56 protein-coding genes and 1 riboswitch (2 of these 57 cut by a window edge) are annotated in these 57,671 nt (G+C 36.6%); of the genes, 32 read left to right on the top strand and 24 right to left on the bottom strand.

The features are described 5' to 3' along the window. The 3 genes in view from ASO14_RS13345 to ASO14_RS13335 are tightly spaced (at most 46 nt apart) and all read left to right on the top strand, a layout consistent with a single transcriptional unit that may run on beyond the window. Nucleotides 1-93: the 3' portion of a mandelate racemase/muconate lactonizing enzyme family protein gene (locus ASO14_RS13345; RefSeq protein WP_068456381.1), read on the top strand. Its footprint begins 1,020 nt before the window's first position; the window shows 93 of its 1,113 coding nt (coding positions 1,021-1,113); its start codon lies beyond the left edge, outside the window; the stop codon is at nt 91-93. Nucleotides 94-105: 12 nt separating this feature from the next. After that, complete coding sequence (locus ASO14_RS13340; RefSeq protein ID WP_068456378.1) at nt 106-786, top strand: GNAT family N-acetyltransferase; 681 nt, start codon at nt 106-108, stop codon at nt 784-786. Nucleotides 787-832: 46 nt separating this feature from the next. After that, on the top strand, nt 833-1,789 hold the full coding sequence (locus ASO14_RS13335; RefSeq protein WP_068456375.1) for a nucleoside hydrolase: 957 nt from the start codon (nt 833-835) through the stop codon (nt 1,787-1,789). 120 nt (nt 1,790-1,909) lie between these two features. On the opposite strand, the gene ASO14_RS13330 is transcribed toward ASO14_RS13335, so the two are convergent. The 6 genes from ASO14_RS13330 to ASO14_RS13305 form a co-directional block, all read right to left on the bottom strand. After that, nucleotides 1,910-2,104: a hypothetical protein gene (locus tag ASO14_RS13330; protein WP_068456372.1), complete on the bottom strand. Its 195-nt coding sequence runs from the start codon at nt 2,102-2,104 to the stop codon at nt 1,910-1,912. A gap of 210 nt (nt 2,105-2,314) precedes the next feature. After that, nucleotides 2,315-3,589 (bottom strand): Nramp family divalent metal transporter, encoded by a 1,275-nt coding sequence (locus ASO14_RS13325; protein ID WP_068456369.1) that lies wholly within the window; start codon nt 3,587-3,589, stop codon nt 2,315-2,317. A 174-nt stretch (nt 3,590-3,763) separates the two neighbouring features. Continuing rightward, nucleotides 3,764-4,474 (bottom strand): siderophore-iron reductase FhuF, encoded by a 711-nt coding sequence (locus ASO14_RS13320; protein ID WP_068456366.1) that lies wholly within the window; start codon nt 4,472-4,474, stop codon nt 3,764-3,766. A 304-nt stretch (nt 4,475-4,778) separates the two neighbouring features. Beyond that, nucleotides 4,779-5,720 carry a DMT family transporter gene (locus tag ASO14_RS13315; protein ID WP_068456363.1) on the bottom strand — a complete coding sequence of 314 codons (942 nt, stop codon included), beginning with the start codon at nt 5,718-5,720 and terminating at the stop codon, nt 4,779-4,781. A 23-nt stretch (nt 5,721-5,743) separates the two neighbouring features. Further along, nucleotides 5,744-6,970 (bottom strand): peptidase T, encoded by a 1,227-nt coding sequence (gene pepT, locus ASO14_RS13310; RefSeq protein WP_068456360.1) that lies wholly within the window; start codon nt 6,968-6,970, stop codon nt 5,744-5,746. Between the two features lie 35 nt (nt 6,971-7,005). Further along, nucleotides 7,006-7,659 (bottom strand): lysoplasmalogenase family protein, encoded by a 654-nt coding sequence (locus ASO14_RS13305; protein ID WP_068456357.1) that lies wholly within the window; start codon nt 7,657-7,659, stop codon nt 7,006-7,008. Nucleotides 7,660-7,783: 124 nt separating this feature from the next. Between ASO14_RS13305 and ASO14_RS13300 the strand changes: the two genes are divergently transcribed. The 6 genes from ASO14_RS13300 to ASO14_RS13275 all read left to right on the top strand — a co-directional run bounded on the left by ASO14_RS13300 (nt 7,784) and on the right by ASO14_RS13275 (nt 12,524). Further along, complete coding sequence (locus ASO14_RS13300; RefSeq protein WP_068456354.1) at nt 7,784-9,490, top strand: sulfite exporter TauE/SafE family protein; 1,707 nt, start codon at nt 7,784-7,786, stop codon at nt 9,488-9,490. A gap of 104 nt (nt 9,491-9,594) precedes the next feature. Next, nucleotides 9,595-10,356, top strand: a complete 762-nt coding sequence (locus ASO14_RS13295; protein WP_068456351.1) for an IclR family transcriptional regulator — start codon at nt 9,595-9,597, stop codon at nt 10,354-10,356. Between the two features lie 145 nt (nt 10,357-10,501). Next, the gene (locus tag ASO14_RS13290) at nt 10,502-10,741 is read left to right on the top strand and encodes a hypothetical protein (protein ID WP_231726957.1); all 240 of its coding nucleotides are present in this window, start codon (nt 10,502-10,504) and stop codon (nt 10,739-10,741) included. Between the two features lie 198 nt (nt 10,742-10,939). Further along, a complete protein-coding gene (locus ASO14_RS13285; protein WP_068456348.1) occupies nt 10,940-11,167 on the top strand; it encodes a hypothetical protein in 228 nt (75 codons plus the stop codon). 35 nt (nt 11,168-11,202) lie between these two features. Further along, entirely contained in the window at nt 11,203-12,027 is an 825-nt protein-coding gene (locus tag ASO14_RS13280; RefSeq protein WP_068456345.1) for an SMI1/KNR4 family protein, read from the top strand. A 185-nt stretch (nt 12,028-12,212) separates the two neighbouring features. Then, nucleotides 12,213-12,524 (top strand): hypothetical protein, encoded by a 312-nt coding sequence (locus ASO14_RS13275; protein ID WP_068456343.1) that lies wholly within the window; start codon nt 12,213-12,215, stop codon nt 12,522-12,524. A 115-nt stretch (nt 12,525-12,639) separates the two neighbouring features. Here ASO14_RS13275 and ASO14_RS13270 read toward each other — a convergent pair whose 3' ends face one another. The 3 genes from ASO14_RS13270 to ASO14_RS13260 are packed head-to-tail and all read right to left on the bottom strand — an operon-like array spanning nt 12,640 to nt 15,442. Beyond that, on the bottom strand, nt 12,640-13,428 hold the full coding sequence (locus ASO14_RS13270; protein ID WP_068456340.1) for a putative hydro-lyase: 789 nt from the start codon (nt 13,426-13,428) through the stop codon (nt 12,640-12,642). A 13-nt stretch (nt 13,429-13,441) separates the two neighbouring features. Further along, nucleotides 13,442-14,665 (bottom strand): NRAMP family divalent metal transporter, encoded by a 1,224-nt coding sequence (locus tag ASO14_RS13265; protein ID WP_068456337.1) that lies wholly within the window; start codon nt 14,663-14,665, stop codon nt 13,442-13,444. An 18-nt stretch (nt 14,666-14,683) separates the two neighbouring features. Continuing rightward, complete coding sequence (locus ASO14_RS13260) at nt 14,684-15,442, bottom strand: LamB/YcsF family protein (RefSeq protein ID WP_068456334.1); 759 nt, start codon at nt 15,440-15,442, stop codon at nt 14,684-14,686. A gap of 215 nt (nt 15,443-15,657) precedes the next feature. On the opposite strand from ASO14_RS13260, the gene pxpB reads away from it, so the two are divergent. Together pxpB and ASO14_RS13250 are read left to right on the top strand one after the other, a co-directional pair. Next, a complete protein-coding gene (gene pxpB / locus ASO14_RS13255) occupies nt 15,658-16,395 on the top strand; it encodes a 5-oxoprolinase subunit PxpB (RefSeq protein WP_068456331.1) in 738 nt (245 codons plus the stop codon). Next, nucleotides 16,377-17,360 carry a 5-oxoprolinase subunit C family protein gene (locus ASO14_RS13250; protein ID WP_068456328.1) on the top strand — a complete coding sequence of 328 codons (984 nt, stop codon included), beginning with the start codon at nt 16,377-16,379 and terminating at the stop codon, nt 17,358-17,360. The genes pxpB and ASO14_RS13250 overlap by 19 nt, the downstream gene beginning before the upstream one ends. A 48-nt stretch (nt 17,361-17,408) precedes the next feature. Here the strand turns inward: ASO14_RS13250 and nfsA are convergent, their stop codons facing one another. Beyond that, nucleotides 17,409-18,146: an oxygen-insensitive NADPH nitroreductase gene (gene nfsA, locus ASO14_RS13245; RefSeq protein ID WP_068456325.1), complete on the bottom strand. Its 738-nt coding sequence runs from the start codon at nt 18,144-18,146 to the stop codon at nt 17,409-17,411. Nucleotides 18,147-18,383: 237 nt separating this feature from the next. Beyond that, nucleotides 18,384-18,497: riboswitch (SAM riboswitch) on the top strand. A 122-nt stretch (nt 18,498-18,619) separates the two neighbouring features. On the opposite strand from nfsA, the gene ASO14_RS13240 reads away from it, so the two are divergent. Together ASO14_RS13240 and ASO14_RS13235 are read left to right on the top strand one after the other, a co-directional pair. Then, complete coding sequence (locus tag ASO14_RS13240; protein WP_068456322.1) at nt 18,620-19,909, top strand: O-acetylhomoserine aminocarboxypropyltransferase/cysteine synthase family protein; 1,290 nt, start codon at nt 18,620-18,622, stop codon at nt 19,907-19,909. Nucleotides 19,910-20,135: 226 nt separating this feature from the next. Next, nucleotides 20,136-21,119 carry a homoserine dehydrogenase gene (locus ASO14_RS13235; RefSeq protein ID WP_068456319.1) on the top strand — a complete coding sequence of 328 codons (984 nt, stop codon included), beginning with the start codon at nt 20,136-20,138 and terminating at the stop codon, nt 21,117-21,119. A gap of 75 nt (nt 21,120-21,194) precedes the next feature. On the opposite strand, the gene ASO14_RS13230 is transcribed toward ASO14_RS13235, so the two are convergent. After that, entirely contained in the window at nt 21,195-21,638 is a 444-nt protein-coding gene (locus ASO14_RS13230; protein ID WP_068456316.1) for a hypothetical protein, read from the bottom strand. A 230-nt stretch (nt 21,639-21,868) separates the two neighbouring features. Between ASO14_RS13230 and ASO14_RS13225 the strand changes: the two genes are divergently transcribed. Beyond that, complete coding sequence (locus tag ASO14_RS13225) at nt 21,869-23,539, top strand: L-lactate permease (RefSeq protein WP_068456313.1); 1,671 nt, start codon at nt 21,869-21,871, stop codon at nt 23,537-23,539. 64 nt (nt 23,540-23,603) lie between these two features. Here the strand turns inward: ASO14_RS13225 and ASO14_RS13220 are convergent, their stop codons facing one another. Next, on the bottom strand, nt 23,604-23,834 hold the full coding sequence (locus ASO14_RS13220; protein ID WP_068456310.1) for a MerR family transcriptional regulator: 231 nt from the start codon (nt 23,832-23,834) through the stop codon (nt 23,604-23,606). A 103-nt stretch (nt 23,835-23,937) separates the two neighbouring features. On the opposite strand from ASO14_RS13220, the gene ASO14_RS13215 reads away from it, so the two are divergent. The 4 genes from ASO14_RS13215 to ASO14_RS13205 all read left to right on the top strand — a co-directional run bounded on the left by ASO14_RS13215 (nt 23,938) and on the right by ASO14_RS13205 (nt 27,909). Continuing rightward, nucleotides 23,938-24,807 (top strand): EamA family transporter, encoded by an 870-nt coding sequence (locus ASO14_RS13215; RefSeq protein ID WP_068456307.1) that lies wholly within the window; start codon nt 23,938-23,940, stop codon nt 24,805-24,807. 82 nt (nt 24,808-24,889) lie between these two features. Next, nucleotides 24,890-25,591 (top strand): response regulator transcription factor, encoded by a 702-nt coding sequence (locus ASO14_RS13210; protein ID WP_068456305.1) that lies wholly within the window; start codon nt 24,890-24,892, stop codon nt 25,589-25,591. Continuing rightward, nucleotides 25,566-25,733, top strand: coding sequence for a hypothetical protein (locus ASO14_RS15070; protein ID WP_156422379.1), 168 nt, complete (start codon nt 25,566-25,568; stop codon nt 25,731-25,733). Before ASO14_RS13210 ends, ASO14_RS15070 begins: the two co-directional genes overlap by 26 nt. After that, nucleotides 25,726-27,909 carry a HAMP domain-containing sensor histidine kinase gene (locus ASO14_RS13205; RefSeq protein WP_068456301.1) on the top strand — a complete coding sequence of 728 codons (2,184 nt, stop codon included), beginning with the start codon at nt 25,726-25,728 and terminating at the stop codon, nt 27,907-27,909. Before ASO14_RS15070 ends, ASO14_RS13205 begins: the two co-directional genes overlap by 8 nt. Before the next feature lie 41 nt (nt 27,910-27,950). On the opposite strand, the gene ASO14_RS13200 is transcribed toward ASO14_RS13205, so the two are convergent. From ASO14_RS13200 to ASO14_RS13175, 6 genes are all read right to left on the bottom strand, one after another. After that, the gene (locus ASO14_RS13200) at nt 27,951-29,249 is read right to left on the bottom strand and encodes a helix-turn-helix domain-containing protein (RefSeq protein WP_068456297.1); all 1,299 of its coding nucleotides are present in this window, start codon (nt 29,247-29,249) and stop codon (nt 27,951-27,953) included. 92 nt (nt 29,250-29,341) lie between these two features. After that, a complete protein-coding gene (locus ASO14_RS13195; protein WP_068456295.1) occupies nt 29,342-29,977 on the bottom strand; it encodes a response regulator transcription factor in 636 nt (211 codons plus the stop codon). Then, nucleotides 29,974-31,005 carry a sensor histidine kinase gene (locus ASO14_RS13190; RefSeq protein WP_068456292.1) on the bottom strand — a complete coding sequence of 344 codons (1,032 nt, stop codon included), beginning with the start codon at nt 31,003-31,005 and terminating at the stop codon, nt 29,974-29,976. The genes ASO14_RS13195 and ASO14_RS13190 overlap by 4 nt, the downstream gene beginning before the upstream one ends. Continuing rightward, nucleotides 31,002-31,700 carry a cell wall-active antibiotics response protein LiaF gene (gene liaF, locus ASO14_RS13185; protein ID WP_068456289.1) on the bottom strand — a complete coding sequence of 233 codons (699 nt, stop codon included), beginning with the start codon at nt 31,698-31,700 and terminating at the stop codon, nt 31,002-31,004. The genes ASO14_RS13190 and liaF overlap by 4 nt, the downstream gene beginning before the upstream one ends. Before the next feature lie 118 nt (nt 31,701-31,818). Beyond that, nucleotides 31,819-32,445, bottom strand: coding sequence for a PspA/IM30 family protein (locus tag ASO14_RS13180; RefSeq protein WP_068456286.1), 627 nt, complete (start codon nt 32,443-32,445; stop codon nt 31,819-31,821). 25 nt (nt 32,446-32,470) lie between these two features. Further along, complete coding sequence (locus ASO14_RS13175) at nt 32,471-32,821, bottom strand: lmo0954 family membrane protein (protein WP_068456284.1); 351 nt, start codon at nt 32,819-32,821, stop codon at nt 32,471-32,473. Nucleotides 32,822-32,999: 178 nt separating this feature from the next. Here ASO14_RS13175 and ASO14_RS13170 point away from each other — a divergent pair, with 178 nt between their 5' ends. Further along, the gene (locus ASO14_RS13170) at nt 33,000-34,085 is read left to right on the top strand and encodes a metallophosphoesterase (protein WP_068456281.1); all 1,086 of its coding nucleotides are present in this window, start codon (nt 33,000-33,002) and stop codon (nt 34,083-34,085) included. 83 nt (nt 34,086-34,168) lie between these two features. After that, on the top strand, nt 34,169-34,990 hold the full coding sequence (locus ASO14_RS13165; RefSeq protein WP_068456278.1) for an undecaprenyl-diphosphate phosphatase: 822 nt from the start codon (nt 34,169-34,171) through the stop codon (nt 34,988-34,990). Nucleotides 34,991-35,176: 186 nt separating this feature from the next. On the opposite strand, the gene ASO14_RS13160 is transcribed toward ASO14_RS13165, so the two are convergent. Next, on the bottom strand, nt 35,177-35,365 hold the full coding sequence (locus ASO14_RS13160) for a hypothetical protein (protein WP_068456277.1): 189 nt from the start codon (nt 35,363-35,365) through the stop codon (nt 35,177-35,179). 946 nt (nt 35,366-36,311) lie between these two features. On the opposite strand from ASO14_RS13160, the gene ASO14_RS13155 reads away from it, so the two are divergent. From ASO14_RS13155 to ASO14_RS13140, 4 genes are all read left to right on the top strand, one after another. Continuing rightward, nucleotides 36,312-38,540, top strand: coding sequence for a ribonucleoside-diphosphate reductase subunit alpha (locus tag ASO14_RS13155; RefSeq protein ID WP_068456274.1), 2,229 nt, complete (start codon nt 36,312-36,314; stop codon nt 38,538-38,540). Nucleotides 38,541-38,568: 28 nt separating this feature from the next. After that, complete coding sequence (locus tag ASO14_RS13150; protein WP_068456272.1) at nt 38,569-39,609, top strand: ribonucleotide-diphosphate reductase subunit beta; 1,041 nt, start codon at nt 38,569-38,571, stop codon at nt 39,607-39,609. 162 nt (nt 39,610-39,771) lie between these two features. Continuing rightward, nucleotides 39,772-40,734 (top strand): 2-hydroxyacid dehydrogenase, encoded by a 963-nt coding sequence (locus ASO14_RS13145; protein WP_068456269.1) that lies wholly within the window; start codon nt 39,772-39,774, stop codon nt 40,732-40,734. 12 nt (nt 40,735-40,746) lie between these two features. Beyond that, entirely contained in the window at nt 40,747-41,190 is a 444-nt protein-coding gene (locus tag ASO14_RS13140; RefSeq protein ID WP_068456266.1) for a hypothetical protein, read from the top strand. 46 nt (nt 41,191-41,236) lie between these two features. Here ASO14_RS13140 and ASO14_RS13135 read toward each other — a convergent pair whose 3' ends face one another. Then, entirely contained in the window at nt 41,237-42,208 is a 972-nt protein-coding gene (locus ASO14_RS13135) for a hypothetical protein (RefSeq protein ID WP_068456263.1), read from the bottom strand. A gap of 177 nt (nt 42,209-42,385) precedes the next feature. On the opposite strand from ASO14_RS13135, the gene ASO14_RS13130 reads away from it, so the two are divergent. The 3 genes from ASO14_RS13130 to ASO14_RS13120 are packed head-to-tail and all read left to right on the top strand — an operon-like array spanning nt 42,386 to nt 46,248. After that, nucleotides 42,386-43,852 carry an aldehyde dehydrogenase family protein gene (locus ASO14_RS13130; RefSeq protein WP_068456260.1) on the top strand — a complete coding sequence of 489 codons (1,467 nt, stop codon included), beginning with the start codon at nt 42,386-42,388 and terminating at the stop codon, nt 43,850-43,852. Nucleotides 43,853-43,864: 12 nt separating this feature from the next. Further along, nucleotides 43,865-45,040 carry a saccharopine dehydrogenase family protein gene (locus tag ASO14_RS13125; protein ID WP_068456257.1) on the top strand — a complete coding sequence of 392 codons (1,176 nt, stop codon included), beginning with the start codon at nt 43,865-43,867 and terminating at the stop codon, nt 45,038-45,040. Nucleotides 45,041-45,051: 11 nt separating this feature from the next. Further along, entirely contained in the window at nt 45,052-46,248 is a 1,197-nt protein-coding gene (locus ASO14_RS13120; RefSeq protein ID WP_068456254.1) for an acyl-CoA dehydrogenase family protein, read from the top strand. Between the two features lie 100 nt (nt 46,249-46,348). On the opposite strand, the gene ASO14_RS13115 is transcribed toward ASO14_RS13120, so the two are convergent. Continuing rightward, entirely contained in the window at nt 46,349-47,719 is a 1,371-nt protein-coding gene (locus tag ASO14_RS13115; protein ID WP_068456251.1) for a polysaccharide deacetylase family protein, read from the bottom strand. 129 nt (nt 47,720-47,848) lie between these two features. On the opposite strand from ASO14_RS13115, the gene ASO14_RS13110 reads away from it, so the two are divergent. Further along, nucleotides 47,849-48,601 carry a threonine/serine exporter family protein gene (locus ASO14_RS13110; RefSeq protein ID WP_068456248.1) on the top strand — a complete coding sequence of 251 codons (753 nt, stop codon included), beginning with the start codon at nt 47,849-47,851 and terminating at the stop codon, nt 48,599-48,601. A gap of 13 nt (nt 48,602-48,614) precedes the next feature. Then, nucleotides 48,615-49,067 (top strand): threonine/serine exporter family protein, encoded by a 453-nt coding sequence (locus tag ASO14_RS13105; protein ID WP_068456244.1) that lies wholly within the window; start codon nt 48,615-48,617, stop codon nt 49,065-49,067. Between the two features lie 208 nt (nt 49,068-49,275). Here ASO14_RS13105 and bioB read toward each other — a convergent pair whose 3' ends face one another. The 3 genes from bioB to ASO14_RS13090 all read right to left on the bottom strand — a co-directional run bounded on the left by bioB (nt 49,276) and on the right by ASO14_RS13090 (nt 53,087). Continuing rightward, the gene (gene bioB / locus ASO14_RS13100; RefSeq protein ID WP_068456242.1) at nt 49,276-50,289 is read right to left on the bottom strand and encodes a biotin synthase BioB; all 1,014 of its coding nucleotides are present in this window, start codon (nt 50,287-50,289) and stop codon (nt 49,276-49,278) included. After that, nucleotides 50,286-50,891 carry a biotin transporter BioY gene (locus ASO14_RS13095; protein WP_068456239.1) on the bottom strand — a complete coding sequence of 202 codons (606 nt, stop codon included), beginning with the start codon at nt 50,889-50,891 and terminating at the stop codon, nt 50,286-50,288. The genes bioB and ASO14_RS13095 overlap by 4 nt, the downstream gene beginning before the upstream one ends. Before the next feature lie 165 nt (nt 50,892-51,056). Beyond that, the gene (locus tag ASO14_RS13090; protein ID WP_068456236.1) at nt 51,057-53,087 is read right to left on the bottom strand and encodes a bifunctional diguanylate cyclase/phosphodiesterase; all 2,031 of its coding nucleotides are present in this window, start codon (nt 53,085-53,087) and stop codon (nt 51,057-51,059) included. A gap of 205 nt (nt 53,088-53,292) precedes the next feature. On the opposite strand from ASO14_RS13090, the gene ASO14_RS13085 reads away from it, so the two are divergent. The 3 genes from ASO14_RS13085 to ASO14_RS13075 form a co-directional block, all read left to right on the top strand. Beyond that, entirely contained in the window at nt 53,293-54,219 is a 927-nt protein-coding gene (locus ASO14_RS13085; RefSeq protein WP_068456233.1) for a DMT family transporter, read from the top strand. A 173-nt stretch (nt 54,220-54,392) separates the two neighbouring features. Next, on the top strand, nt 54,393-56,108 hold the full coding sequence (locus tag ASO14_RS13080; protein WP_068456230.1) for an ABC transporter ATP-binding protein: 1,716 nt from the start codon (nt 54,393-54,395) through the stop codon (nt 56,106-56,108). Then, nucleotides 56,101-57,671: the 5' portion of an ABC transporter ATP-binding protein gene (locus ASO14_RS13075; RefSeq protein WP_068456228.1), read on the top strand. 247 nt of this gene lie beyond the right edge of the window; the window shows 1,571 of its 1,818 coding nt (coding positions 1-1,571); its start codon is at nt 56,101-56,103; its stop codon lies off the right edge, out of view. The genes ASO14_RS13080 and ASO14_RS13075 overlap by 8 nt, the downstream gene beginning before the upstream one ends.

Below are 57,671 nucleotides of genomic sequence, written 5' to 3'. Positions count from 1 at the left end.
ATTCAATTGAATGAAAAACCTGGACTTGGTGTAGATGTTGACGAAGCAGTTCTTCACGAATTAACAGCATTTTCAGAGAAGATTACAGGGTAAGGGGTAACAGATATGACATATTTTTTAACAGGTCACTTAGGAGAAACACCTTTTGCTGTTCGTTATTTAACAATGGATGACTTACAGGCAATCGAAGCACTTCAGCAACGTGTATATGAAGCATTGCCTGTTCGAAGTGTCCTTCAACCATTAACGACAGAAGAATTTGAAGCGATTCTACAAGATGAAAAGATGATGATTGGTGTTTTCGTAGAGGAGGAAATGATTGGCTTCCGCGCACTATTAAATCCACCAATAGAAGAAGAACATCTAGGATATGATTGTGGTGTTCCAGAAGATCAATTCCATCGCGTACTTTATCAAGAGATTTCAAATGTAGCACCAGAATATAGAGGATATGGTCTACAAAAGAAAATGGCGCAATGGTCGATGGAACGAATCGATCAAACACGTTATGACTATGTATGTTCAACAGTTCAACCATACAATATTCCAAGTTTAAAAGATAAATTTTCTCAAGGTCTAGTTGTAAAAGCCTTGAAAATTAAATATGTAGATAAATTACGCTATGTATTTTTCAAAGATTTACGCACTCCAAATCCAACATATGTAAAAAAAGAGACCATTGTCATGCGTGATACAGAAGGTCAACAAAAATTATTGAAAAATGGCTTTGTAGGGACAAAAATGTACGAAGAAAATGATGAATGGTATGTAGTGTATGAGAAATAAAAAGTATATAATAAGATAACTATTATATAAGGAGTGTTATCTACACATGAACAAAATCCCTGTAATCATCGACTGTGACCCAGGTATCGACGACACAATGATGCTGACATTAGCATATGCGCGTCCAGAACTAGATATTAAATTAGTAACAGTTGAGGCTGGTAACTTAACAATTGATAAAACAACTTATAACACATTAAGTTTCCTAACATACATTCAAAAAGAAGTAGAAGTTGCAAAAGGAATCGAGCAACCAATGTTCCGTAAACAAGAGGTAGCAGAAGATATCCATGGTGAAGGTGGACTTGGTAATGTAAAATGGGCAGACCCTGTTTTACAAGCAAGTGACCGTACAGCGATTCAAGCGATGTGCGATGTTTTAATGAACGCTGAAGAGCCAATTACGATTGTTGCAACAGGCCCATTAACGAATGTGGCTGCTTTATTATTTGCACATCCAGAAGTGAAACCATTCATTAAACAGATTTCTTGGATGGGCGGAGCAGCAGTTGGTGGTAACATGTCAACAGTAGCTGAATTCAATGCATATGTTGATCCGCACGCAGTGGAATTAGTATTCCGTTCGGGTGTTCCAATTATTATGAGCGGTTTAGATGTAACGCATAAAGCCTACATTACACGCGATGAAATGACACGCTTACGCAATTTAGGTACACCATTCGCTGAAAAAGTAGCAGATATGATGAACTTCTATACATTCACACAATCTCAAACACCATTTAACCCACCTGGATTTGAAGAACAAATTCGTGTGCATGATGTGTGTGCAGTTGCGTGTCTAGTTGAACCAGAGTTATTTAAAGGTGATGATTACTTTGTCGAAGTTGAGTTGAATGGCTCACTAACACAGGGAGCAACATTGGTTGATTTCGCAAAGAAAACAGGAAAAGAACCAAATGTTCATGTATTACACACAGTAAATCGTGACGGCTTTATCGATTTATTCTTTAATGCAGTCACAACAGTAGGTAAAACACTTTAACAAATTGTTCCATGTGAAACAATTATAAAAAATAAAAAATGAGGACAGGTTATGTAATTCATAAACCTTGTCCTCATTCTATTTTGTGTGCTTTTCTTTTCATTTGAAATGCCACCTATTTTAATTTAATATTCTCAGCAATTGAATTAATGTAATAACTAAAGCAATCGTCACAACAATACCAAGTACGAATAATACGACTAAACGACGTGGTGCTTTTTCCATACGACGACGACCATAATGCACTAGCTCTCTCCAAGCGAAACCCCATACAATTAAATCGATGACTGCTAAAATAAGAATCCATATAACCATCTCATCACCTCTTACTATTAATTGTAACATAAAGTAAAAAAAATGAAGCATAAATTTTCAGATTTCTTTCGATTTATACCCATATTGATTCCCTAAAGTGATGAAGAATAATCAAATCATCTGTTTTAGGTATAAAATGACGGAATAATCTAGAATTTTGAAATGAAAAAGATCTTTCACTCTATTAGAGAAAAAGATCTTTTTTACATATTAAGATTGAATTAATTCAACAATCGAACTGTAAATTAAGAATAGATTAAGTGCAACCGTAATAGCCGCAATTACCCAACTTGTATAGGTCACCCATTTTCGATTCACTAAACCACCCATGATTTTAGGGTTACTCGTGAAAATAATGAGTGGTATTAAAGCGAATGCGATACCAAATGATAGGATTACCTGACTCCATACTAAAGCAACAGTGGCATTTAAACCGAGTGCGATAATGAGAATAGGTGGGGCCATCGTAATCGCACGACGTAAGTAGAGTGGAATTCGTCGATTAATAAACCCTTGCATAACGACATCACCAGACATCGTACCAACAGCTGAACTTGCTAAACCAGCAATTAATAATCCTAGACCGAATGATACTGCAGCTGTAGGACCGATTAATGAGCCGAGTTCATGGTAGGCAACATCTAAATCGCTGACATCCATTCCACGTTTATGGAATAAAGCAGCCGCAATGACTAACATCGATATATTAATTGCACCTGCAATAACCATTGCGATGACAATATCGAAAAACTCAAATTTGAAAATCTTTTTCTTTTCTACTTCAGAACGTCCAATTACTCGACTTTGCGTTAGAGAAGAATGGAGGTAGATGGCATGTGGCATAACCGTCGCCCCTAAAATCCCTGTAGCAAGTAAGATGGAACCAACACCATCAAAAGAGGGGAACAGTCCAGATAATACTTCCGTTGGCTTCGGGTCAGCTAAAAATGTTTGGAAGGCAAAAGCCATCACCACCATCATAACCATACCAGAGACAATGGCTTCAAATGTACGAACACCACGTCTTTGAAGCTCTAAAATACCAAAAGCAGCCACCGCGGTTATAAGAGCAGCTGGTAACATAGGAATTTTAAATACTAGGTAAAGTCCAAGAGCTGCACCGATAAATTCGGCTAAATCGGTTGCGATGATGACAATTTCTGCTTGAATCCAGAGCATAATCGATGTTTTTTTCGAAAAATTATCACGTGCGACTTCAGGTAGGTTACGCCCTGTCGCAATGCCAAGTTTAGCTGATAAAGATTGAATCAATACCGCCATTAAGTTAGAAACGACAATGACCCATAAGAGTAGATAGCCATATTCAGAACCTGCGGTAATATTCGTCGCAAAGTTACCAGGGTCAATATAGGCAACTGCTGCAATGAATGCAGGACCTAAAAAGGGAAGAATCTGTCTGAAACCTTTAATCTCACCGCGTAAGACAGCATTTGCGGATAAAGGTGTTTTTTGTTTGTTTTTCATAGTCTGCGCTCCTTAATCTGTGTGAACGACAAAAAGTTGTTTTAGGGAAACTTTATGTTGCAAGTGTATAATAGAATCTCATAATTTGTAAAGTATGAACTCACTGTAGTATTCCCGTTTTAAACTAAAATAAAAAAAGAAATCAATGGAATAAATGATTTCTTCTTTCGTGTATTATTTTAATGGACAAAAACCACAAGCCAGTAAACCCGGAACGTCTTTTGAAAAACAGCAACTCTTTCTAACAGGTAAGTGAATGAGTGTGGAAGGGTGTTGTCCGCCTGTATAAGTGTGAAAACGTGAATGTTCACTAATTCCTTCCCATACAACATCTCCTTCAAGAAAATCTAAATATATTCTGGCCTCTTCTTCTGTCGCATGACTTGAAAGAAGCGTATGGTAATGCCATAAAAAATAACCAAATACATTCTCCCAGTGCGTTAAGACGGATACGCCGCCTAGCTTTTTTAGTTGTGAGAAAATCTGATGACATTGCTCAAGTAGAATGGTATGTACAGCTTGTTCGCGCTCATCTTCATCAATCATGTCCCAATCTTCGCTACGTGTGAACATACAAATAGAAGGACGACCGAATTCTTCTCGTACGCCAAATTGTAAGTTTTCGAACTTCCCCATCCACATTTCGTCATAGACGGTGAGCATATAAAATTGCATGGAGATGAACATACCGTAGCGTCTTGTGAAGTACGAAATCGCAACTGCATCTTGGTCGCTTTGGCTAACTGCTTTCCATATATTTTTAGCATCTTCTAAAAAGTCATCATCTAATAATTGTTGTAAATTAAATAAAAAAGGTTGTTCTACATCTACATAATTACTATATGCATGTAGTTGTTGTAATTGATCTTGTGATAAACGTGTCATATTTCTCCCCCTTATACCAACTATACACGAAAAAAGTTTAATAAATCTATTGACTATTTAATTGATAACGATTATCATTATCATATAAACAAATTACTTCTCCTCGAAAACAGAAATACAGAGGACATTAGCCACTTTTCTCCAAAAAAGAGCTGATGAAGAATAACAGAGTATTCATAACCCCCCTCAAAACGTTATGGAATAGCTCGGTATAGCATAGAACCAACAGGGATTCGCCACTCTGTTGGTTTTTTATTGTTCTCATAAAAAAGAGGTCGCTAGGATGAGCAACCTCTTTGTATCGCTAAATAGCATTTTTGTTCATGAGCATCGTGTGATAACTGTGTAGTAACATACCGAAAATAATAACGAGTAAACCAACAAGTGCAAGTGGAGCAGGAAGTGGAATACCGAGTAGAATCATTTCACCGATAATAACGAAAATAATTTCAGCAGATTGAGTTGCTTCAACTGCCGCTAGTTTTCCTTGACTATCTCGTACGCGGTCTGTCGCAATGAAGAATAGAATAGTCGCAATAATACCCGAACTAATCCCCACGATGAATGATTGGAATACTTGTGAGCTACTTGGTGCACCTACAGTGAAGCTGGCATAGATAGCAAGTATAATCCATGCAGGCATCGACATAATCGTCATACCGAGTACACGCTGGAATGTATCGAGTCGACCATCACAGACTTCCATCATTTTACGATTACCAAGTGGATAGGCAAAGGCAGCGATGATGACAGGTAACGTACTAAGTAAGAGTGCCTTTTTTGAAACAGTTGCGGCACTTGGAATTTGAATTAAGATGATCCCAACTAATATAATGCATGAAATAAGGAGTGATTTAAACGGAATTTTCTGACGAATTTTTTTCTGTTCAATATGTATAAAAAACAGTGGAGCGAGTAATACGCCCGCAATAATAGTGAATTGCCATGTCCCTGATACAAGCCAACCTGGTCCATATGCAGCAGCATAAGTCAGTGGTGCATAAAATAGTACGAAACCTACAAAACTCCAAAGTAGCCAAGCACCTGTATTTTGTTTAATTTCTTTTGTCATCTTAGGCAGCCCACGACGAGCTGCCACGATGATCAAAAGAAAAGGGAGCATGAAGAAATAACGCAGAGACGAACTCCATAACCAACTACCACCCTCTAATTCCATCGCACGATTCAAAATGAATGTGACGGCGAAGAAGAGAGCAGCAAAAATACCGATTACAATTTCTTTCATACCCAAACCCCTTTCGAACGCAATTAAGCGCGTTGTTCGTATAACTTCACGATTTCTAAAATAACCTCTGTTGCTTTTTCCATTGTTTCAGCAGATACATATTCATATTTACCATGCATATTTTCGCCACCAGCAAAAATATTTGGTGTTGGTAAGCCCATGAATGATAGTTGAGAACCATCTGTACCGCCGCGAATCGCTTTTTTAATCGGTGTAATACCTAAATTTAACATTGCTTCTTCCGCAAGGTCAACGATGAATTTTACAGGCTCAATTTTTTCAGCCATATTGTAATATTGGTCATTCATCTCTAATTGAACGGCATCTTCACCATATTCTTTTTGAAGTGCTTCAAAAGCTTGTTGTACAAGTGCTTTTTTTGCTTCAAATTTTGCACGGTCATGGTCACGAACGATGTAGTGTAATGTTGTTTTTTCAATTGAACCGTTAAATTCCATTAAATGAATGAAGCCTTCAAGACCTTCTGTTAATTCAGGTACTTCGTCTTTTGGCATCATCTCTTGGAATTTAATTGCGGCTGTCATTGAGTTAACCATTTTATTTTTTGCGCTACCTGGGTGTACGTTTGTACCGAAAGTTGTTAATTTCACACCAGCTGCATTAAAGCTTTCGTATTCTAATTCACCTAGTGGACCACCATCCATTGTATAAGCATAGTCTGCATTGAAGCGCTCAACGTCAAATGCGTGTGGACCGCGACCGATTTCTTCGTCTGGTGTGAATGCAACACGTAATTCACCATGTTTAATCTCTGGATGTTCGATTAAGTATTCCATTGCAGTCATAATTTCGGCAATCCCTGCTTTATCATCTGCACCTAGAAGTGTTGTACCATCTGTAGTAATCAATGTTTGACCTACATAATTCGCCAGTTCAGGTGAATTTTCTGGTGATAGAACGACTTCTTCATTTAATTGAATCGCTTTTCCATCATAGTTGTCATGACGGATCGGATTCACATTTGTCCCTGTGTAATCAGTTGTTGTATCAACATGTGCTAAAAAGCCGATTGTTGGAATTTTTTTATCTGTGTTGGCAGGTAGTGAAGCGAATAGGTAACCATTCTCATCCACCATTACATCTGACATACCAATTGCTTTTAGCTCTTCTTCTAATACATGAAGTAAATCCCATTGTTTAGATGTTGAAGGTGTTGTCTCACTTGTTTCACAAGATTGTGTATCAATTTTCGCATAGCGAATTAAGCGTTCGATTAATTTTTCTTTCATTTGTAGCATCCTCCTTAATTGTTGAAGCATTGCTACTATTCTAACACTTTCTTACGGATTTCGAAATGTTCAGGAAAATGAAAAATAAATAAAAATTGTGCAAATAAATAAGTCCCCAATATCCACTGTGTTGCACCGTCAATGGTTGTCACAAACATATTAATCATAAAAATAGAATCCGACACAATAAGAAGGAAGGCGCTGAATAATAGAACCCATTTGCGCGTTTGAATCGCCGCCCACCCAATTGTGAGCATAACGGCGATATAGAAAAGGACAACAAGACCTAAAAGAATAGCTCCACTTTTAAAAATATTCCCACCCACCCATGCAGCAAGCAGAATTCCATAAAATAATAAACAGAGCGTCGCAATTTTAGATGGTGCTGTTTGACGGAGTGTTAAGCATGCACGAATATAAAAAAGGTGACCGATCAAGAAGAAGAATAAACCGATGATAAACCAAGGGTGTGTGAGTTGACCGACAATGAAGAATAGCAAACCAAATAGGATAAAACGATCATAGGGAGCTGTTTCCAGCGTTTTTGAAGTGAAGACAATAAGTAAGAGGCAAATTGTTGGGATTGTTGGTATGAGGATATCGTAGAAGTATGAAACTTCTTTTGGTAAGAAGAATAAATAAAGAATACTAAATATGAATGCAGTAATCCAAAGTGTACGTTCTTTCATAGATCAACCTCCTCGTATGAAGTCATATTTGAATATACCCCGAATTTGTGAATTCAAGAGGTTTTGAAACTTTTTCCTTCGCTTCACGTAAATAATGCAAGAAGAAAGGGAGGTTTTTTACAAAATGACGATGACTTTTATCATTGCAGTCGCATTAGCCGCTGTAATCGGCATATTAATTGTTCCGATTTCTAGTCGAATGAAGGACGGTAGTTTCAATTTTAAATTTAAAGCATTATTTTTCATTGGTATTTTACTTGTAGCATCCATTGCGACCATGATTACGCTATACATAACGATGATGGATTTAAACTGGACAGCAGTATGGCCTGTTGTAGCGATTGTCGCATTTGCGGGTGCTTATCTATCAACAGGGTTCGAGCGAAAGATTAAAGGGTTAATTGGCTTAGCTGGTATTGGTGTCGCAGCTTATATGCTCTCTGCACCGATGATGAATGCAGATGAAAAATATGAATCAGCTAAGATGAAAACAGAGGTCGAGTTAAAAGCATTCGACGAAACAAAAACACCAGCGAGCGTACCGCCAAAATATGCACGCAACAAGATGAAAAAAGCTTTTGGTCAAGTACCAAATACAAGTTACTATGAGCTTGGAAATTTACAAATTCAAAAAATTAATGATGACTACGTTTATGTTGCGCCTGTTGAATTCTCAGATGCTTTCAAATGGTTCAAAGGGAAAACAACACCGGGTTACTTCGTATTAAGCGCGACAGATTCATCAGCGAATCCAAAATTTGTTGAAAAAGAGATGAAATATGTTCCATCTGCTTACTTAAATAATCATGTTGCGCGTTATATGCGTCTACACAACCCGTTAACTATTTTCAACGGAGATGTTCAACTTGAAATCGATAATGATGGTACACCGTATTATATTCGTACGTATGGTGACTTCATTTCGGCACGTAACGGTTTTAAACCACAAGGGATTGTCATGGTGAATGCACAAAATGGTGACATCAAAAAATATAAATTAAAAGATGTTCCGAGCTTTGTAGATGGAGCAGTTTCACCAGAGGCTGTGAGCTTACAAAATAGTTATTTCGGTAATTATGTACATGGTTATTGGAACACGATTTTCGGTAAAAAAGACATTAAAATTCCTTCAGATGAAGGTGTAGAAGCAAATGTTAGCCCTGTATTTGATGAGAATGGCGAGATGTATTACTTCACTGACTTTACAAGTCCAAAAGAAGGCGTGGACTCCATGCTTGGTTATTCATTAACGAATGCACGTACAGGTCAAGGAACGTATTACACAGGTAATAGTGATGAATCGTATATGGATTCAGAAGGGGCACTGCAAGTAGTTGAAAAGAAATTCGTTGAGAAAAAATGGTCAGGTTCTATGCCATTACTTTATAACTTCTATGGTGAAACAAGTTGGCTAGTACCTGTATTAGATTCAAATGGTTTCTTACAAAATTACTACATCGTTTCAGCAGCCAATCCTGAAATTGCTGTGACAGCGACGACACCAAATGAAGCACTTCGCCAATATAAAAATGTTCTAAGTCGATCAGGTACGAGTACAGTAAACGGTAACTCGACGAAAGAAGAAAAACAGGGTGAAGGAACTGTACTACGCGTATATAAAGAAACAGCAGGAGACTTCACGAATGTTACATTCCTTTTAGATGATGAGACGAACTATACAGTGAGTTCGGAAGTAGCTCCACTTGCAGTCTATTTACAAGAAGGTGATAAAGTGAAATTCACGTACTTGGCGACATCGGAAGTATTCCAACAAGTAAAAGAATTAACAATCACGACATTAAAGCCAAAAGAAAAGAAAACGAAAGAGTAACGTAAAGTACTAAATGAACAGAGGAATCGCATACGATGTGGTTCCTCTCTTTTTAACTGAATGATGCTATACTAAAGCTATAGGTTAAAAAAGGAGTATTTAGTATGCAAAGTAAAAATAAAACAGTTGTACGCTCAATGGAAATACTTAATTTATTTATAAATCATGCGAAATTAACATTTAATGAAATTATCGAATTATCAGGAATACCGAAAACATCTGTCTATCGTATGCTGCAATCGTTAGAGGAGATGGGTCTGTTAGATAAAGATGCGAACGGGAAATATAGTTTAGGCATTCTTTTTTTACGCTTCGGTCATCTTGTTTCTGAACGAATTGATTTGCGCCAAGTGGCATTACCAGCGATGGAGAAGTTACATCAGGATTTAGGAGAGGCCATTAACCTCATTATTCGTGACGGTGATGAAGCAGTTTATATTGAAAAGTTACAGTCGATTCAACCGGTACGCCTATATACAACAATTGGTCGCCGTACACCGCTTTATGCAGGAGCGTGTGCAAGAGCCATTCTATCGTTTTTACCACCAACGGAACGAGAAGACTATTTGAAGCGAGTAGAATTAACAGCTTATGCAAAGGGAACCATCACGTCAGAAGAAGCACTTCGTCATTCGATTTCTGAAACGAGAAATAAAGGATATACGGTGAGTTTTTCAGAGCTAGAAGATTTTACGGCAGCAGTTGGCGTTCCAATTTTTAATCATTTAGGAGAGGTTGTTGCAGCGATTAGTATTGCAGGAATTGAAACGAATTACACAGAAGAACATCTTGCAGTATTTATTCCAAAAGCAAAGGAAGCCGCACTCGACATCTCTTTAAAATTAGGTTATCGCCCAGAAGTGTAACGCGTTAGGAAAGTAGGTGATGTTCATGAAAAAACATTAATCTATGTAACACTATTCGTTTTAATCGTGCTGATTGGTTGGATGATTTATGATACGATGAAAATCCCTACGTAGGGAAAAATTTAAATAATTTAGGAGATATAAGATGATGGATCAACAAGGACAAGAAAAGTTTTTACAGTTCATTTTAGAACGAGTACAAGAAGGAAAAGAAGAGGAAGCACGCGCAATACTTCTAGAAAACTTTAAAAAGCAAGATGAAGGTACATTCTCACAACAAGACATTCAAGAATTCGTTCCTAAAATGCTCCTTTTATTAAAACCAGAAAAATTACAAGAAGTTCAAATGATTGCACAACAATTTGCTGGTAAGTTTGGCTACTAATAACATACGAGTTTGAAATAGAAGATGAGATATCAGTGTAGAAACACCATCTCATATGAGCATAAGAAAAATCGGAATCGCGCCATAATGCGGTTCCGATTTTTTGTTTAGAACCCTAAAGAAGGAAGAGGAGTGTTATGTCTCATTCTGCACTTTTTATATGTATCAAGTATAATAAATAGGAAAGGAGTGGAAATAGTGGATTTTAGAGAAAAGTTAGCAAAATATCTGACAATTTTTGCACAAGTGGGTTTCCTACTATCATTTGCTTGTAACGTATTCATTGGCGTACAAGGAATACAATCGACAGTTGTGACAAGTGAACGGACATCAATCGCATGCTTTTTATTTATTTTCTTGTACGTTATAACAAAATTCATTATTAAACCAAAAACTAAAAATGATGTATTTGATTCAATACATTAAACATATATTTTAATTAATAAGTAAAGGGTGATTAAGTGTTCCATTATATTTTTGAAGATGAGGCAGAGTTTGATGATTTTTCGTTAGAAGATTTAAAAAAATTAGAGTCGAGTCTAGGTGTGAAATTACCTGAATCATATGTAAATCTAATGAAGGTACATAATGGGGGAACTTTAGCTTATAGTGTTCTTCGTTCTGGTAGAGTTCCTGATGGAGAAGTAGAGATTACAGATTTACGTGGCATTGATTTAGAAGAAGGTATTGGTGAAACGAATTACCTCGTAGAAGAATGGGGTATGGAAAAAGGACTTGTGATTATTTCTGGAGACGGGAACTATTGGTTGGCTCTTGATTATCGTAAACATACGGAGAATGAGCCACCTGTTGTGTATATTGAAGAAGATACAGATGAAAAACCAAAACAAGTTGCTAAAACATTTGAGTTATTTTTAAAGAAATTAGAGAAACCAGAAGATGATGATTTTGAAATCGAATATGATGCCGACGATGAAGATGATATTATTTATACGAAAGAAGAATTTGAGCAACTTGTGAAAGAAGGGAAATCTGATATTGAGATTGCAAATTGTTTTTATCAATTTGCTAGTATGGATTGTGATATTTCCTGGTTTGTTGAGTTAGCTATAAAAGCGATGAAAGCTAAAATTACAGATGATCTTCCATATGGAATTGGAGAAGAAGTCTTAACAAAATTGAATGAAACACCTAAAGAAGATTGGCCTATTGAATTATTAGATGAATTGGCAAATGAGTTTATTGGCTTTGTAGATAGTAATGGTTTTGCAAATCCTGGAGTAATTAAGTATGGTAAAAAAATTAAACGAAAGATAGGGATGTAGTTATATTTACAGTAAATGAATTTTTAAATGAAGTTAAAAATAATTTATTAAATATCAAAACGCAATTAATAAACGCTTTTAATGAATTAGAAAGTGAAAATTTTTCTGAAGATACGTCTGTATTAGTAATAAGAAGCGGAATAAGTGATTCTGAAATTAACATTACGTTATATGCTCAAAAAGATATGTTTGATCCTATTGAAGTAATTAAAGATAGTCCGTTTTTTGATAGCAAAATAATGGTTGATCATTTTTTATTCTATGATTTTTCTGCAATTCCAGAAGAACAAAACGATACTTTTGATGATTTTTATTTTGATAATGAATTAGAACAAAAATCTATAAAAGAAATAGGAACTTTTATCAAAAAGTGCTATGAAGAATCGAAGTTTAAATTCATACAGCCATTTTATTATAGTGTTTTAGATGAAGAAGATGTTTTCAATTTGAATACAGGTCAATGGGAAGATCAAATGGAAATCGAATTTGATAATTGATATAGTGAAATTTCAGAATTTAAGTTAATTTATAGAGTCTGTATTTTAATTAATATAAATTCAATTAATAAAATGCCTGATGATTTTTATATGTCATCAGGCATTTTTCACGTTATTATAGAATCCCTAAATGCTCGTCACGAATATCCGTTATAAACATATGTCCAGGTGCATGTGTAATCATTAAATCGGGTTTTACGTGCATAGCAATTGCTTGAGGCGTAACACCACAAGCCCAAAATACAGGTACTTCGCCTTCTTTAATGGTTACTGCATCACCGAAGTCGGGTTTTGAAAGATCTTGAATACCGATTGTTTCAGGATTACCAATATGAAGCGGCGCACCATGAACAGAAGGAAAGCGTGAAGTTACTTGAACTGCACGTACTACGTCTGCTTCAGGAATTGGACGCATCGAGACAACGGTCGGACCTTCGAAAAGTCCAGCAGGTGTCGTAGCGATATTTGTTTTATACATCGGTACATTACAGCCCTCTGAAATATGACGTACATCAATCTCATTATTCAGTAGTGCATTTTCAAAAGAGAAACTACAACCGATTAAGAAGCAGACAAAATCATCTGACCAGTAATCATATAAATCCGTTACTTCTTCAACGAATACACCTTGTTTATAGACGCGATATTTTGGAATATCTGTACGAATATCTGCATCTTTAGCGATTCCTTTTGGTGCGACTTCACCAGGTTCGATTACATCTAAAATTGGACAGGCTTTTGGATTTCGTTGTGCAAATAAGAGAAAATCAAAAGCGTGTTCCTTTTTTAAAATAGCTAAATTTGCCTGTGCATAGCCAAGTGCATGACCAGCTGTTGGACCTGTAATCTGCTTTTCGCGAATTAACTTGCGAATTTCAGCAGGTGATAAGTTTGCGTAATCCATTCTCGTTCACTCCTTATTTCATTAGTAATTGAATTTGTTCAACCAATGTCATGTAGCCAAGTGTCCCCATTGATACGACAACAAGGATCCCTGTAATCGTTAGCCATTTTGGATGTTTATAATCGCCCACGATGGATTTTTTATGAACAGCAATTAATAATGTGCCAAGTGCGATTGGTAATATTAGACCGTTTAATGCACCAGCTAATACAAGTACATTGACAGGTTTACCAACTGAGATGAAGACAAGAGCTGAAATCGCGATAAACGCAATAATAATCCAGTTTTCATACTTAGCAATATTTTTATGGAATGTTTTAATGAATGATACAGATGTGTAAGCAGCACCAACAACTGAAGTAACAGCTGCAGCCCACATAATCACACCAAAAATACGGAAACCAGCAGTACCTAAAGCACTTTCGAATACAGAAGCAGCAGGGTTATCTGCAGCTAATTTAACACCTTGTGATACAACACCTAATACAGCTAGGAATAGAAGAACACGCATAACACCTGTTACAGCAATCCCTGTAATCGAGCTTTTATTCACTTCTGGAATTGCGCTTGTGCCTTTTAATCCAGCATCTAGTAAACGGTGCCCACCTGCGAATGTAATATAACCACCGACAGTACCACCAACTAATGTCACAATGGCAAAAATACTTAATTCCGTTGGTACGAATGTACGAATCACTGCCTCACCAACAGGCGGTGCTGTTGAAATCGCTACGTACATCATCAGAAGAATCATAATACCACCAGCTACTTGTGCAGCGCGGTCCATAATTTTACTGGCCTCTTTGAATAAGAAAATAACAATCGCAAAAATCGCACTTAGTGCAGCGCCAGTTGTTACATCAAGTCCAAGCATTGCGTTCAGACCAAGACCAGCACCGGCGACGTTCCCGATATTAAAAGCAAGTCCACCAAAAACAATTAAGATGGCTAGAACGAATCCTAGACCAGGCAGTACTTTATTCGCAATCTCTTGTCCACGTAAACCCGATACGACAATAATACGCCAAACGTTCATTTGTGCAAAAACATCGAGTAAGAGAGAGATTAAAATAACGAAACCAAAACTCGCGCGTAGTTGATCTGTGAAAATCGTTGTTTGTGTTAAAAATCCAGGACCGATTGATGATGTGGCCATTAAGAAGGCGGCACCTAATAGGACACTAGCGCCAGCTTTCTTCTTTGTCGATGACTGTGTATGTAAGTCGACTTTTTCCATATGAAACTCCCCTTTGTTCTAACGGAACGGTGTAACTTGAATCCCACTCTCCGTTAATCGTTGATGAATGAATTGTGCAAATTGTAATGCGTGTACGCCATCCCCATGGATACAAATGGTATTTGCGACAATTGGATAACTTGTTTGTTGAACGGTTTGAACTGTTCCTTTTGTAATCATGTTCAATACTTGTTCAACAGCTTGATGATCATCTGTAATAAGTGCATTTGGTAATGTACGAGATGTTAACGAGCCATCAGCTTGATAGGTACGGTCCGAAAATACTTCACTCGCTGTTTTGAGACCGATTTTTTCACCTGCTTTAATGAGTTCACTACCTGACAGTCCATATAAGACAAACTCAGGATTCACTGCGTAAATCGCTTCTGCAATAGCAGTGGAAAGGCTTTCATCTTTTGCTGCTAAATTATACAGTGCGCCATGTGGTTTGACATGTTCTAATTTTCCACCGAAAGCAGTCGTCAAAGCTTGTAATGCCCCGATTTGGTACGTGACAATGTTGAAAACTTCGTGTGGTGATAGATGCATCGCATTGCGACCGAAACCTACTAAGTCTGGAAACCCAGGATGTGCCCCAATTTTGACGTTCTTTTCAAGTGCTAGCTCTACTGTTTTTCGCATGACATGTGGATCACCAGCGTGGAAACCACAGGCGATATTGGCTGACGTGACATAATCTAAGATTAATTCGTCATTGCCCATTTTGTATGCGCCAAAGCTTTCACCTAAATCGCAGTTCAAGTCGACTTGAAACATGAAATCAACTCCTTTATCCCCATTTTAGTCCGTAATTCAGTTTATTAGTTCCGTTTTAAGAAACTTATGTTTCGAATAATACCATAAAATAAAAAGTGTGTATAGCTTGAATAGTCCGATATTTTAAAAAATAATTGCGAAAATAATTGAATAATTCTATAATTATTCCTATATTCAGAATTAAAATTCCGAAATTCGGGAAAAGGGGTGGCGACATGCGATTTAGTGAATACACAACAATATCGCCAATGGGAGACGCTGCAATTCGTATTGAATTTAACGAAGCGATGAGCGTTCAACAGTATCATATGATGCAATTATTGATTCAACATATAGAGGATGCGGAGTTACCGTATGAAGAAATCGTACCATCATTTCAAGTGATTACGATTTTGTTTAACCCACTAGATGTGAAGAAGAAAATACACAATCGACAAAATCCATATCAGTGGTTAGAAGAAAAAATCTGTATTATTCTACAGCAAGAAATAATTGTTACAGAACAGATGGAAGAGGTAGTTGAAATTCCTGTTTGCTATGGTGGTGAATTTGGACCTGATTTAGAAGAAGTCGCAAACTATCATGGCATCACGCCAGGAGAAGTGATTCAAAAACATACAGGACGTGATTATTTTGTTTATATGTTAGGGTTCGCACCAGGGTTCCCGTATTTAGGCGGACTAGACGAATCATTAGCAACACCAAGAAAACAAACACCACGTTTGAAAATTGAAGCAGGATCTGTTGGGATTGCAGGTTCACAAACAGGGGTGTATTCAATTGAAACACCGGGTGGTTGGCAAATCATCGGACGTACACCAACAGCTTTATTTACACCAGAAGCAGAAAATCCTACCTTATTACGAGCAGGTGTCTGGATTCGATTCTATCCTATTTCAATTGAAGAATATCATGCGCTGAAAGGAGAAAGTCTATGTCAATCACTTGCTTAAAAGCTGGCACACTTGCAACAATCCAAGATATTGGACGAATCGGCTATCAAAATATTGGCGTTATTGTAAGCGGGGCGATGGATTCTTTTGCACTTAAAATTGCTAATCGTTTATTGGGAAATCATCAGCACGAAGCGTGTATCGAAGTAACGATGCGCGGTACGGCATTTCATTTTTCAGAAGATACGTATATTGCGATTACAGGTGGTGACTTAACACCGACAATTCAGGGGATGGATGTACCACAGTGGCGACCTGTACTCGTTCGCGCTAATCAGACACTCCGCTTTAAAGGTGCAAAAAAAGGGTTGAGAAGTTATCTTGCTGTGCAACATGGTTTTTTAATAGAAGAAAAGCTCGGAAGTAAAAGTACATACTTGCGCGCAAATATGGGGGGTCTAAATGGACGTGCGCTTCAAGAACAAGATGAAATACAATTAATGAATACAAATTGGGATACACCTGTATTACCGATTAAAAACGAATATTTTAGTACAGTTTCGTGGCATGTCCGACCTGATTTTTATAAAAAAGCACGTAAAAGGCACCGCATTCGTTTCGTCGAAGGGAATGAATATCAATGGTTTACAACAGCTACACAACAAAATTTTGAACGTGTTCATTTTGATGTTGCTATGTCATCTGACCGTATGGGGTATCGTTTAAAAGGGTTTAAGCTTCAAAAAGATGTGCAACAAGAGATGGTTTCAGAAGCAGTAACGAATGGAACGATTCAAGTAGCGAATGATGGACAACCCATCATTTTATTAGCAGATCGTCAAACAACAGGTGGTTATCCTCGAATTGGGCAGGTGATTTCAGCTGACTTACATCGTTTCGGGCAAATGAAGCCAGGTGACCAAATTCGTTTTGAACGCGTGACACTTGATGAAGCATATGAAGCTTTATATGATTTAGAACAACAGCTAAATCATATTGAAGTATCGATTCAATTGAAAAAATAAAAAGAAAGAATCGCACAATCATAAGTGTGATTCTTTCTTGTATTTAGACTATTTCCACGTGAAGCCTTGTGAAGCAAGGAAATCTTTAATGAACGGACGTTGCTGGTTTACTAAGTAATCCGCCATTTGTTTCGTCCAGTTCGTTACTTTTTGATTAGCATTACGGTTTAAGTAGTACTCGCCAAGTTCTTTATCATATTGTGTTAATAGTGCGTCATATTTTTCTACGTCATAACCATTTTCATGTACAATTGCTTCCACTGGTAAACGTGGTTTTGTATCATTTGTTTTCGTTGGTTTGCCGATTGTCATCGCAAACATCGGGAAGACGTATTCAGGTAGGTTGAATAATTCGCTAATTTCTTTTGGATTATTACGTGCGCCACCAATATAGCAAATACCGTAGCCTTCAGCTTCAGCTGCGATGACGAAGTTTTGAGCAAATAAGCTAACATCTGCTACACCGACTAAGACATTTTCAGCTGAATCAGCTGTAATATCAATATCGTATTTTTGACCAGCAATTTGAAGGCGCTTGAAGTCTACACAGAATAGGAAAGAAGCGCCAGCTGTTTTGAATTGGAAATCATTATTCGATAATTCGCCAAGTTTCGCTTTTTTCTCAGGATCTGTCACATGAATCACACTATATGCTTGTACAAAGTGTGATGTTGCAGCCATCTGTGCAGTTTCGATTAAATCATATACCACTTCTTTTGGAATTTCTTCGCCTGTATATTTACGGACAGAAGTATGACTACGTAATAATTCTTTTACTTGATTCATGATTCATTCAACTCCTATTGTCATTTGTATTCAAAGACTATGCTACCATAAATGCTCATCTTATTCGAAAACCTTTGATTCATTTTAAAAAGTTTTTTAGTAATTTTTATTTAAAAATAAAATTGTATTTTAAAAGAATTAAATCAGTATAATAAAAATTTTCAGAAAAAAGATTGACGAATGAAAAATAGATGACTATACTAGATAGAAATTGATGGAAACATTATATGTTTAAAACCTTTATCAAGAGTGGCGGAGGGATAGGCCCTGCGATGCCCAGCAACCAGTTTCTTTTTTTGAAACCAAGGTGCTAATTCCTACAGATTTTTTATCGGATCTGACAGATAAGGGGAGGACCATGTTCGATACAGCCCTCTTCTTACCTAAGAAGAGGGCTTTTTTTATAAAATCCTTCTCCTATAATTCCTTATTCCGATGTCCATCATCATAATTCATTTTAGGAGGAATCATATATGACAGAATTCAAAAAAGAAACATTAGCCGTACACGGCGGACAATCATCAGACCCCGTAACAGGAGCGATTGCAGTACCTATTTATCGTACAACTGCATATCAATTTAATGATTCAGAACATGCTCGTAAATTATTTGCTTTAGAAGAAGCAGGCAATATTTATTCACGCATTATGAATCCAACAGTTGATGTGTTTGAAAAACGTGTTGCCTTATTAGAAGGAGGAACAGCAGCAGTCGCTCTATCTTCAGGTATGGCTGCTATCTCATTTAGTATTTTAAATATTACGCGTGCAGGAGATCATATTGTAGCTGCGAATAGTCTATATGGTGGCACGTACAATTTATTTGCGAATACACTTCCACGTTACGGTATTACAACAACATTCGTTGATGAGCGCGAACCTGAGAAGTTTGCAGAAGCGATTCAAGAGAACACAAAAGCGCTATATGTTGAAACAATCGGAAATCCAAGTTTATCAGTAGTTGACTTAGAAGCATTTGCAAAAATTGCACATGAACATCAAATTCCACTCATCGTCGATAATACATTTGCTTCACCAGTTGGATGTAACCCGATTGAACATGGTGCAGATCTTGTGATTCACTCTGCAACAAAGTGGATTGGTGGACATGGTACAACAATCGGTGGAATTGTAGTGGATGCAGGGAAGTTCGACTGGACGCAAGGTAAATTCCCAGACTATACAGAACCAGATGCTTCTTATCATGGTATTCGCTATGGTGTGGATGCACCGAATGCAGCGTTTGCAACACGTTTACGCGTTCAATTATTACGTGACTTCGGTCCGACATTAAGTGCAGATGCAGCCTTTAACTTTTTACAAGGTTTAGAGACACTTCATTTACGTGTGCCACGTCATAATGAAAATGCACAAAAAGTAGCGACATTCTTACGCAACCATGAACAAGTGGAATGGGTACACTATAATGGGTTTGAAGATAGCGAGTATGCGCCACTCGTAGAAAAATATTTAAAAAATGGTGCAGGTTCTGTTTTAACATTTGGCATTAAAGGTGGGCGTGAAGCAGGTCGCAAGTTCATTGATGCGATTGAACTATTCTCACATGTAGCCAATGTAGGCGATGCGCGTTCATTAATTATTCATCCAGCTTCAACAACACATCAACAATTAAATGAAGAAGAACTTATTCAATCAGGTGTGCCAGAAGAACTCATTCGTTTATCAATCGGCCTTGAAAATGCAGAAGATCTAACTCATGCGTTAGAGCAAGCATTCCAACAAGTAACAGTGGTCGCAAAATAGGTTCTAAAATCAGTTATATATAATAGAAGGAACTGACTCAATCCGTTGTAGGCAGTTCCTTTTACTTTCTAAAATTCAGTATTTAGTGACCTCTTAGAAAAAACAATTGTCCTTCTGAAAAAGAATTTTCTTGAAATATGTCTTTAAATACGTTAGAATTTTCATTAAGTTGTGAAATGAACGTTCAAAATAAACAAATTAAATTTAATCATTGGAGGCGAACAATATGACAGCAGTGAAGGTGGCAATCCTAGGGTTCGGAACGGTAGGAGAAGGCATTTTTAACATTTTGAAAGAAAAGCGAAAGCAATTGAAAGAAACACTGGGTGTGGACATCGAAGTAGCAAAAATTTTAGTCCATAATGTTTCAAAAGAGCGCGAAGGTGTAGATGCGTCTTTATTAACGAATCGTTTTGAAGATATTTTAGCATTGCCGCAATTAGACGTTGTCTTTGAAGCAATTGTTGGAGAAGAACCAGCATATGGTTATTTAGATGCAGCAATTGAAAAAGGGGCGCACGTTATTACTGCAAATAAAGTCATGTTTGCTAAATTTGGTCAAGCGCTACAAGAGAAGGCGAAAAAATACGGTGTACAAGTAGGTTTTGAAGCAACTACTGCAGGTGGTGTACCGGTAATTAAAACAATGGAGACAATCTTACGTGTGAATGATGTAGTACACATTCAAGGTATTTTAAATGGCACATCGAATTATATCTTAACGCAAATGCGTACAGAAGGTATTTCATTCGAAACAGCTTTAAAAAATGCACAAGATTTAGGATATGCAGAAGCAGATCCATATAATGATATTTCAGGACAAGATGCTTTCAAAAAGCTAATGATTTTAAGTGCGCTCGCATTCGGTAAACAACCGAACTGGGAAGATGTAAAAGTGGTAGGTATTTCTGAAATTACATTGGAACAAGTACAACAAGCAGATGCAAATGGCCAACGCTATCGCCATATTGCAGAAGTTTCTATTGATGAAAACGGTAAAATTCATGCAGAAATTGGACCTCAACTTGTTGATGCAGCACATCCGTTATATGCAATTGATGGCGTCGATAATGCAGTCGCACTTGATACGAACTATATCGGTAAGATTACATTAGTAGGTCCTGGTGCAGGTATGTATCCAACTGCTTCTGTAATGGTAGAAGATTACGCGAGTATGCTATCGAAACAATCGGTTGTTGTACCCGTTTGAAAGTCATAGCAAAATATAAGAAAATCCAGAATTACGCTTTATTACGTGATTCTGGCTTTTTGTTGTGCACTTGATTTAGTTAGCAGTTACTTCATTTATTAATGCTCTCACAAATTTTTCAAGTAAAGTAAGAGCTTCTAATAATGTGCCATCTTCTTTAAATCCTTCAATAGCAGTAAGTGCAATATTAATCTCCCACAGTCCTTCATTACCTGAAAAGTTAGCTGAAGAAGCACCGAAAATCGAACGTAAATGAGTGTGTAAATATTCTTTAATCGCAGTAGCATATTTTTTCTGTAAACATAAACCAAATAAAGCAGTATATGCATCGAACATCTCATCATATTCAAATACAACAGCATCCATCTTTAATTCTTCAAAAAGTGGTGATTCCATATATAAAAACTCTTGATTATGTTCTTTTAGAAAGTGAATAGGTGAAGCTAAAAAATCTGCAGCTTCTGTAGCAATTAAATCATCTGTTTGTTTATTACAGCGTTCAATTTGTGTAATTTCCATGTAAAACACTCCGTTTCTCTGTTTGTTCTTTTTGTATTATAGCATGAAAGAGAGTAGACCGTTTTTTTCTGAAAAGAAGAGAAGTTAAAATTTTTTGAAAAAAAGATTGTTTTTTCTAATATTTTGAATATATAATCTTAATTAGGTCATCTGATGACCTAATGTTATATTGAATTTTTTTAAAATATCAAAAATTCAATACGTAACGATGTACATAAGGGGGAGAAAAAATGACATTCACGCAAAATTTCACCGCTGTAGGGGACAGCTTATGGTGGACGGCGCTTGTAGCTATTATTCCAATACTTTATTTTTTCTGGGCACTTGCCATTAAAAAGATGAAGGGGCATATCGCAGGTCTTACCACGTTATTAATCGCACTTATTCTAGCCGTTGTGGCATTTGACATGCCTGTTAAAACAGCCGTTATGTCAGCAAGTCAAGGTGCAGTCTATGGACTTGTGCCAATCGCTTGGATTATTGTCACATCTGTATTTTTATATAACATCACAGTAAGAGTAGGACAATTTGATATTATTCGTTCATCTGTACTTTCAATTACAGAAGACCGTCGTATTCAAGCATTATTGGTAGCGTTTTCTTTTGGTGCGTTTTTAGAAGGAGCAGCAGGATTTGGTGCGCCCGTAGCAATATCAGCTGCATTACTAGTCGGTTTAGGGTTTAATCCATTATATGCAGCAGGTTTATGTTTAATCGCAAATACGGCACCCGTAGCATTCGGAGCAATTGGGATTCCAATTATTGCGATGGAAGGACCAACAGGTATTCCAGCATTAGAAATTTCAAAAATGGTTGGACGACAGTTACCAATCTTATCAATCTTCATTCCATTCTTCCTTGTATTTATTATGACGGGATGGAAAAAAACAATCGAAGTATTACCAGCAGTTCTTGTATCAGGTATTACATTCGCAGTAACGCAATTTTTATCTTCAAACTTCTTAGGACCTGAGTTACCAGACGTACTTTCTGCATTAGTGTCACTTGTAGCATTAGCAGTATTCATGAAGTTCTGGCAACCAAAAACAATTTATCGTTTTAAAAGTGAAGAGCAAACAGCAACATTACAAGTTGAAAAATATTCAGCAGGTAAAATCTTTAAAGCATGGTCACCATTTATCTTATTAACAGCTTTAATCTCGTTATGGGGTATTCCAACAATCAAAACGGCTTTAACAGGACATTATGAAGGAAGTAATGCGATTTTAAGCGCTGTTAATTCACTTGGTAAATTCCTAACATTCACACCTGAAGTACCTTTTGTGAATAATCAAATTATTGACGGGATGACGGAATTACCGATTGCAGCTGTTTATAAATTAGAGCTACTAGGAGCAGCAGGTACAGCCATCTTTATTGCGTGCTTCATTACAAAATTCATCTTTGGTATGAGCTTTAAAGCATGGGGGCAAACATTATTTTCAACATTAAATGAAATCAAGTTCCCAATCGTTACAATTTGTGCGGTAGTTGCTTATGCTTATGTAACGAATGCAGCAGGTATGATGACGACACTTGCACTTGTGTTAGCAAAAACAGGCGCATTATTCCCATTCTTCTCACCTGTACTTGGTTGGTTAGGCGTATTTATCACAGGTTCAGATACATCAGCGAACGTAATGTTTGCGAAGTTACAACAAGTAACAGCAGGTCATGTAGGAATGGATCCAGTATTAGCACTTGCAGCGAACTCATCTGGTGGTGTAACAGGTAAGATGATTTCACCACAATCCATTGCAGTTGCAGCAGCAGCTGTTGGATTAGTCGGACGTGAATCAGAGTTACTTCGTTTCACATTAAAATATAGTATTATTCTATTACTATGTATTTGTATCATTACGTTTTTACAAAGTAATGTATTAGGTTGGATGGTTCCTTAATAGTTAAACAATAAAAAAAGAGAAATCGTCGTGTAATTTGGCATGACGGTTTCTCTTTTTTGTATTAGTCTTCATCTTTTACATCGATATCTTCAGGAATCGGCGTATTTTTCCATACTTCAATCTCGTGTTTTACTTGTTCAAGTTGTTCAAAATATGTGTCAAATTGTTGTGTATTAATTAAAAAATCCTGTCCGTCATGAACCGAGTGAATGCGTCCTTCTAACACATAGCGCATGACTTGTGATTCGGGCATATTAATCTCTTTTGCAGTTTCGGCAATTGTTTTATACATTGAAACACCTACCTTCTATTGTAGTATAATGCAAAACATACCTTGCCTCAATAAAACTTCAATTGGTATATTTAAGTAAAATAGGGGATTGGAGGAATACATAATGAAGGCGATACCATACATACTCGTGTTGTGTGCAGCTGTTTTATGGGGAACAGTTGGTACAACACAGACTTATTTAACAGAGGGAATTCATCCTGTTCCGATTGCGATGATGCGTTCATTAATTGGTGGAGGAATCTTATTAATCATCGCGATTCTTTTGAAAAAGATAGCATTTCGAACGTGGTCTTGGAAACAAACTTTTTTCGCTGCATTGTCGATGGCTTTGTTCCAACCACTTTTTTTTACATCTGTACATTTAACAGGTGTCGCAGTAGGAACAGTTGTGACAATTGGTAGTTCACCGATTTTTGCGGGCTTAATTGAATGGCTCTTTTTAAAAACAAGACCAACTAGAACATGGGCATTTGCGACATGCTTTGCGATTATCGGTTGTGTACTGTTATTTACAAGTAAAGGCGAAACAACAATTGTCCCAAGTGGCATTCTATGCGCTCTTTGTGCAGGAGTTGCCTTTGCTACCTATACAAATGTTAGTAAAGTATTGTTAGAAAAAGAAGCAGCATTACCTTCTGTTGCGATGACATTTACGATGTGTGGCGTCATCTTGTTACCATTTTCACTCTTTTTAGGCGTCGAGTGGATTGGGATTCCGAGTAATTGGCTACCACTCTTTGTGATGGGTGTAGCAGGCACAAGTATTGCCTACTTATTATTTTTACGCGGGTTACATGCGATTTCATCTTCTGCAGCAGTTACACTATCACTGGGGGAACCATTAACTGCGGCATTATTAGGCGTCTTTTTAGTAGGTGAAAATTTAAGTCTTACCGCATGGGTTGGCGTAGCCTTTTTATTAGGTGGTATACTTGTTGTGACGTTAAAAGGAAAGCAGCCAGTGGAATCTTAAGAAAATCTTCATATATTTCCTAAGTAGATGTTAAGAAATAAACGATATAGTAAGAGTAAGCAAAAGAGCAGGAGGAATACAGATGGAATACACAATTTTAGTAGCAGATGATGATCAAGCCATTCGAGATGGTATTGAGATTTACTTAAAAAATGAAGGTTATCATGTACAAAAAGCAGCTGATGGTCAAGAAGCATTAGAGATTTTAAAACAACATGAAATTCATTTGATTATCATGGATGTGATGATGCCAAATTTAGATGGTATTGCTGCTACGTTTAAAATACGTGAAGACCAAAATATTCCGATTATTATGCTCAGTGCGAAAGTAGAGGAAACAGATAAAATACTTGGTTTATCTATGGGAGCAGACGACTATATCGGCAAGCCTTTTCATCCTTTAGAATTATTAGCACGTGTGAAGTCACAATTACGTCGTTACATGCGTTTTGGGTCATACGAACAAAAAGAGCAACGTTCAAACGAAATTGTTGTGGATGGTCTCGTATTAAATAATGACACTAAAACGATAACGGTCGATGGGGATGAGGTCAAACTCACACCAATCGAATTTAAAATTACACAACTATTAATGGAGCATGTAGGGCGTGTTTTTTCCATTGATGAAATTTATGAGCGAGTTTGGAAAGAAGCTGCTTATAATGCAGATAATATTGTGGCGGTACATATTCGAAAAATTCGAGAGAAAATAGAAGTCAATCCCAAAAACCCGAAATATGTGAAGGTGGTGTGGGGAGTTGGATACAAGATCGACAAGTCTTAAATCAGTGATTGCCTCTTTAGCGGCACTTAGTTTAGCGATTATTTGTTTGATTTATTGTTCTCAAATTTTCTTCCATGAATGGGGTAACCCGAATGTACTACTCGCGAAATTAAAAATGTTGGGAGAGAATGTGAATGGCTAAATGGATGAAACCGTTCATTTCATTAAGTATGGCACTTGCGATGGTTTCAATTTTCTTAATTGTCATCTTGCAGTCTACGTTATTTAAAAGTTATTTTGAATCGAATACATTCCAAGAGAAACTATCGAATTATAAGACGAGTCTGGCTTATTTTGAACTCGACTCGATGACAAAAGAACAGGCGATTAAAGATATTAATATTACGAATGAACAGATTGAAAATTATCGTACAGAGAACGGAACATTGAGCGATCAAATTCTGAGTATTCGTGATGAATATGTAGCGCGAATTCAAGAAGCAGAAGATATGGAGGCAACATCACTTTCTGATAAGTTGAAAAAAGAACGCGATGCAAAAATCAAAGAAGTGACGCGTGTATTTGAAGATCGTAATTATGTAAAAGAAAAATTAATTCAACAGCAGAAAAAAGAAATTACGCTTTATTATGAAAAACGTGACAAATATCGCGAATTACTTAAAAAACAATATCCTTACTTCTCATATGATTTAGAAAATGTTGATACAGGTGAAACATTTAAAAATGCAACAGAGGAAAAAAATCCACTATTTAAAATTGCTTTTCGCTCAACAGAATATGGTGTTTTTTACGATATTAAATCACTAGAAGATTTATCATATGTATCAGGATTTGAAGATTTACAAGAAACAAATGGTTTCATGATGACAGATATCCCAGTTTATACAGGGCAAATCTTTATTAATCAAGATGCGACAGGTGTTGCAGAATTACTGAAAGAAAAAGACAAATACGAAATCGTGCAGTATGCCTTTTATATTTTCTTTGGTATTTCAGGACTTTTCTTCATCATTGCGTGTATTTTATTAATTAAAAAACGCCATATGTATCGTGTATATCAAGCGCCTGCTGAAATTCAAATGCTTGCAGCGATTGCTTTCTTTATCATTGCGATGGGTCTATCCATTGAGATTGCTAATAACGCTAATAACTATTTGAATTATCAAGGGTACACTTCTATATTCGAAATGCTTGTGATGTGTATCTTAATCGGTTTAGTAATTTGGGTGTTAATGGACGTAACGATTAAATTCATTCTATCCGTATTCTATGCTTTTGCGGATAAGAAAAAATTATGGGAAACATCTGCGACGAAATGGGTCATTCATATTTTTAAGAATGGATTATTAAAGAGTCCCATCTTTATTAAAGTAACGCTGTATCTCATTATCATTTTTTTAGCTGGATTCGGCTTTATGGTTATGATTTCAAACTTTAATAGTGGATTTATTGTCTTGTTTTATGTTTTCCTCTATATTTTATTTGTTGTTCCGACTACGATTTACTTCTATAAGCAGATTGGGGATTTAAACAAAGTCATTACAACGACGGAGCGAATTGTAGAGCGTGGCAGTGATGAAAAAATTGAGCTAACACGCTACTCAGACTTCAAGGAACTTGCGGAATTGATTAATCAAATGCAAGTAGGTGTAGAAACATCACAGCAACAACAATATAAGAGTGAACGCTTAAAAACGGAGTTAATCACGAATGTTAGTCACGATTTACGAACACCACTAACATCGATTATTACGTACACAGAGTTATTGAAAAAAGAAAATCTTTCAACAGAAGAACGACTACAATATATTGATGTCGTCGACAAAAAATCACAACGTTTAAAAACATTAATTGATGACTTATTTGAAGTATCGAAGATGAGTTCAGGCAATATCGAATTGCATAAACAAGACGTTGATTTAGCACAGCTTGTCCAACAAGCGATTGGTGAACATGAAACGGACATTGAACAGTCTGGCTTACGTTTCCAAGTACAAATTCCAGACCATGCAGTGACGACACATATTGATGGTCAGCGTTACTGGCGTGTCATTGATAATTTAGTCGGGAATGCGATTAAGTACTCAATGGATGGAACGCGTGTATTTGTGACATTAGAAGACAATGACAAACAAACGGTACTAACTGTGAAGAACATCTCGAAATATGAAATTAGCGAAGATGTCGAAGAACTGTATGAACGCTTCAAACGAGCAGATGCTTCTCGACATACAGAAGGATCAGGTCTTGGATTAGCCATTGCACAATCCATTGTTGATTTACATGAAGGACGTATGGAGATTACGATTGACGGCGACTTATTCAAAGTAACCGTTACGCAACCGAAGAATGTATAAAAAATTAGCCAGTATGACAACTTGTCATACTGGCTTTTTCATTATAAGTCTTGCCAATAGTTTCTTCTTTGAATCGTGAGAGCAACTTCATTAGCTTTTTTATAGAGTTTAGCAGCGTCTTCAAACGACTGTTGTTCATAAAAGATATGACCGAAAGCAATGGCGTATTTTTGGACGAGAATTAATTCCTCACATTCTTCAAAGTATGTAATTGCTTCTTCAATGACATCAGGCTTTAGTGATTCGATATGATGCAACATTTGATAGAACCTAAATTGGAAATAGAAGGTTCGATAAAAAGGTGCGTTTAGATGTTCAGATACGAGTTGAATGCCTTTTTTACACCAATATTGAATGAATGTCGGTTGTTGGAGTTTGGAGTACTCTTTCACCATGTTATGAATTGCGGCTAATTTTGGCTCTACCGAAACTGTATGTTCCAAACTTTCACGATAATATTGAATGGCTTCTTTTGATTCACCTGTCAGAGCAGCGTGCTGACCTAATTGTTGAAGAATGGTACCATACAATTCTTTCTTTTCTAATTGAACAGCAAGGTGATAAGCTGTTTGAAGTGCTTTTTTTGCATATTCAAATAAGCCGCTCCGATTATTACAAATGCCAATTTGGATATAACAATTAATAATAGGTGTTTGTAAATTTAGTTTTTCAAAAATCGTGAGCGCGAGATGTGCATGAGAGAAGGCAGCTGAATAGTGATGAATCGTGTACGTTAATTGACTTGAAATAAAATGAAAATTACCAATGAGCCACTCTGGAATCTCAGGTTCATAATCCTGGATGACTTTTTCAGCTTTACTCATAAACTTCATTGCATCCTTATATAATCGATTCTCTAAGCAATAATGGCATGAATTTACGTAGAAAATAAAAAGTTGTTCAGGATTTAAATTATTTAAAACAGAGGCGAATGCTGCTGAAATTTCATCTAAATCGAGAATGGGTTGTTTCGCAATAATGGCGATGCGTTGTAAATATAAATTACATTGATAAAAATTTTCACGTGTTGAAAACTCAATGTTGAATTCATTAAAGTGGTTCCAAACGATTTGTGCGTGTTCAGCGCTATTTAAATGGATAGCATATTGAAATGCACGATGTAGTTCACGAAGGAATTCTTCTTCTTGTGACATTTTTAAATAATGCGTATTTAGATTTAGTTTTTTTAAGAGTGCTTCACGAATGTGATCGCGTGGAATAACATGTTCTTTTTCGATTTTGCTTAAATAAGAAGTAGAGCAAATCCCTTTTGCCAAAGCCTGTTGCGTCATGTTCTGTTTAATACGTTCATTTTTAATAATTTGACTATAATTTAGCATGATGACCTTTCTAAAATAAAATTCTTATATTTATTATAGTATAAAATAAATGAAAAACGTCGAACAATTGTGAGCAATTGTTCGACATTTGTTTATTTTGGTACAAGATTATGTGAAAAGGCATAAACGACTGCTTGTGTACGGTCTTGAACATCTAACTTGGAAAGAATATTACTAACATGTGTTTTCACTGTCTTTAAGGCAATGAATAATGTGTCCGCAATTTGCTGGTTGGTCATCCCTTTTGCCATTAATAGTAATACTTCTTGTTCGCGTTCTGTTAAATCTTCATGTAAGGCACGATCTTGATTTGAACGCATGCGTTGCATCATTTTGTTTGTGACTTCAGGCTCTAAAACAGATGTCCCGCTGTAAGTTTTACGAATTGCATCAGCAATTTGCTTCGCATTCGTCGTTTTTAAAAGGTAGCTAATCGCACCCGCCTCTAGCGCAGGATATACTTTATCATCTTCTAAAAAACTCGTCACAATCATAATTTTCGCTTCGGGCCATTGTTTTATAATTTCTGCTGTTGCTTCTGCACCGGTCATAATCGGCATAACCATGTCCATTAAAATAATATCAGGGCGATATTCTAAACTGCGCTCAACGGCTTGTTGACCATTTTCAGCTTCAGCTACGACTTCCATATCGGGTTGTGCCTGTAAGTATGCAGAGACACCGATTCGCACCATCTCATGGTCATCTGCTAATAATATACGAATCACTTTGTTTCCTCCTGTTCTACAGGGATTTGTACTTCGATAATTGTTCCTTGCTCTGGAATCGATACGACTTTACATGTTCCACCAATTTCAACAGCGCGTTCTTCTACATTGCGTAAACCATAAGAGCCGGCATGATCATCGTCTTGAATAGAGAAACCAACACCGTTATCTTGAAGACGGAATATGACAAGACCATTGCGTTCTACTAGAAGTAGTTGGACTTCAGTTGCTTTTGCATGGCGCAATGTATTCGATAATGTTTCCTGTGCAATTCTAAAGACATGATCTTCAGCACCTTTTGGGAGCGATACTTCTTCTAGTCTCTCTTGAATGTTAAAGTAAACTTTTTGACGTAGCTCATCGAGTAAATCTTGTAAACCTTGTGCTAGTGATTTATTTTTCAGTGCAATTGGTCGTAAATGAAGCAGTAATGCGCGCATCTCTAATTGTGCTTGTTGGACAATTTTTTCAGTTTGTTGAAGTTGTTTTTGATTTGCCTCAGGCAGTGTTTCACCAATTGTTTCATTCGTAGCCGATAGAAGCATAGACGCTGCGAATAATTGTTGTGATACGGAATCATGTAGTTCACGTGCGAGACGTTGGCGTTCCTGAATGAGACGCTCTTGTACTTCTTTTTCTTGAATATTTGCATGGTCATTCGTTAGACGTTGCAAGCTTTTCTTTTGTGTTTGAACTAAGTCATCAATCGCCTGCAACTTTTTGAAATTCTTTTTAGAGACCATACGCTTTTTCGTTGTTTGAAATTGACCTTCTAAAATAAGATTTAATTGTTTGGTTAGTTGATTCTCTTTTTGAATGGTTAGAGAATTTGACCACATGGCGATTAATAGACTAAATCCACCGAAGAAAATTAACATCCAAGCGCCATAGGGTAAGTTTGCATAGTTTTTTTCATAGAGCATTTCCCATTGTGCAACATTTTCGCCCCACAACATATATAAAATCATCGCGAGTAAGGCGAAGGAGATGGTCGCTAAAAAAAGCGTTCGTAAAATTACTTTTGTCATTTTCTAAGCACCTCCAAATCGCCTGAGAAAGAAGAGGCAGCGATAATTAATTCACGTTCAGGGAGTTCATGTTCACGATAACCATCTTTGACAGCGAGTGATTCGTTCCAGAGGCGTGGGTATTTATGTTGCATGATAGTTGCCTCGCCCATTAAAGCATTGTAGTAAATACGTACAGGTATTTCATAAGGAACGACGACGGTTATTTTACCAATCCCTTGACGAATCGAGATAAGAGAAGCCCCTTTCGGTAAGATGGTATCGGTTGTATCAATCGTAATTTGCCCAACGAAATTTTGAACGTGGATATCTTCCCAAACATAAGAAGTGTTAAGTGTATCGTCAAATTGGAAGAAATTATTTTTCTTTTTTCGTTCAAGCGGACGTTCTTCTGTAGAAGAAGTATTCACATGAACAGTAGCGGGTGTGTCTTCACGCATTTTAAGGAGTATATAAATAACGGTTACAAACAATAGAATGCGTAAACTCCACATGGAGAGAACGGAAAGAATGAGTAAACCCAAACCGAGCCAAAAGAATAATTTTCGTTGTTTTTTCATGGATACATAAATGAGTCCAATACCAATCAGTGCAAAAATCATCATGTCACTTCCAAAAAGTATTCCCTCAGCAACGATGCAAAGTAGTGCAGCAAATAGCAAAGTTGTCATCGTATTTGTTTGAATGTGTTTCATCGCCGCTACCTCCATTTCTCGTCGTTCTTTTTTAATACAAAAGAACTGTCCTTCACATCATTTATTATACAGGAAGGACAGTCTATTTTCTTAATTGTACAATAAGCTACAAAGTTTTTTAAGCTTGTTTCTTTTCAAGTGCTTGTAAACGTTGTTCCATTGAAGTAACTTCATGCTCTTGTTCAATTTTTTGACCTAAACGTTCGATATATTGTTCCATTGTTTCGAATTTATCTAGACGTTGATTTTGTTGCCCAGTTGATTCAGGGTCTAATACGCGGTCCATTTGATGATGCGCACGTACAACATTTTCTTTGCCCATTAGTTGTAATTGACGTACACGCATGTCTTTGATTTTGTGTTTCATTTCTTCGAATTTACGCTCTAAGCCGAATAATTCGTTTGTTACTTGTTCAATACTTTGATCAAGTGCTGCGATACGATTTGCGTATGCATTTTTTTCTTGTTCAGCGAATTCAATTAAATCAACTTCGCCACTTGCTTGTGCTAATTCTAGTTGTGCTTGACGTTTTTCGAACATTTCAATTGCTTGAACACGTTCTTTCTCAAGCTTTTCTTTTAATTGACCTTGTCTTTCTAAATACTTACCTGTTTGTTCTGTTTGCTTTTCAGCTTCGCGAATATATTGATTTAACATCGCGATTGGATTTTTTTCCTCTTTTTTATCGAAAAATTGATGTAAGTCTGCCTCGATTGAATATTTTAAACGTTGTAGTAAACCCATTGTTCACTACCTCCTTTTGTCATTATTATTTTTGTAATTCGTTCCACTGTTTTTCAAAGTTTGTGAATGGATCATCTGATTTTTGTGTAAATACAGGTTGAGCTTCTTTTTGATTCCACTTCTTGTAGATGAAGTAACCGCCTGCTACTGCAACAAGTGCCACTAAACCAGGAATATTTGAGATACCTGATGTTAAACCGATGATTCCAACGATTACCCAGACAACTTTTGCAAATGTTGAGCGAGCCTTCAAATAGAAGTGAATACCTGCGTATAAAACAGCAGCAGATATTAATAAACCTGTTAGTGGTCCGAATAAACTCACCACTGTAATACCGATTACGATTCCTAAAAGTGTTAGCCATACTTTTCTCATGTGAAAAGTGCCTCCCTTCTGTTGATACCTTTATGATACGTGGATTTTTAAAGCTTTTTAACCGTCCTCAAAAGGATTTTCGACTAGGACTAGAGACCGAGAACCTATGCGACTTATAGATAGGAATTGTATTTCGCTGTTTAATTATGGCAAAATATAGACACTGAGGAGGAACAACATGAAAAAATATAGTGTATCTATTTTAGCTTTTCTACTATATAGTGCTGTCGTGTTTTATTTAGGTTGGAATGTTTATACATTCTTACATGATTGGTTTGGAGTTACATGGAAAATACCGTTCTATGTAATTTGGTATGTGATTGGATTTAGTATGTTAATCGGACGACTATCACATAAGTTAGATGTTTTCACAATTATTGGCTATTATTGGTTAGCATTTTTTCAATATGGTATATTGCTTTTCCCAATTACGAATCTCATTATTTGGTTAGCGCCAAATAGCTCGAGAGATCTTATTGAATTTTTTGTATGTCAGCTATTCATTCTTATTTTCTTATTTGGTAGTTATTATGCTTATACGCCTGTTACACGTATTAAAGAAATTATCATTAAGAATGACTTATTAGCAGATCAAACACTTCGTATTGTTTTAGGAAGTGATTTTCATTTAGGTCTTGTGATGCCAAAACGTCAATTGAAAAAATTTGTTCGTTTATCAAATGCAGAAGAACCGGATCTTGTTTTTTTAGCGGGAGATTTAGTAGATGATTTACCGTATTGGTATGAAAAGAATAATATGATGGAAGAGATGAAGAAATTAGAAGCAACACATGGAGTGTACGGTATTTTAGGAAACCATGAGTATTATGGTAATCAAATTGAAAAAACCGTTCAGTTAATGGAAGAATCACAAGTGAAAATGTTACTAGACGAGACGATTGTAATACAAGATGTCTGTGTTTTAACAGGACGAGAAGATGTAACGAATAAAAATCGTAAACCACTTGAATCGTTGAAAATGGATTCACCACTCCCATGGTTCATTATGGAACACACACCAAAAGACATTGAAACACCGGCAAAGCTAGGTGCGGACTTACAAGTTTCTGGACATACACATCGCGGTCAAATGTGGCCTAATCAATTACTTACGCGTTTATCATTTCCGTTAGATTATGGCTATAAAAAGGTTGAGCAGTTGCACGCAATTACTACATCTGGATTTGGCTTTTGGGGACCGCCTATCCGTACAAATAGTCGAGCAGAATTATGGAGAATCGATATAAAATTTACAAAGTCGTAAAAAAAATAAAGGGTATGTCTGTGCTATCATTTGGGTAATAGTGCAAAGGATACCAAACTTTGCGGTAAAAGGAGCATACGCGTGTGAGTGAAATTTTAAAAGCCATTATACTAGGCCTTGTAGAAGGTCTAACGGAGTTTGCACCCGTATCATCTACAGGGCATATGATTATTGTCGATGATATGTGGCTCAAGACAAAAGATTTTTTAGGTAGTTCTTCAGCGAATACATTCAAAATTGTGATTCAATTAGGGTCCATACTTGCTGTTGTTGTCGTCATGTGGAAGAGGCTACTAAGTTTGATTGGTCTTTATCATATTGAAGGACAAACGAAACACCATCGTTTTAACTTATTACATGTTATTGTAGGGATTATTCCTGCGGGTGTTCTAGGTGTGCTTGTTGAGGATTACATAGATGCGCATCTATTTAGTATTAAAACGGTTATTATCGGTTTATTCATCGGGGCCATCTTTATGATGATTGCAGATCGTTTTGCTTGGAAGAAGCCACGCGTCATGTCGCTGGACGATTTGACGTATAAACAGGCCTTCCAAGTGGGATTGGTTCAGTGCCTCTCACTATGGCCAGGGTTTTCGCGTTCAGGAGCTACCATATCAGGTGGTGTCCTTCTAGGTCTAGATTATCGTGTAGCAGCTGACTTTACGTTTATTATGGCTGTGCCGATTATGGCGGGTGCAAGTGGCCTATCTTTATTCAAACATTATCAAGATATTAATCCAGATGATTTGAATTTCTATATTGTTGGTTTTATTAGCGCATTCATCTTTGCATTGCTATCGATTAAATTCTTCTTAAAGCTAATCTCACGCATCAAGTTAATGCCATTTGCAATCTATCGTATTGTATTGGCAGCAGTATTAGCTTGGATTGTTTTCTTTTAGGAGAAGTGAGCTAGGATATAAGGGTACAAACAATAAGCATAAGAAAAACTGGAATCGCGTTGTGGCGCGGTTCCAGTTTTTCGTTGCAAACGCTAAAAGGAAAAGTGAAATGTTTTGTCCCAGCTTGTTTTATACATAAAAAAGGCTTGAATACAAAAAGTATCCAAGCCTTATTATAAATAAAGATTAGCCCTGTTCAGAGGCTTTTTTCGCTTCAAGTACTTTTTTTCTTTGCACGAAAGATAAAATAATGAGTGTGAAGGCGATCAATGAACCAATTAAAACAACGTATAATTTTCCAACAATCAAAGATGTGACGAATGTGATTAAAAAAATCATAATCGCAACAAATTGTATTCCGTAAAACGATGGCATTCTTTTTCACCTCAATTAGTTATATAGGATTAATAATAGTACAGCTTTTCCTCATGTGCAATTGAATGAACCAATTTATCGAAAAATGTTCACGATTATCGAAGCTTTCTTAAAAAGATAAAAAAGACGTAAAATGTATATTTTATAAGGAATGATAAAGATATGAGAAGAAGAAAAGTCAAGTAACTTTTCATTGTCGAATCCGTAACAAAAATGAAATTTCATCGATTCCTAAATGTATAGACTAGTTTAGCACGCTTAAATACTCTATAATAAGAAAGTTAGTCTTTGAATCAAATTTATTTTTTTGAAATAAATTTATTTCATATAAAAAAATAGTGTAAATAACAAATAAAGTGTTTTTTACAATAAAATGCTTTAAACAATTGAAAATATAGAGGAAATAAAAAAAGATTATTTTTTTAACAAAATAGTTCGAAATGCAAGTGTTTTTTATAGTGAATTTTCGACATATCAAAAAAGCGATACGAAAAAAATTAAAAATCCGTCTAAAGAATTTGTTTCTTTTGAGGGGACGAATTTTTGTAGGCCTTTTGCTATGATTTTCTTCAATTTCGACTTTAATCTTGAATCAACCTTTTCGATTATGTTAGATTAGATAAAGAAGAAAACACAAGATATTTGAAAAAAAAGTTGAGGAAACACAATATATTGTGTTGACAACGTTTTGGGCACATATTCACTAATAATCGCTCATTTATATTATTTTTTTTTGTTTAACTTCGTAAATTACAGGATAAAAAGAATTTTAATCATACATGTAATCAACACAACATGACGATTTTTCAGATGAAGAATGGATGCATGTCAAAATGGAACAGTGAATCATATTCTGCTGGATATGTCGTTTACTGTTATTTTATTTGCAGCTGTTTTGAGGAGTTCAATGGGAAAATAGTCAAAAAATAGAAGGAGTCGTGGTCTTATGGTACAAATGATGACACAAGGTAGAGAAGCTTTATTAAAAAAATTAGAAGAACAATATGGTCGTGAAGAAATTAGTCCACTACTACGCAAGCATGAGCGTTTCATGTCAAAACATCCAGATGCAGATGATGCAGAATGGACAAAAGCGTTAAGCTTAGATGCTTTAGGTATGTTGGATGAAGACGAGTCATTTTGGACATTTGTAGCTGCACGTCTCCTATTAGTAGAAACGTATAAAGAAGCGGCGGATAAACGTGGTGTTGCGAATATTGATGAGGTTTATACAGCATTCCCAGAACAAATCGAAAAATTAGTAGAACGTGGTTTATATCATTCGTTCCTAATCGAAAAATACACAGCAGAAGAGCGCCAAGCAATTGCGAACTTACTTAACCCAGAAAAAGATGAATTATTCACATATATTGGTTTAAAAACATTATTAGATCGTTATGTTGCACGTGATTTCGATAAAACACCTTTAGAACTTCCACAAGAGCGTTGGTTAGTCATTGCAATGACATTAATGCAAGATGAGAAAGTAGACCGTTTAAAGAAGATTGAAGAAGCTTACTGGGCTATGAGTAGCCTATACATGACAACTGCAACACCTACATTATCAAATGCGGGTAAAACACATGGTCAACTATCTTCTTGTTTCATTGATACAGTAGACGATTCGCTACAAGGTATCTACGATTCAAACACAGATGTTGCAACACTTTCTAAATTTGGTGGCGGTATTGGTATTTACATGGGTAAAGTACGTAGCCGTGGGTCATCAATTCGTGGATTCAAAGGGGCATCATCAGGTGTTATTCCTTGGATCAAACAATTAAACAACACAGCAGTATCAGTTGATCAATTAGGTCAACGTCAAGGTGCAATCGCTGTTTACTTAGATGTATGGCATAAAGATATCTTCCCATTCTTAGATTTAAAACTAAACAATGGTGACGAGCGTATGCGTGCACACGATATTTTCACTGGCGTATGTTTACCAGATATCTTCATGGAAGCTGTAGAAGCGCGTGAAGAATGGCACTTATTCGATCCACATGAAGTACGTACAGTAATGGGCTTTGATTTAGAAGATTCATACGATGAAAAACGTGGCGAAGGTTCATTCCGCGAAAAATACTTACAATGTGTAAACAACCCAATTCTTTCACGTGATACAGTGCAAGCAATTGATATTATGAAACGTATTATGCGTTCACAACTAGAGACAGGTGTACCATTCATGTTCTACCGTGATGAAGTAAACCGTCAAAATGCAAACAACCATGAAGGTATGATTTACTCGTCTAACTTATGTACAGAAATCATGCAAAACATGAGTGCAACAACATTTGAATCTGTAACATTAGAAGACGATGTGATTGTGACACGTCGTAAACCTGGAGATTTCGTTGTATGTAACTTATCTTCAATCAACTTAGGTCGTGCTGTACCAGAGGATGTTTTAGAGCGTCTGATTCCAATCCAAGTACGTATGCTAGATAACGTAATTGAGTTAAATACAATCCCTGTAGCACAAGCAGAGCGTACAAACTCTCGCTACCGTGGTATTGGCTTAGGAACATTCGGTTGGCATCACCTATTAGCGAAAAAAGGTATCGCTTGGGAGTCAGATGAATCAGTTGAATATGCGGATTCACTATATGAGCAAATTGCTTACTTAACAATTAAAGCATCACATGAATTAGCAAAAGAAAAAGGTTCATATCCTTTATTTGAAGGTTCTGACTGGGCAACAGGTGCTTACTTCGATAAGCATGGTTATGATAGCGAACAATGGAACGAATTACGTGCGAATATCGGTGAATTCGGTATGCGTAATGGTTATGTGATGGCAGTTGCACCAAACTCATCAACATCAATCATTGCAGGTTCAACAGCAAGTATCGATCCAATCTTCCAAAAGTCATACTCTGAAGAGAAGAAAGATTATAAGATTCCTGTAACGGTTCCGGATTTAGATGAAAAAACAACTTGGTACTACAAATCAGCATACTTCATCGACCAAAACTGGACGATTAAACAAAATGCTGCACGTGCGCGCCACATTGATCAAGGTATTTCACTAAACCTTTATGTTCAAAACACAGTAAAAGCAAAAGATTTATTAGCATTACACTTAAATGCTTGGAATAGCGGCATCAAAACAACCTACTATGTACGTTCTACTTCTGTAGAATTACTTGAATGTGAGTCATGCGCAAGCTAATGTAACGAAAATAGGGAGGAAGATTTGAATGACTGAGATTAAACGAAGAGCACTAATGGATAAGGAAGCACCAAACCGTTCTACAGCAATCGTGAACGGTCGATCTTCCAACATTTTAAACTGGGATGACGTGCGTTTTAGCTGGGCATACCCAAAATATAAAAAAATGCTTGGTAACTTCTGGACACCATTTGAAATTAATATGGGTACAGATGTAAAGCAATTTTTAGATTTAACAGATGAAGAGAAGAATACATTCAAAAAGATTATTGGTTTATTAGCGCTACTTGATAGTATTCAAACAGACTATGCTGGTAAAGTAGCCGACTACTTAACAGACTCTAGTTTGAATGCGTTAATGATTATTTTAGCGCAACAAGAAGTAATCCATAATCACTCGTATTCGTACATCTTATCAAGTCTTGTATCAAAAGATGAGCAAGATCGTATCTTTGATTTCTGGCGTACAGAGCCAGTTCTTGAGAAGCGTAATGACTTCGTATTAAAGGGTTATAAAAATTTCGCAGAGAATCCAACAATTGATAATATGTTAGATTCAATCGTGTACGATGTGATTTTAGAAGGCTTATTCTTCTACTCAGGATTTAGCTTCTTCTACCACTTAGCACGTAATCAAAAGATGGTTGCGACAAGTACAATGATTAACTACATTAATCGCGATGAGCAATTACACGTAGACTTATTCGTTAAAATTTATAAAGAGTTACTAACAGAGTATCCAGAATACGATACACCTGAACGCGCAGAACGTGTACAAAACATCTTCCGCGAAGCAGCAGCTCTTGAAATCGAATGGGCGAATGAAGTAATTGGTACGAAAATCGATGGTTTAGACGTAGAAGATGTAGAAGACTACATCTACTTCTATGCGAATGTTCGTTGTAACCAACTTGGTTATGAGCGTCCGTTTGAAGGCTACCGTAAAAACCCATTAAAATGGATCAAAGCGTACGAAGATGTTGACTTAGGTAAAACAGACTTCTTTGAACAAAAATCACGCCAATACGTGAAAGTAAACGTACAAGATAACGGTTTCGATGATTTATAAGATTTAAGTAAAAACCTCAGCATTTTCATGTGCTGAGGTCTTTTTTTGTGAAATAAACCTTATATTATATCAATATAAAATATGGGAAATACTTAAAAATTTGGGAAGGTATCTGAATTGTGATACAATTTAAAAAAAGAAAGAAATAAAGGGGTTTTGAGATTGAAGCCAATTCTTTGGATTACATGTAAATTACCAGAAGAGATCGTTGAGCCATTAAAATCATGGGCAGATGTACGTGAGTGGCCTACTGTTGAAGTCAATATGCCACACGAAAAACTAGAAGAAATTATTCAAGAGGCTGATATTTTATGGACAATTATGGATAATCGAGTTTCACGCGAGTTATTACAAACAGCTAAAAATTTAAAATTAATTTGCAACTTAGCTGTCGGTTATAACAACATCGATGTTGAAGCTGCAAAAGAATTGGGGATTGCTGTGACAAATACACCAGGTGTTTTAACGGAGACAACAGCAGATTTAGCATTTACACTAATGTTAATCACAGCTAGAAGAATAATCGAAGCAGCGGATGAGGTACGAAACGGTGATTGGACGTATTGGGGTGTAAATCATCTAGCAGGTCGCGATGTTCATGGTGCTACGCTCGGTATTATTGGAATGGGACGAATTGGTGAAGCCTTAGCACAACGCGCAAAGGGCTTTAACATGGAAGTGCTTTATCATAACCGTCGTCGTAAACCACAAGCGGAAGAAGCCTATGGTTTTAGCTATCGTGAATTAGATGCTTTACTACAAGAGTCAGATTATGTAGTTGTTTTAACACCGATGACACCTGAAACAAAGGGACTAATCGGTAAACGTGAACTACAGTTAATGAAAAATACGTCGATTTTAATTAATGTGGCACGAGGTGGAATCGTTCAAGAAGATGCACTATATGATGCATTAAAGAATGGCGAAATCTGGGCAGCAGGAACAGATGTGTTCGTTCAAGAGCCTGTACCAACATCACATCCACTCCTTACACTGAAAAATTTCGTTGCACTTCCGCATATTGGTAGTGCAACACTACGCACGCGTAAGGAAATGATGGAGATGAATATTGAATCCATGCACGATTATTTAGAAGGGAATCCGATTCGACACCGCGTTGTTTAGGGGGAGTCAATAATGAAGTTACCACCAGGTATTACAGGATTCTTTGATGGAAGTGCATCATTTCAAATGGTGGACTCAAAAAAGTTCCGTTCGATTTGCTATGAAGTTTCGATGCATCCAGCGATTAAATTATTAACCATTCAAGAAGCAACATATCCTGTCAATTATATGTGTGCCAAATTTGTTTTTTATAATGAACCCATTCAAGTTGTAATGAATGCTTATTATCCTTTATTCACAACAACGGTCATTGCAGAAGACGGACATTTTGTATTTTGTGATTTACCAGAGGAGTTTTGTCTATTTGAACAGCACTATCAATGTATTACGGTAGAAGATTTGGAACGAATGATTGAAGAACATTACTTGGAGCAACTATCCGAAGTAGAACGCGAGCAAGTCGCATTTTGGAAGCCTGAACGATTAGGTGAAGTTATATTTAATGCGTGGGATTAGCCCATAAAAAAAGGTCGATTCATCAATAAGATGGATGGACCTTTTTCTATGGATAATATTTTTCTAGGTTCATTAGAATTTCGTTTCTTAGCTGCGCTAACTCAGGATATTGATAGAAGAATAATACTTTTTCATCTGCGCGAGTATGGCTAGAGGGTTTAGTGGAAAGAATAAAATACATAAAAGATTCTGCAAAATCTTCAGTAGGATGACTTGTCGCATATTCTGTAACGAATTCATCAGCGTGGAGTGTGTAGAAGTGGGTTTGAACGGTAGGATCGGTTTCGATATTTTTTAATTGCTTCCAATGTTGCATGACATCATATTGCCAAAATTGCTGATAGAAATGATAGAGGTAGGCATCTTGTTTTAAACAACCTTCGCCGGGATCATAGGTTTTACACACATTATCATGCGAGTATTCAAAAGAATTAAGCGAAAATAGATGACCATATTCGTGAAGAATTGTTGCGTAAAGTCCATTTAAATTTTTAACATCACGATAATCAAGAGCCAGTGTCCATTTGTCTGGATAATCCATTTGTTGTACATAGCCGAGGGTATTATCTTCACCATCTGTGAAAATTTTAAAGTAGGCGACCATTTTTCGATTTTCTGATGGAATTAAATTTGCAAAACGTTTCCAAAGCTCATGTTGTTTTTGTTTATTCTCAATAATATTTTGATGCGCTCTTTTTTTTGAAGACTTTATCATATGAATTTGTTCGTCTTTAATTTCATACGTTAAAATATCTACTTCTTTTTGAGAGAAAGGTGCAGTCAAACTATCAATCTCTTCATAGAGTAAGTCGCCATGCTTTTTTTCGAGTTTTTTAACGATTTTGTCACCAAGCTTTGTATCAACTTGTCTCTGATGAATTTTTTTAATAGGAGGTGTGGCAGTATCTTGGAGTGTTTGAATAGCTTTTTGTGTGGGATGATTGATTAAACTAAAAATAATGACGATGAGCATGAGGCTCAGTAAGAGAGGCAAACCGAACTTTATATGCCGATTCACTAACGTACCTCCTTTCTATTTATAAGGTTCTTTTATCTAATTACCCGATTTAAAAATGTTTAGTATATTTTGATAAAGGAAAAACGTGTTGTAGAAAAAACTTTCTTCAAGAAGGATATTTTTGCTTTTTATAGAATTTGTTGATTAAGAGCGAAAATAGAAGATGGGGGTGTTTCGTTGGATATTAAACACTATGTAAACGGTCAATGGATCAAAGAAGAGTCAATGCATTGTATTCCAGTTTCAAACCCTGCCAATGGAGAAGTAATAACGAACGTACCGATGGCTTCAAAAGAATTAGTTCATGAAGCGATTCAACATGCAAAACATGCACAAAAAGAATGGGCAAAAGTACCAGCACCCAAAAGAGCCGACTATTTATATGCAATTGGTGAACGGTTGCGAGATGAAAAAGAACGACTAGCTAGAATTTTAACGATGGAAATGGGAAAAGTAATTGAAGAAGCACGTGGTGAAGTACAAGAAGCCATCGATATGGCATTTTATATGGCAGGTGAAGGAAGACGGTTATTTGGTCAAACGACGCCTTCTGAATTACCAAACAAATTTGCAATGAGCGTACGTGCTCCAATCGGTATAGTGGGTCTCATTACACCATGGAATTTTCCAATTGCGATTGCGACGTGGAAGTCATTCCCAGCGATTGTCGCAGGTAATACCGTTGTTTGGAAGCCATCTACCGAAACACCACTTATGGCATATGAGTTAGCAAAAATTATCGAAGAAGTGGAATTACCAGATGGCGTCATCAATATTGTATTTGGAGGAGGTAGTGACGTAGGCTCTCTACTCGTAGAACACCCAGATGTACATGTTATTTCATTTACGGGTTCTACTGAGACAGGGCGAAAGATTGCGGAGCTTGGAGGCAAACACTTAAAAAAGGTCTCACTCGAAATGGGTGGGAAAAATGCCATTATCGTGATGGAAGATGCCGATTTAGATTTAGCTGTAGAAGGCATCATTTGGAGCGGATTTGGAACATCAGGTCAGCGCTGTACAGCTTGTAGTCGTGTCATCGTACATGAAGCTATAAAAGAAGAATTAGCTGACCGGTTAATCACTGCAATGGAGTCATTAAAGCTTGGTAATGGATTAGATGAAGGTGTGCAGATTGGCCCAGTTATTCATAAATCAGCCCTTCATAAAATTCATAGTTATATCCAATTAGGATTACAAGAAGGTGCAACTTTATTGAAAGGAGGTCGCATAGCTGATTTTGAATCAGGTCATTTTTACGAACCTACTTTATTTACAGATGTAAAGCCGCAATCGCGTCTCGCACAAGAAGAAATTTTTGGTCCAGTCATTTCAATGATTGCAGTTCAAAATTTAGAAGAGGCGATTGAAGTGAATAATTCAGTGAAATATGGTTTATCAAGTTCAATCTTTACACAAGATGTAACAAAGGTATTTCAAGCACAACGCGATTTAGATACAGGTATTGTTTATGTGAATGCAGGAACAACTGGAGCAGAAATTCATTTACCCTTTGGCGGAACAAAAGGAACAGGTAACGGACATCGTGATTCTGGCATCCAATCCTTAGATGTTTATACGGAATGGAAAAGTATTTATGTAGATTATAGTGGCACACTTCAACGTGCTCAAATCGACAATTAAGGGGGCATTCAAATGAAAGTGACAATTCTAGGCGCAGGTTTAATGGGAAAAGAAGTCGCACGTGATCTAGTGAATAGTTCGAATGTAGATAAAGTTTATTTAACTGATATTGATATCGAAAAGGTCCGTACGTTTGTGGAACAATTAAATAGCGATAAAATTGAACTTTTAACAGTTGATGCTTATGATGACGAACAGTTATGTGAAGTGATGGGAAAAGCAGATGTTGTGGTGAACGCACTATTCTATAAATTTAATGTACGCGTTGCAAAGTTAGCGATTGAACTTGGCGTTCATTTAGTTGATTTAGGTGGTCATATTGGCGGTATAACAGATGAAGTTTTAAAACTAGACGAGGAAGCGAAGAAAAAAGGCGTGACGATTATTCCAGATTTAGGTTTAGCACCTGGTATGACAAATATTTTAGCTGGATATGGTGCTTCTAAACTAGATCGTGTGAATGCAATTAAAATTTATGTAGGTGGCATCCCAGCTTCTCCAAAACCACCACTTGATTATAGCGTAGTGTATTCTTTAGACGGTGTATTCGATCATTATACAAAACCCTCTTTGATTGTACGAGATGGGATGATTCGTGAATTACCTTCTTTATCTGAAGTAGAAAATCTCTATTTCCCAGGCTTTATTGGTTTAGAGGCGTTCCATACGAGTGGCGGTCTTTCAACACTTGCACGAACATTTTCTAAATTACACACATTAGAATATAAAACGATTCGTTACGCAGGACATGCCGAACGCTTTAAATTACTTGTCGATTTAGGACTTACACAAAAAGGTAATGAAGTGGAAGTAGACAATGGTATTACCGTAGATATGCGTGAAGTGATGAAACAATATTTAGAGAATAAATTAAGTTTAGGCGACCAAGAGGATGTTGTATTACTTCGTGTAGAAGTACATGGTGAAGCAAATGAAGAGAGAGTTTCATTCGAATACGATATGGTAACCTACCGTGATAAAAATAGTGGTGAAACAGCGATGGCACGAACGACTGCTAACACAATTTCAGTTGTAGCGAAGTTAATTGGGGATGGTACGATTACAGAACGCGGTGTTATTCCACCAGAATTAGCAGTACCAGGAGAAAAGTATATGACGGAGATGAATCATCATGGCGTAACCATCACAGAAACCATGCTCATGTCGACAAATATTATTAAAGGATAGGGGAGATCGTCATGAATTTTCAATTCTCGGATGAACAAAATATGTTACGCCAGACAGTACGTCAATTTGTAGATGCAGAGATTATGCCTTATATTGCGGAGTGGGATGCGACAGGTGGATTTGATCCAGCTATTTGGAAAAAGCTAGCTGACCTAGGTTTACTCGGTATATGCATACCCGAAGCATACGGTGGAAGTGGCATGGATTATAATGCATTGGCGATTGCCTGTGAAGAACTGGAGAGAGGGGATACAGCTTTTCGGACAGCTGTATCTGTTCACGTAGGATTGAATAGCATGACTTTATTACAGTGGGGAACGGAAGAACAAAAACAAAAATATTTAGTTCCTCAAGCAAAAGGTGAAAAGATTGGTGCATTTGGTTTAACAGAACCGGGTGCAGGATCAGATGTAGCGAGCATGCAATCACATGCAACATTAGAAGGAGATGTGTATCGCTTAAATGGTCAAAAAACATGGATTTCACTTTGTGATATTGCTGATCACTTTATTGTATTTGCCTATACGAATCCAGCGTTAAAACATAAAGGAATTTCAGCATTTATTGTAGAGCGTGGTATGGTTGGTTTTTCTTCAAAAGCTATTAAAGGAAAGTATGGGATTCGTGCTGGTAATACAGGAGAATTATTCTTTGATGATGTTCTTATCCCAAAAGAGAATCTTCTTGGCCAAGAAGGAGAAGGTTTTAAAATTGCGATGGCAGCACTTGATAATGGACGTTTTACAGTAGCAGCCGGAGCAGTCGGGTTAATTGATGCGTGTATTGAAGCGAGCGTAAGTTATTGCCATGAACGTGAAACATTTGGACAAAAGATTGGTGAGCATCAATTAGTTAAACAGATGATTGCACGTATGGAAGCAGGCTATCAAATGAGTCGTTTACTTGTATATCGTGTAGGCGAGATGAAAAATAGCGGTGTACGTAACACGCGTGAAACGTCTCTTGCGAAGTGGCAAGCATGTGACTTTGCGAATTGTGCGGCAGATGATGCAGTTCAGATTCATGGCGCATATGGTTATTCAGATGAATATCCTGTTGCACGCTATTTACGTAATTCAAAAGCGCCTGTTATTTATGAAGGAACACGCGAAATTCATACACTCATGCAGGCAGACTATGTACTTGGTTATCGTGAAGACCATCCATTATCACATATGTTACCGAAGTGGGCAGGTACTAAAGAATAATGTAGAAAAGGATTGCACGATTGTGTAGTCCTTTTTTAATTTGTAAACAAACAAAAAAGAGAGAAGTCGGTTGAATGACCTGACTTCTCTCTTTCAGTTATTACTTTTTATAAACTCTTTTTTCAATGCTTAGCATTTCAGAAGCTGTTACAAATGTATAACCTTGTTGTTTTAAGTAACGAATCACTTGTGGCAATGCTTGAGCTGAACTTGCATGAATGTCATGCATTAAAACAGTTGTATATTGTGATTTTTGACTTTTCACATTCGCTAATGTTTGTTGTGGATTATGATGTTTCCAATCAAGTGTATCGACATTCCATAAAACAACTGGCATTTTTGCGATTTTTGAAACATTCGCATTGTAAGAGCCATAAGGTGGACGGAATACGGTTGGGTTTTTACCTGTTGCTTTTTTAATGGCCTGATTGGTTGTTTCAATTTCTTTTTTCACGTTTGCATTCGATAGTAATACTAGATTTGCATGTGTTAAGGAGTGATTACCAAGCTCATGTCCTTCATCTGCAATTTGTTTCACCATTTTAGGATTTGCGCGTGCTTGTGTACCTACCATGAAGAATGTTGCTTTAACCTTTTCGCGTTTTAAAGTAGCTAAAATACTCTTTGTAGATGTCGTATTTGGCCCATCATCAAATGTAAGAGCAACCGCTTTTTTCGGAATAGGTTTCTTTTTCTTTTGAATAATTTTCTTAACAGGTATTTGGAATTCTTTTGCTAAAGAAGAATTAATATTCTGAAGTGGTAAAGTAATTGTTATTGGCTGGTTAAATGAAGATGTAAAACTATCGGGATTTAAATAGAAGTATAAATTTTGATCATCGAGTGCAAAGTTTTCAAAATGACTAGCTTCTTGGTTGATTGCTAAGTCTTTTTGTTGACTTTTATTGAAATTTTGTACTTCTTTATGTTTTGCCAGTTCTTTTTGTGATAAATTCATAATATGTGTTAACTGCTCACCAGAAGGTATAACTTCCTTAATATCAATTAACTCATTCGCTGGCTGATCCACTGTAAACGTAATGAATTTTTGATCTTTTTTCTGTTTATCCTCTTGTAAACTTTGAGTTAAAACAAATGAATAAAGATCCTTATGTTTCAATGTCATGTACGTCACATGCATCTGTGCATCTTTTGCGTATTTCCCTTTGAAAAAGTCTGTTTTCATCTCTTTAACGGCATCACTGATAGCTGTATTCAGTTCAGAAGATCCTGTTTTTGGGTACTGAATTGTATAGCTACCTTGTTCTGTTTCATTTGTGACCGTCACCGTTTTAATAAATGGGTTGTCTGTTTCAGCTGTAGAGGTGTTTTCAGTTGAAGCGGCTAAACCCTTTTCAGAAGGACTTTTCAAGTTTAGCATGTATACTACAGCGAAAATAATAAGAGATAATAGTATACAAACAAGTAGTGAGTCAATTAATAATCTGTTTTTGAATGGTGAAGATTTCATTTTTTTTGTATACTCCTTTTCATAGTATTAGGTTAATATTACCATTATTTTACGGTGTATGGTCATATAAAGTAAGTAAATTTTATAACTTATAGAAAAATATATTTAATAGAGAGGACGTTTGAAAATATGCCTCATAATAAAGAGGAAGAATTAGCAATTAACTGCTTTTTACTTGCAGGACGTTTGCTAGTTCAATGTGGTGCGGAAACTTATCGTGCAGAGGATACAATGTTGCGCATGGCACAATCACAAGGTTATCCAGATGCACAAAGTTTTGTGACACCTACAGGAATCATTTTTTCTGCAGGACATGAACGACCTACAAGGATTGCTCAAATTCCTAGTAGAACAACTGATTTAGAAAAAATTGCACAAGTTAATAATGTTTCGCGAAATTTAACTGCACGAAATTATTCAATTGAAAAAGCTTATGAAGAATTACAGCGAATTGAAAAGACAAATTTCTTTTTTCCTACCTGGGTCCAAATTCTTGCGGCAGCCATTGCTAGTGCATGCTTTTTAATCTTATTTAGAGGTATATGGTCGGATATGCCGATTGCCTTCATTGCTGGCGGTGCAGGTTTTATCGTATTTATGGCGATTCACTCCTTAACCAAAGTTAAATTTTTTGCAGAGTTCACAGGTGCTCTTTTTGTAGGTGTTATTGCTTTCTATGCTGTGGAGTTCGGATATGGATCGCAACTCGATAAAATTATTATAGGGTCTGTTATGCCACTTGTACCAGGTGTACCAATTGCAAATGCAGTACGTGATTTAATGGCTGGACACTTCGTATCAGGTGTAGCAAAAGGTGTCGAAGCCTTTTTAACAGCTACAGCAATTGGTGCTGGTGTAGCACTTGTACTATTAACATTTTAAGGAGGCAAATCGATTGGAATATGTGATTCATATCATACTGAGCTTTATTGCAACTGCAACATTCGCAATTATTTTTAATGCACCAAAAAATACACTGTTTCACTGCGGTCTTGTTGGGGCCATTGGCTGGGGGATCTATTTAGTCTTCACCAATCATGGTGTAGATATTGTACCTGCATCATTTGCAGGAGCATTTGTTATTGCCATTGTAGCACACATTTATGCAAAACGTTTTAAAACCCCAATGTTAATTTTCAGTGTAGCAGGAATTATCCCACTTGTACCTGGTGGGATGGCTTATAATACAATGCGTCATGTAGTGGAAAAAGATTATACACAGAGTATTGAATTTGCAGTGAAGACGAGTTTAATAACAGGTGCGATTGTGATGGGATTAGTTTTTGCGGAAGTATTTATGCAATTAATTTTTACAGCACTACGACGTCGAAAAATACCTACGAAATAAAACGCATAGTGACTATTTTTATACGTACCCTTTTTTCTTCTATTGAGTATGTGTTTATTAAAAAGAAAAGAGGATGAGACATAAGTATGAAAATATCATCTTATATGAGCATAAGAAAAACCGGAATCGCGCCACAGCGCGATTCCGGTTTTTTGTTGCGAACTCTAAAAGGAAAATGAAATGTTTTTTCTCATCCTCGTCTTTTGTTTTAACTACATGAAGTAGTTATAGGCTCTTTTGATAGTGGTTCTAAATCAACTTCAAAACCTAAATCTTCAAGCATTTGTAAGTCGGATGATTCCTCTTGTCCACTCGTTGTTAAATAATCCCCGATAAAAATTGAGTTTGCTGCGTAAAGGCTAAATGGTTGTAAACTTCTTAAATTTACTTCACGCCCACCAGAAACACGAATTTCTTTTGTTGGATTAATCATACGGAAAAGTGCAAGGACACGTAGAGCATAAAGTGGTGTGACTTCTTTTGTTCCCTCTAAAGGTGTACCGTCTACTGCGTTTAAAAAGTTTACTGGAATTGAATCAGCATCTAATATACGTAAGCTTTTCGCCATCTGTACGACATCTTCTTTAGACTCTTTCATACCAATAATAACACCTGAACAAGGAGAAATACCCGCATTTTTCACTTTTTCAACAGTCCCCACACGATCTTCATATGTGTGCGATGTTGTAATATGTTCATGATGATTTTCTGATGTATTTAAGTTGTGATTGTAACGATCGACACCGGCTTCTTTTAATCGTTCTGCTTGCTCTGGTTTTAGAATACCAAGACATGCACAAACCGTCATATTTGGGTTTTCAGCTTTAATTTCTTTTACAGCATCTACTACAATATCCAATTCACGATTCGCAGGACCACGACCACTTGCTACGATACAATACGTACCAGCTTGAACAACGCTTGCTCGTCTCGCACCCTCTACAATTTCTTCTTGTTTCATCATGGCATACTTTTCAATCGGTGCTTTTGAAATAATAGACTGTGAGCAATAGCCACAGTTTTCTGGGCACAGACCAGATTTCGTATTAATAATCATATTTAATTTCACTTTATTACCATAGTAGTGATAGCGAATTTGATAACTCGCCTGCAATAACTTAAGTAAGTCTTGTTGTGGTGTTTCTAAAATAGCTAGAGCTTCTTCATCTGATAATAAATAGTTTTCCTCAATGATCTGTGTAGCTAATTGTTCATAATTCATGATTTACGAACTCCTTTCAAGACGAATTGCATGCGATAGGCAAAGAAGCCAGATAGTACAGATAGAATGATATCTTTTGGAAGCGGAGGCATCATCCACAACCAAGCAATTTGATATGTAAAGTTCTCAGGAGCTGCTGCCCATAGTTTATAAGCGAAGTACATCCAATTTGTTCCGAATACATAGTTGATGACCATAGCTACAAGTGCTGCAGCAACATACATCATTTTTGTATTTTTCATTTCAATCATTTTTCCTGCTACATAAGCTGCAAAAATGAATGACACGATGAAACCAAATGTCGGACTTAATACTTGGCTAAAACCACCGCTGAATCGTGCGAATACGGGTGCGCCGGCTAAACCGATTAGCATGTAGACTGTAACGGCGATAGCTCCTCGCTTACTTCCTAAAATTAATCCAGCTAAAATTGCGAAAAATGTTTGGAGTGTAATTGGAACACCACCAACGACCATGAACGGTGCAAATGATGTGATGTTCGCCCCAATCATCATCAATGTAGCAAACATAGCACAATAGACTAAATCTACAACGCGTAATTTCGTTTTCGACTTTGTCATCGTTGTTTGACTTGTTGTCATTTCTAAATCCCCCTCAAATGAGTAAAAATTGAACATGTAAGTTGTTCAATATCCAATTTAATACTTTTTCTGTTTTTGTGTCAACTTATTTTTAATTTAAGTTTACTTAAAAGTAGTTAAAAAAACACCTCAACCAATCCGTAAAGAACAGTTGAGGTGCTTATTTTATAATAATTCATTTGGTGTAAATAAAGTTTCGATATCTTGCGGAACTTTAGGGCGACTTAATTGATAACCTTGAATTGCATCGCAGCCAGCTTCTCGTAAAATCGCAATTTGTTCTTCTGATTCAACACCTTCTGCAACAACGCGCATGTGTAAAGAACGTCCAAATTGAATCATACCTTGAACTAAAGCACGCGTTTTCTCTTGGTAGACAATCGGTGCGATAAACGAGCGGTCAATTTTAAACTCTTCTAAAGGTAATAGTTGCATATAACGGAATGAAGCATAACCTGTTCCAAAATCATCTAATGAGAATTTAATCCCTTTAGCTTGTAATTTACGCATTTGGCTAACAATCGATTCTTCTGCTTCTGCTTCAAGCGCAAATTTTTCTGTAATCTCAATTTGCAGTAAATGTGGTGGACATTGTGTACGTTCTAATACTTTTAAAATCGTATCAACCATATTTTTATCGCGGAATTCACGAATCGATGTGTTAATACTAATGCGAATTGGTGTCCCTGCATTCGCCCATTCAACAGCTTGTTCACAAGCTTTTTCAAGCATGAAGCTGCCGATTTGATTAATTAAACCAGTTTCTTCTGCAATCGGAATTAAAATATCTGGCGGTACAATCCCAATTTCAGAGTCTTCCCAACGTACGAGCGCTTCAACAGTTGTGATTTCATCTGTTGTTAAATCTTGTTGTGGTTGATAAAGCACGCGTAAATCTTTTTGATTTAGTGCAATCAATAATCGTTTTTCAATAATTGAACGGGTACTTAAAGATTCATGGTCAGCCTTAGATAAGCTCATAATAAGATTTCCGCCCTCAGCTTGTACCTTTTGGATTACTGAGTTGGAAGCTTTGAATAAGTTACTAAATGTACTTTGGTCTTCAGGGAATTTTGTAATACCACCACTTACAGTTAAAGGAGTTGAAGTATGATCCAAGTAAATCGGGTGTTGTGTTAAGTAAGATAAGAACCCTTGGATAAACCATTCACCAAGTGGCGTTAATACAACAAACTCGTTGACACTAATACGGGCCATCGTACTATCTTGGAAATACATTTTCATGCGATTTGTGAACTCTGTTACGAGTACAGCTTCTGTTTGCTCATCATATATTTCTTTTAGTGAATAGAACTTGTCGATACTTAAAAAGACGAACGTGAAGTGATGACCTTCTTCAATCATCTCGTTGACGATTTGTTCTAGACGGTAACGGTTCATCAGTCCAGTCTCTTGATCGATGTAGGCGATTTGTTCTAAACGATTTTGTAACATCTTTTTATCGGTAATATCATTTTCTAAAAATAGATAAGAAGGTCGATTCTCTTTATTTTTAGCAATTGGAATAGCGGATAATTCTACCCAATAAGGTTGTCCATCTTTTGTGATTTGTTCAACTTCACCATGCCATGTACGGTTATTTTTCAGCGTAGACCAGATTTTATCCGCTTGTTTTGAGCCTTCATCTGTTTGTGGGAACATTTGCCATAATGTTTTCCCGATAATACGTTTTGGTGTCCATTTACTATATTTTAAAAAGTTCGAATTGGCTGCTTCAATTAAACCATTCTCATCAATTGACAACATCATGAAGGAATCTTCTAAACCGGATCTTAAATAAGATAACTGTTCTTCAAAATTTGCATCAGAAATGTTACGATCGGATGGTGTCAAACTAATGACTAAATAAGGCTGATCTTGAATTGTCCAAACAGTAAAGAATGTTTTACATAATATGCGCGTTTGATCTTTTGTTATATATGCAAGGTAGCCCATGTCACGTACTTCGGGTTTGTCAATTAATTGTTCAAAAATTAGTTCGTTTGTAGCGAGTTGACTTTGTTCAGCGAAAGGTACTGGGTAACCAAGTGCGTCATTCGTATCGTAACCTAAATATTTCTCCGCTGTATGGTTCCATAGAATGATTTCTCCGTCTTTATTGACAAGGAGAAAAGGCTGGGGTAACTGGTTAATTAATTCTTGTGAAGATGGTAATAAGATTTCACTTTCTTTCATTTTATACAACGACTCCTTGAATTTACGGTATAGTTTCTATTATAGAGAAAAAAAGTATATAAGTCATTAGTAACAGACTATGAAATAAAAATAATTTATTTTACCTAATTTTGATTTGCGTTTAAGAAAATATTATTCAAAGGGATAAAAATACAAAAAAAATCGAAAAAAATAAGCAAAAAGATGTGAAGAGGGGGTCTTAAAAATGAATCATACGACTAAGAGATTAAAAGGAATCATCATGATTATAATTGGTTCAATGCTTTGGGGAGCGACAGGACCTATGATGGAATGGGTATTATCGTCTAGTCATATGAGTGTATCATTTATGCTAACAATACGCCTTTTATTGGCAGGTTTTCTCATATTATGCTTTTTAGTTGTGACTAAAAGAGATATATATGCTATTTGGAAACAACCTTATTGGTGGATTAAACTTGTGATTTTTAGTGTGTTTGGGATGCTCGGCGTACAATATACGTTTGTTGCTGCGATTCATGCAAGTAATGCAGTTTTAGCAACATTATTGCAATTTTTAGCACCTATTTTTGTTGTGCTATATGTGTCATTCTCACAAAAGATGTTTCCACCGAGATATCAAATATTCGGTATCTTAGGGACATTAATCGGCTTGTTCCTATTGCTAACAAATGGTTCTATATCAAACCTATTAGTAAGTCCTGTAGCGCTTCTTTGGGGATTAGGTGTAGGTTTGACATTTGCTTTTTATACACTATACCCCACTTCTGTCATGAATGAATGGGGTGTACTCGTTGTAATTGGATGGAGCATGTTAATAGGTGGTTTGCTTCTTGGGTTCTCAAAAGGTTTTTGGGAATTTAAACAATATGCGCTACTTGCAGAAAGTGATACGAATCTAATGTTATTAGCGATTATTTTCTTTGGTACAATCGCTTTTATCCTATTTTTAAGTAGTATGAAATATATTTCACCTGTTGAAACGAGTATCTTATCGAGTTTCGAACCATTAACTGCAATGTTTATATCGGTTATTTGGTTGGGAAGTGTACTTGCGGGCGTTCAAATCATCGGAATTATTCTTATGATTTTATGTGTTGTCTGGTTATCAATTGAAGGAAATCGACAATCGGTGAAGATGAAGGAAGAATAGAGAGGGAGTGGGTGAACCATTCCTTCTTTTTGTATATAAAGACATAAATCGTTTAGTTTAAAGTAATTTTTAAATCATGATTATAGCTATTTTTGAAGGCGAAACATTTATCTAGAGAAATGAAGTGGGAATATGTCATAATAAACAAATCAATGAAGTCGGGAAGGTGTCTTATGCGAAAAGTTTTTTCTTATATAGGCCCTTATAAATGGGCAGCCTTAGTGGCCTTCATGCTGATGTTAGTCGAATTAGCAGTTGAATTAGTACAACCACTCATCATGGCAAAAATTATCGATGAGGGTGTGGTCGCAGGGGATTTACATACGGTTATTTTATGGGGAAGTATCATGCTAGGGCTAGGTGTACTTGCTTTTATAGCAGGGCTTTCAAATGGTTTCTTCTCAGGACATGCAGCACAAAGTTTTGCGTATGACTTACGAGTTGCACTATTTAAAAAAGTGCAATCTTATTCAATGCATAGCTTTTTAAAGATTCCTACATCGAGCATGATTACACGTATTACGAATGACGTGACGCAAGTACAAAATATTTTCTTCATGTCATTACGTTTTATGATGCGTGCGCCTCTTGTTGTGATCGGTAGTCTAGTTATGGCCTTTTTAGTAAATGCTAAGTTGGCAATTTTTTTAGTGATTGGAATTCCGTTTTTACTTATTTTCTTATGGTTCATGGTGCGAAAAGGTGCTAGAAACTTTGGGAAAGTTCAAAGACGTGTCGACCAAGTGAACCGTAACATTCAAGAGAACTTACAAGCGACACGTTTAATCAAAGCGTATATGCGCGGTGTTTATGAATCGACTAAATTTAATCAATTAGCAGTCGCTTTAAAAACAGATACGATGAAGGCACTTCGTTTAATGGAACGTATCCAACCTGTTTTATTAATTGTCATGAATGTTGCTTTACTCGTTATTTTATGGCTTGGTGCAAAAGAGATTCAAGCAGATCGCATGCCTGTCGGTGATTTAGTCGCAATCTTCAACTACACGATGCGCATCACAGGAAACTTTAGCATGTTTGCGATGATTATTACGTTCTTCTCGCGCGCTTCTGCTTCAGCCAATCGCATGAATGAAATTTTATCGATGGATGAAGTACAAACCGTTCAGGAAAATAAAGAATATAGTCCATATTATGTCGAAGCACGTCATATTACATTTAAGTATGATGAAGAAGGAAAGTCTATTTTACATGATGTATCGTTCGCAGCGAATCGTGGTGATACGATTGCAGTTATGGGTGCTACAGGTTCAGGTAAGTCCTCATTACTCCAATTATTACCTCGTCTGTATGATGCGACGGAAGGTACGATGTTCGTAGAAGGAAAAGACGTAAAAAGTTATGATCCACATGATTTACGTCAAAAAATTGGTTATGTACCGCAGCGTTCTCTATTATTTACAGGAACGATTTTTGAAAATATTACGTGGGGGAATGAACATGCGGCGCTAGAAGAAGTGGAGCATGTATGTAAGATTGCACAAATCCACGAGACCATTATGCGTTTTCCAGATGGTTATGAAACACGCGTAGGACAAAAAGGTGTGAATTTATCAGGCGGACAAAAACAACGTATTGCGATTGCGCGTGCTTTGATCCGTCAACCAGAACTCTTTATTTTCGACGATAGTATGAGTGCACTCGATTTAACGACTGAAGCGAAGTTATGGCAGGCATTAAATGAATATGAAGACGCAACACGTTTTGTAGTGACACAAAAGATTGCAACAGCGAAAAGTGCTACATGTATTTTATTAATGGATCAAGGTGAGGTAGTTGCACAAGGAACGCATGAGGAGCTTCTTGAAAATAGTGCACTTTACCGAGAGATTGTCGCTTCACAGCAGGAGGTGAATACGAATGTTTAAAGCATTTCAATATAAACCGATTTTAACAAAAGAAGATATTCAGTCACATCAAAAGAAAAAACGAGCGAAGACATCGAATATGAAAGGGACGATTGGTCGTATTTGGCAGCTTGTAGACGAACAGCGTATTCTACTACTTGTTGTATTAGCAATGGTCTTCTTAAGCTCTGTCGGAATGTTGCTAGGACCTTTATTAATTGGTCGTATGATTGATGAACAAATTTTACCGAAGAATTTAATTGGTATTGGTCCAACACTCATACTATTGGCGGGAATTTATATTATGGTGTCAATTACGTTATTTTTACAAAACTACTGGATGATTGGCATTGCCCAACAAACTGTTTACCGATTACGTACACAATTGTTTGAAAAGTATCAGCGCCTGCCGATTTCATTCTTTGACCGTAAACAACATGGTGATTTAATGAGTCGTATGACGAATGATTTAGATAATGTGAGTTCTACATTAAATAGTACATTCATTGAAGTATTTTCAAGTGCACTCATTTTAACAGGAACATTCACCTTTATGATGATTTTGAGCCCACTTTTAACCATTGTGACGATGATTATTATTCCGATGATGTTTTTAGCGACGAAGTGGATTACACGTCGCACAGGTCCATTATTTAAAAAGCAACAAGCGACACTTGGTGCATTGAACGGTATGGTAGAAGAAACAATCTCAGGACAATATGTTGTTAAAGCTTATTCGCAAGAAGAACGCATGATTCGCCAATTCGAGGAGAATGGTCAACGTTTACGTCGCACAGGTTACTGGGCGAATGTCTACTCAGGTGGTATTCCGAAAGTGATGAACTTCTTAAATAATGTCAGCTTTGCGATTGTTGCAGGATTTGGCGGTTACTTAGCTTACAAAGGGCATGTCACAATTGGGATTGTCGTGATTTTCGTTGAGTATGCTCGTCAATTTACACGTCCACTGAATGAATTAGCGAATCAATTTAATAACGTGTTATCTGCCATCGCAGGTGCAGAACGTATTTTTGAGATACTGGATGAGCCAGAGGAAGTAGAAGAAGGAACGAAGTCTTTAACGAAAAGACTGGCGGGGAATATTACGTTTGATCACGTTGATTTTAAATATGATCCACAAAAAGAACCGTACATTTTACAAAATGTGAACTTTAATATTCACTCAGGTGAAACAGTGGCGCTCGTCGGTGCGACAGGAGCAGGGAAGACAACCATTATGCAATTAATGGCTCGCTTTTATGAAACAACTTCAGGACAAATTCGAATCGATAACCAACCGATTGAACAGATTTCGCGAGAAGATTTACGCAATCAGATGGCATTTGTTCTTCAAGATCCGTTCCTGTTTGAAGCATCTATTTTAGAAAATATTCGTTATGGTCGATTAAATGCCACAGATGAAGAAATCATTGAAGCATGTAAACAGGCGAATGCCCATGCTTTTATCGAACAATTAGAAGATGGTTATCATCATGTGTTAAAACCTGAAGCGAGTGATTTAAGTCAGGGGCAGAAGCAGTTATTATCCATTGCGCGAGCGCTTATTGCAGACCCTGCGATTCT

The sequence above is a fragment of the Kurthia sp. 11kri321 genome (assembly GCF_001534765.1).
In the GTDB taxonomy this organism is placed as follows: Bacteria; Bacillota; Bacilli; order Bacillales_A; family Planococcaceae; genus Kurthia; species Kurthia gibsonii.
This window is presented reverse-complemented; position numbering and strand designations above follow the sequence as displayed.

Bases quoted from the DNA above. Each gene is read 5' to 3' on its own strand.
- ASO14_RS13340 (WP_068456378.1), top strand. From the start codon at position 106: ATGACATATTTTTTAACAGGTCACTTAGGAGAAACACCTTTTGCTGTT.
- ASO14_RS13335 (WP_068456375.1), top strand. From the start codon at position 833: ATGAACAAAATCCCTGTAATCATCGACTGTGACCCAGGTATCGACGAC.
- ASO14_RS13330 (WP_068456372.1), bottom strand. From the start codon at position 2,104: ATGGTTATATGGATTCTTATTTTAGCAGTCATCGATTTAATTGTATGG.
- ASO14_RS13325 (WP_068456369.1), bottom strand. From the start codon at position 3,589: ATGAAAAACAAACAAAAAACACCTTTATCCGCAAATGCTGTCTTACGC.
- ASO14_RS13320 (WP_068456366.1), bottom strand. From the start codon at position 4,474: ATGACACGTTTATCACAAGATCAATTACAACAACTACATGCATATAGT.
- ASO14_RS13315 (WP_068456363.1), bottom strand. From the start codon at position 5,720: ATGAAAGAAATTGTAATCGGTATTTTTGCTGCTCTCTTCTTCGCCGTC.
- pepT (WP_068456360.1), bottom strand. From the start codon at position 6,970: ATGAAAGAAAAATTAATCGAACGCTTAATTCGCTATGCGAAAATTGAT.
- ASO14_RS13305 (WP_068456357.1), bottom strand. From the start codon at position 7,659: ATGAAAGAACGTACACTTTGGATTACTGCATTCATATTTAGTATTCTT.
- ASO14_RS13300 (WP_068456354.1), top strand. From the start codon at position 7,784: ATGACGATGACTTTTATCATTGCAGTCGCATTAGCCGCTGTAATCGGC.
- ASO14_RS13295 (WP_068456351.1), top strand. From the start codon at position 9,595: ATGCAAAGTAAAAATAAAACAGTTGTACGCTCAATGGAAATACTTAAT.
- ASO14_RS13290 (WP_231726957.1), top strand. From the start codon at position 10,502: ATGATGGATCAACAAGGACAAGAAAAGTTTTTACAGTTCATTTTAGAA.
- ASO14_RS13275 (WP_068456343.1), top strand. From the start codon at position 12,213: ATGTTTGATCCTATTGAAGTAATTAAAGATAGTCCGTTTTTTGATAGC.
- ASO14_RS13270 (WP_068456340.1), bottom strand. From the start codon at position 13,428: ATGGATTACGCAAACTTATCACCTGCTGAAATTCGCAAGTTAATTCGC.
- ASO14_RS13265 (WP_068456337.1), bottom strand. From the start codon at position 14,665: ATGGAAAAAGTCGACTTACATACACAGTCATCGACAAAGAAGAAAGCT.
- ASO14_RS13260 (WP_068456334.1), bottom strand. From the start codon at position 15,442: ATGTTTCAAGTCGACTTGAACTGCGATTTAGGTGAAAGCTTTGGCGCA.
- pxpB (WP_068456331.1), top strand. From the start codon at position 15,658: ATGCGATTTAGTGAATACACAACAATATCGCCAATGGGAGACGCTGCA.
- ASO14_RS13250 (WP_068456328.1), top strand. From the start codon at position 16,377: ATGTCAATCACTTGCTTAAAAGCTGGCACACTTGCAACAATCCAAGAT.
- nfsA (WP_068456325.1), bottom strand. From the start codon at position 18,146: ATGAATCAAGTAAAAGAATTATTACGTAGTCATACTTCTGTCCGTAAA.
- ASO14_RS13240 (WP_068456322.1), top strand. From the start codon at position 18,620: ATGACAGAATTCAAAAAAGAAACATTAGCCGTACACGGCGGACAATCA.
- ASO14_RS13235 (WP_068456319.1), top strand. From the start codon at position 20,136: ATGACAGCAGTGAAGGTGGCAATCCTAGGGTTCGGAACGGTAGGAGAA.
- ASO14_RS13230 (WP_068456316.1), bottom strand. From the start codon at position 21,638: ATGGAAATTACACAAATTGAACGCTGTAATAAACAAACAGATGATTTA.
- ASO14_RS13225 (WP_068456313.1), top strand. From the start codon at position 21,869: ATGACATTCACGCAAAATTTCACCGCTGTAGGGGACAGCTTATGGTGG.
- ASO14_RS13220 (WP_068456310.1), bottom strand. From the start codon at position 23,834: ATGTATAAAACAATTGCCGAAACTGCAAAAGAGATTAATATGCCCGAA.
- ASO14_RS13215 (WP_068456307.1), top strand. From the start codon at position 23,938: ATGAAGGCGATACCATACATACTCGTGTTGTGTGCAGCTGTTTTATGG.
- ASO14_RS13210 (WP_068456305.1), top strand. From the start codon at position 24,890: ATGGAATACACAATTTTAGTAGCAGATGATGATCAAGCCATTCGAGAT.
- ASO14_RS13205 (WP_068456301.1), top strand. From the start codon at position 25,726: ATGGCTAAATGGATGAAACCGTTCATTTCATTAAGTATGGCACTTGCG.
- ASO14_RS13200 (WP_068456297.1), bottom strand. From the start codon at position 29,249: ATGCTAAATTATAGTCAAATTATTAAAAATGAACGTATTAAACAGAAC.
- ASO14_RS13190 (WP_068456292.1), bottom strand. From the start codon at position 31,005: ATGACAAAAGTAATTTTACGAACGCTTTTTTTAGCGACCATCTCCTTC.
- liaF (WP_068456289.1), bottom strand. From the start codon at position 31,700: ATGAAACACATTCAAACAAATACGATGACAACTTTGCTATTTGCTGCA.
- ASO14_RS13180 (WP_068456286.1), bottom strand. From the start codon at position 32,445: ATGGGTTTACTACAACGTTTAAAATATTCAATCGAGGCAGACTTACAT.
- ASO14_RS13175 (WP_068456284.1), bottom strand. From the start codon at position 32,821: ATGAGAAAAGTATGGCTAACACTTTTAGGAATCGTAATCGGTATTACA.
- ASO14_RS13170 (WP_068456281.1), top strand. From the start codon at position 33,000: ATGAAAAAATATAGTGTATCTATTTTAGCTTTTCTACTATATAGTGCT.
- ASO14_RS13160 (WP_068456277.1), bottom strand. From the start codon at position 35,365: ATGCCATCGTTTTACGGAATACAATTTGTTGCGATTATGATTTTTTTA.
- ASO14_RS13155 (WP_068456274.1), top strand. From the start codon at position 36,312: ATGGTACAAATGATGACACAAGGTAGAGAAGCTTTATTAAAAAAATTA.
- ASO14_RS13150 (WP_068456272.1), top strand. From the start codon at position 38,569: ATGACTGAGATTAAACGAAGAGCACTAATGGATAAGGAAGCACCAAAC.
- ASO14_RS13140 (WP_068456266.1), top strand. From the start codon at position 40,747: ATGAAGTTACCACCAGGTATTACAGGATTCTTTGATGGAAGTGCATCA.
- ASO14_RS13125 (WP_068456257.1), top strand. From the start codon at position 43,865: ATGAAAGTGACAATTCTAGGCGCAGGTTTAATGGGAAAAGAAGTCGCA.
- ASO14_RS13120 (WP_068456254.1), top strand. From the start codon at position 45,052: ATGAATTTTCAATTCTCGGATGAACAAAATATGTTACGCCAGACAGTA.
- ASO14_RS13115 (WP_068456251.1), bottom strand. From the start codon at position 47,719: ATGAAATCTTCACCATTCAAAAACAGATTATTAATTGACTCACTACTT.
- ASO14_RS13110 (WP_068456248.1), top strand. From the start codon at position 47,849: ATGCCTCATAATAAAGAGGAAGAATTAGCAATTAACTGCTTTTTACTT.
- bioB (WP_068456242.1), bottom strand. From the start codon at position 50,289: ATGAATTATGAACAATTAGCTACACAGATCATTGAGGAAAACTATTTA.
- ASO14_RS13095 (WP_068456239.1), bottom strand. From the start codon at position 50,891: ATGACAACAAGTCAAACAACGATGACAAAGTCGAAAACGAAATTACGC.
- ASO14_RS13090 (WP_068456236.1), bottom strand. From the start codon at position 53,087: ATGAAAGAAAGTGAAATCTTATTACCATCTTCACAAGAATTAATTAAC.
- ASO14_RS13085 (WP_068456233.1), top strand. From the start codon at position 53,293: ATGAATCATACGACTAAGAGATTAAAAGGAATCATCATGATTATAATT.
- ASO14_RS13080 (WP_068456230.1), top strand. From the start codon at position 54,393: ATGCGAAAAGTTTTTTCTTATATAGGCCCTTATAAATGGGCAGCCTTA.